Source organism: Achromobacter sp. 2789STDY5608621 (assembly GCF_001299375.1).
Lineage (GTDB): Bacteria > Pseudomonadota > Gammaproteobacteria > Burkholderiales > Burkholderiaceae_B > Achromobacter > Achromobacter insuavis.
The window spans coordinates 56,244-111,823 of sequence record NZ_CYTU01000007.1 but is presented as its reverse complement, the minus strand read 5'-3'; the positions used below and the strand labels follow the sequence as shown (position 1 = coordinate 111,823).

The 55,580-nt window shown below is 67.2% G+C and carries 59 protein-coding genes, 1 pseudogene and 2 riboswitches (2 of these 62 cut by a window edge); of the genes and pseudogenes, 24 read left to right on the top strand and 36 right to left on the bottom strand.

What is annotated here, in order from left to right; all coding sequences use genetic code 11:
• Positions 1-600 carry the final stretch of a gamma-glutamyltransferase family protein gene (locus AOZ53_RS10390; protein ID WP_231689718.1) on the top strand. 1,086 nt of this gene lie to the left of the window's left edge, so 600 of the gene's 1,686 nt are visible here — the last part of the coding sequence; its start codon lies beyond the left edge, outside the window; its stop codon occupies positions 598-600.
• 7 nt (positions 601-607) lie between these two features.
• On the opposite strand, the gene AOZ53_RS10385 is transcribed toward AOZ53_RS10390, so the two are convergent.
• The 10 genes from AOZ53_RS10385 to coq7 all read right to left on the bottom strand — a co-directional run bounded on the left by AOZ53_RS10385 (position 608) and on the right by coq7 (position 13,524).
• A complete protein-coding gene (locus tag AOZ53_RS10385) occupies positions 608-1,741 on the bottom strand; it encodes a glycosyltransferase family 4 protein (protein WP_054487735.1) in 1,134 nt (377 codons plus the stop codon).
• Entirely contained in the window at positions 1,738-2,895 is a 1,158-nt protein-coding gene (locus AOZ53_RS10380) for a glycosyltransferase family 4 protein (RefSeq protein ID WP_054428978.1), read from the bottom strand. The genes AOZ53_RS10385 and AOZ53_RS10380 overlap by 4 nt, the downstream gene beginning before the upstream one ends.
• The gene (locus AOZ53_RS10375; protein WP_054487733.1) at positions 2,892-4,007 is read right to left on the bottom strand and encodes a glycosyltransferase family 4 protein; all 1,116 of its coding nucleotides are present in this window, start codon (positions 4,005-4,007) and stop codon (positions 2,892-2,894) included. Before AOZ53_RS10375 ends, AOZ53_RS10380 begins: the two co-directional genes overlap by 4 nt.
• A 3-nt stretch (positions 4,008-4,010) precedes the next feature.
• On the bottom strand, positions 4,011-5,942 hold the full coding sequence (asnB, locus tag AOZ53_RS10370) for an asparagine synthase (glutamine-hydrolyzing) (RefSeq protein WP_054428980.1): 1,932 nt from the start codon (positions 5,940-5,942) through the stop codon (positions 4,011-4,013).
• 44 nt (positions 5,943-5,986) lie between these two features.
• Positions 5,987-7,132, bottom strand: a complete 1,146-nt coding sequence (locus AOZ53_RS10365; protein ID WP_054487730.1) for a glycosyltransferase family 4 protein — start codon at positions 7,130-7,132, stop codon at positions 5,987-5,989.
• Positions 7,133-8,482, bottom strand: coding sequence for a murein biosynthesis integral membrane protein MurJ (gene murJ, locus AOZ53_RS10360; RefSeq protein WP_054428982.1), 1,350 nt, complete (start codon positions 8,480-8,482; stop codon positions 7,133-7,135). It lies immediately after the preceding gene.
• Position 8,483: 1 nt separating this feature from the next.
• Positions 8,484-9,509 (bottom strand): SDR family oxidoreductase, encoded by a 1,026-nt coding sequence (locus AOZ53_RS10355; protein WP_054428983.1) that lies wholly within the window; start codon positions 9,507-9,509, stop codon positions 8,484-8,486.
• 12 nt (positions 9,510-9,521) lie between these two features.
• Positions 9,522-10,799: a Vi polysaccharide biosynthesis UDP-N-acetylglucosamine C-6 dehydrogenase TviB gene (tviB, locus tag AOZ53_RS10350; protein ID WP_082380456.1), complete on the bottom strand. Its 1,278-nt coding sequence runs from the start codon at positions 10,797-10,799 to the stop codon at positions 9,522-9,524.
• A gap of 96 nt (positions 10,800-10,895) precedes the next feature.
• The gene (locus AOZ53_RS10345) at positions 10,896-11,999 is read right to left on the bottom strand and encodes an MraY family glycosyltransferase (RefSeq protein ID WP_006391403.1); all 1,104 of its coding nucleotides are present in this window, start codon (positions 11,997-11,999) and stop codon (positions 10,896-10,898) included.
• Between the two features lie 847 nt (positions 12,000-12,846).
• Positions 12,847-13,524 (bottom strand): 2-polyprenyl-3-methyl-6-methoxy-1,4-benzoquinone monooxygenase, encoded by a 678-nt coding sequence (gene coq7 / locus AOZ53_RS10340; RefSeq protein WP_054428984.1) that lies wholly within the window; start codon positions 13,522-13,524, stop codon positions 12,847-12,849.
• A gap of 114 nt (positions 13,525-13,638) precedes the next feature.
• Here coq7 and AOZ53_RS10335 point away from each other — a divergent pair, with 114 nt between their 5' ends.
• The 4 genes from AOZ53_RS10335 (at position 13,639) to AOZ53_RS10320 (ending at position 18,129) form a co-directional block, all read left to right on the top strand.
• Positions 13,639-14,082: an OsmC family protein gene (locus AOZ53_RS10335; protein WP_006391405.1), complete on the top strand. Its 444-nt coding sequence runs from the start codon at positions 13,639-13,641 to the stop codon at positions 14,080-14,082.
• Positions 14,083-14,129: 47 nt separating this feature from the next.
• On the top strand, positions 14,130-15,101 hold the full coding sequence (locus tag AOZ53_RS10330) for a thymidylate synthase (RefSeq protein WP_054487727.1): 972 nt from the start codon (positions 14,130-14,132) through the stop codon (positions 15,099-15,101).
• A gap of 398 nt (positions 15,102-15,499) precedes the next feature.
• Complete coding sequence (locus AOZ53_RS10325) at positions 15,500-17,563, top strand: putative bifunctional diguanylate cyclase/phosphodiesterase (RefSeq protein WP_054487725.1); 2,064 nt, start codon at positions 15,500-15,502, stop codon at positions 17,561-17,563.
• 80 nt (positions 17,564-17,643) lie between these two features.
• Positions 17,644-18,129, top strand: a complete 486-nt coding sequence (locus AOZ53_RS10320; protein ID WP_054428987.1) for a dihydrofolate reductase — start codon at positions 17,644-17,646, stop codon at positions 18,127-18,129.
• Positions 18,130-18,201: 72 nt separating this feature from the next.
• Here AOZ53_RS10320 and AOZ53_RS10315 read toward each other — a convergent pair whose 3' ends face one another.
• Entirely contained in the window at positions 18,202-19,620 is a 1,419-nt protein-coding gene (locus tag AOZ53_RS10315) for an aminotransferase-like domain-containing protein (RefSeq protein WP_054428988.1), read from the bottom strand.
• A 172-nt stretch (positions 19,621-19,792) separates the two neighbouring features.
• On the opposite strand from AOZ53_RS10315, the gene AOZ53_RS10310 reads away from it, so the two are divergent.
• The 10 genes from AOZ53_RS10310 (at position 19,793) to AOZ53_RS10265 (ending at position 34,674) form a co-directional block, all read left to right on the top strand.
• Positions 19,793-21,118: an omega-aminotransferase AptA gene (locus AOZ53_RS10310; protein WP_054428989.1), complete on the top strand. Its 1,326-nt coding sequence runs from the start codon at positions 19,793-19,795 to the stop codon at positions 21,116-21,118.
• A 96-nt stretch (positions 21,119-21,214) separates the two neighbouring features.
• Complete coding sequence (locus AOZ53_RS10305) at positions 21,215-22,711, top strand: CoA-acylating methylmalonate-semialdehyde dehydrogenase (RefSeq protein WP_054428990.1); 1,497 nt, start codon at positions 21,215-21,217, stop codon at positions 22,709-22,711.
• Positions 22,712-22,789: 78 nt separating this feature from the next.
• Entirely contained in the window at positions 22,790-24,295 is a 1,506-nt protein-coding gene (locus AOZ53_RS10300; RefSeq protein WP_054428991.1) for a M81 family metallopeptidase, read from the top strand.
• A gap of 83 nt (positions 24,296-24,378) precedes the next feature.
• On the top strand, positions 24,379-25,944 hold the full coding sequence (locus AOZ53_RS10295) for an ABC transporter substrate-binding protein (RefSeq protein WP_054487723.1): 1,566 nt from the start codon (positions 24,379-24,381) through the stop codon (positions 25,942-25,944).
• Between the two features lie 26 nt (positions 25,945-25,970).
• Positions 25,971-26,912, top strand: a complete 942-nt coding sequence (locus tag AOZ53_RS10290) for an ABC transporter permease (RefSeq protein ID WP_006391414.1) — start codon at positions 25,971-25,973, stop codon at positions 26,910-26,912.
• Positions 26,913-26,921: 9 nt separating this feature from the next.
• Positions 26,922-27,827 carry an ABC transporter permease gene (locus AOZ53_RS10285; RefSeq protein ID WP_054428993.1) on the top strand — a complete coding sequence of 302 codons (906 nt, stop codon included), beginning with the start codon at positions 26,922-26,924 and terminating at the stop codon, positions 27,825-27,827.
• Positions 27,828-27,832: 5 nt separating this feature from the next.
• Positions 27,833-29,518: an ABC transporter ATP-binding protein gene (locus AOZ53_RS10280; RefSeq protein WP_054487777.1), complete on the top strand. Its 1,686-nt coding sequence runs from the start codon at positions 27,833-27,835 to the stop codon at positions 29,516-29,518.
• A gap of 37 nt (positions 29,519-29,555) precedes the next feature.
• Positions 29,556-30,965, top strand: a complete 1,410-nt coding sequence (locus AOZ53_RS10275; protein WP_054487721.1) for an amidase — start codon at positions 29,556-29,558, stop codon at positions 30,963-30,965.
• 52 nt (positions 30,966-31,017) lie between these two features.
• Positions 31,018-32,493 (top strand): M81 family metallopeptidase, encoded by a 1,476-nt coding sequence (locus AOZ53_RS10270; protein WP_054487719.1) that lies wholly within the window; start codon positions 31,018-31,020, stop codon positions 32,491-32,493.
• 210 nt (positions 32,494-32,703) lie between these two features.
• A complete protein-coding gene (locus tag AOZ53_RS10265; RefSeq protein ID WP_054428996.1) occupies positions 32,704-34,674 on the top strand; it encodes a DUF945 family protein in 1,971 nt (656 codons plus the stop codon).
• Positions 34,675-34,780: 106 nt separating this feature from the next.
• On the opposite strand, the gene gcvP is transcribed toward AOZ53_RS10265, so the two are convergent.
• The 25 genes and pseudogenes from gcvP to AOZ53_RS10145 form a co-directional block, all read right to left on the bottom strand.
• Complete coding sequence (gene gcvP / locus AOZ53_RS10260) at positions 34,781-37,654, bottom strand: aminomethyl-transferring glycine dehydrogenase (protein ID WP_054428997.1); 2,874 nt, start codon at positions 37,652-37,654, stop codon at positions 34,781-34,783.
• Between the two features lie 91 nt (positions 37,655-37,745).
• Positions 37,746-38,123, bottom strand: coding sequence for a glycine cleavage system protein GcvH (gene gcvH, locus AOZ53_RS10255; protein ID WP_006385867.1), 378 nt, complete (start codon positions 38,121-38,123; stop codon positions 37,746-37,748).
• A gap of 96 nt (positions 38,124-38,219) precedes the next feature.
• A complete protein-coding gene (gene gcvT, locus AOZ53_RS10250; RefSeq protein WP_054487717.1) occupies positions 38,220-39,320 on the bottom strand; it encodes a glycine cleavage system aminomethyltransferase GcvT in 1,101 nt (366 codons plus the stop codon).
• An 83-nt stretch (positions 39,321-39,403) separates the two neighbouring features.
• Positions 39,404-39,526: riboswitch (glycine riboswitch) on the bottom strand.
• Positions 39,527-39,559: 33 nt separating this feature from the next.
• A riboswitch (glycine riboswitch) is annotated at positions 39,560-39,652 on the bottom strand.
• 93 nt (positions 39,653-39,745) lie between these two features.
• Positions 39,746-40,639, bottom strand: coding sequence for a ZIP family metal transporter (locus tag AOZ53_RS10245; protein WP_054428999.1), 894 nt, complete (start codon positions 40,637-40,639; stop codon positions 39,746-39,748).
• A gap of 28 nt (positions 40,640-40,667) precedes the next feature.
• Positions 40,668-41,216, bottom strand: a pseudogene (locus tag AOZ53_RS10240) (superoxide dismutase); the annotation flags it as partial.
• A gap of 102 nt (positions 41,217-41,318) precedes the next feature.
• Complete coding sequence (locus tag AOZ53_RS10235; protein ID WP_054474411.1) at positions 41,319-41,693, bottom strand: hypothetical protein; 375 nt, start codon at positions 41,691-41,693, stop codon at positions 41,319-41,321.
• 301 nt (positions 41,694-41,994) lie between these two features.
• The gene (locus AOZ53_RS10230; RefSeq protein WP_054474410.1) at positions 41,995-42,210 is read right to left on the bottom strand and encodes a hypothetical protein; all 216 of its coding nucleotides are present in this window, start codon (positions 42,208-42,210) and stop codon (positions 41,995-41,997) included.
• Between the two features lie 235 nt (positions 42,211-42,445).
• Complete coding sequence (locus AOZ53_RS10225) at positions 42,446-43,057, bottom strand: gp16 family protein (protein ID WP_082380306.1); 612 nt, start codon at positions 43,055-43,057, stop codon at positions 42,446-42,448.
• Between the two features lie 6 nt (positions 43,058-43,063).
• Positions 43,064-43,534 (bottom strand): hypothetical protein, encoded by a 471-nt coding sequence (locus tag AOZ53_RS10220; protein ID WP_054474409.1) that lies wholly within the window; start codon positions 43,532-43,534, stop codon positions 43,064-43,066.
• Positions 43,535-43,606: 72 nt separating this feature from the next.
• Positions 43,607-44,287 (bottom strand): DUF7168 domain-containing protein, encoded by a 681-nt coding sequence (locus AOZ53_RS10215; protein WP_054487715.1) that lies wholly within the window; start codon positions 44,285-44,287, stop codon positions 43,607-43,609.
• Complete coding sequence (locus tag AOZ53_RS34680; RefSeq protein WP_054474407.1) at positions 44,280-44,675, bottom strand: hypothetical protein; 396 nt, start codon at positions 44,673-44,675, stop codon at positions 44,280-44,282. Before AOZ53_RS34680 ends, AOZ53_RS10215 begins: the two co-directional genes overlap by 8 nt.
• Before the next feature lie 42 nt (positions 44,676-44,717).
• Entirely contained in the window at positions 44,718-45,110 is a 393-nt protein-coding gene (locus tag AOZ53_RS10205; protein WP_054474406.1) for a Mor transcription activator family protein, read from the bottom strand.
• A 168-nt stretch (positions 45,111-45,278) separates the two neighbouring features.
• The gene (locus tag AOZ53_RS10200) at positions 45,279-45,494 is read right to left on the bottom strand and encodes a hypothetical protein (protein WP_156333346.1); all 216 of its coding nucleotides are present in this window, start codon (positions 45,492-45,494) and stop codon (positions 45,279-45,281) included.
• Positions 45,495-45,496: 2 nt separating this feature from the next.
• Complete coding sequence (locus AOZ53_RS10195; protein WP_054474404.1) at positions 45,497-46,129, bottom strand: DUF3164 family protein; 633 nt, start codon at positions 46,127-46,129, stop codon at positions 45,497-45,499.
• Positions 46,126-46,314 (bottom strand): hypothetical protein, encoded by a 189-nt coding sequence (locus AOZ53_RS10190; RefSeq protein WP_054474403.1) that lies wholly within the window; start codon positions 46,312-46,314, stop codon positions 46,126-46,128. The genes AOZ53_RS10195 and AOZ53_RS10190 overlap by 4 nt, the downstream gene beginning before the upstream one ends.
• Positions 46,311-46,685: a hypothetical protein gene (locus AOZ53_RS10185; RefSeq protein ID WP_054474402.1), complete on the bottom strand. Its 375-nt coding sequence runs from the start codon at positions 46,683-46,685 to the stop codon at positions 46,311-46,313. Before AOZ53_RS10185 ends, AOZ53_RS10190 begins: the two co-directional genes overlap by 4 nt.
• A 1-nt stretch (position 46,686) precedes the next feature.
• Complete coding sequence (locus tag AOZ53_RS10180; protein WP_054487713.1) at positions 46,687-46,968, bottom strand: hypothetical protein; 282 nt, start codon at positions 46,966-46,968, stop codon at positions 46,687-46,689.
• Complete coding sequence (locus tag AOZ53_RS10175) at positions 46,958-47,260, bottom strand: hypothetical protein (protein ID WP_054487711.1); 303 nt, start codon at positions 47,258-47,260, stop codon at positions 46,958-46,960. The genes AOZ53_RS10180 and AOZ53_RS10175 overlap by 11 nt, the downstream gene beginning before the upstream one ends.
• Entirely contained in the window at positions 47,251-48,438 is a 1,188-nt protein-coding gene (locus tag AOZ53_RS10170) for an ExeA family protein (protein ID WP_054474399.1), read from the bottom strand. The genes AOZ53_RS10175 and AOZ53_RS10170 overlap by 10 nt, the downstream gene beginning before the upstream one ends.
• An 8-nt stretch (positions 48,439-48,446) precedes the next feature.
• Positions 48,447-50,252, bottom strand: coding sequence for a DDE-type integrase/transposase/recombinase (locus tag AOZ53_RS10165; protein WP_054487709.1), 1,806 nt, complete (start codon positions 50,250-50,252; stop codon positions 48,447-48,449).
• 10 nt (positions 50,253-50,262) lie between these two features.
• Entirely contained in the window at positions 50,263-51,144 is an 882-nt protein-coding gene (locus AOZ53_RS10160; RefSeq protein WP_054487708.1) for a hypothetical protein, read from the bottom strand.
• Between the two features lie 5 nt (positions 51,145-51,149).
• Complete coding sequence (locus tag AOZ53_RS10155) at positions 51,150-51,350, bottom strand: hypothetical protein (RefSeq protein WP_054487706.1); 201 nt, start codon at positions 51,348-51,350, stop codon at positions 51,150-51,152.
• A 26-nt stretch (positions 51,351-51,376) separates the two neighbouring features.
• The gene (locus AOZ53_RS10150) at positions 51,377-51,682 is read right to left on the bottom strand and encodes a helix-turn-helix domain-containing protein (RefSeq protein ID WP_054487704.1); all 306 of its coding nucleotides are present in this window, start codon (positions 51,680-51,682) and stop codon (positions 51,377-51,379) included.
• Positions 51,679-51,885, bottom strand: a complete 207-nt coding sequence (locus AOZ53_RS34150) for a hypothetical protein (protein WP_156333345.1) — start codon at positions 51,883-51,885, stop codon at positions 51,679-51,681. The genes AOZ53_RS10150 and AOZ53_RS34150 overlap by 4 nt, the downstream gene beginning before the upstream one ends.
• Entirely contained in the window at positions 51,882-52,133 is a 252-nt protein-coding gene (locus AOZ53_RS10145; RefSeq protein WP_054474394.1) for a helix-turn-helix domain-containing protein, read from the bottom strand. Before AOZ53_RS10145 ends, AOZ53_RS34150 begins: the two co-directional genes overlap by 4 nt.
• Positions 52,134-52,247: 114 nt before the next feature.
• On the opposite strand from AOZ53_RS10145, the gene AOZ53_RS33375 reads away from it, so the two are divergent.
• The 9 genes from AOZ53_RS33375 to AOZ53_RS10110 all read left to right on the top strand — a co-directional run.
• Positions 52,248-52,667, top strand: a complete 420-nt coding sequence (locus tag AOZ53_RS33375) for a helix-turn-helix domain-containing protein (RefSeq protein ID WP_102964924.1) — start codon at positions 52,248-52,250, stop codon at positions 52,665-52,667.
• Entirely contained in the window at positions 52,664-52,819 is a 156-nt protein-coding gene (locus AOZ53_RS34145) for a hypothetical protein (RefSeq protein WP_156333344.1), read from the top strand. Before AOZ53_RS33375 ends, AOZ53_RS34145 begins: the two co-directional genes overlap by 4 nt.
• A gap of 14 nt (positions 52,820-52,833) precedes the next feature.
• Positions 52,834-53,202: a hypothetical protein gene (locus AOZ53_RS10140; protein WP_156333343.1), complete on the top strand. Its 369-nt coding sequence runs from the start codon at positions 52,834-52,836 to the stop codon at positions 53,200-53,202.
• Positions 53,203-53,300: 98 nt separating this feature from the next.
• On the top strand, positions 53,301-53,669 hold the full coding sequence (locus AOZ53_RS10135) for a putative holin (protein WP_231690597.1): 369 nt from the start codon (positions 53,301-53,303) through the stop codon (positions 53,667-53,669).
• Positions 53,669-54,301, top strand: coding sequence for a transglycosylase SLT domain-containing protein (locus AOZ53_RS10130; RefSeq protein WP_054487700.1), 633 nt, complete (start codon positions 53,669-53,671; stop codon positions 54,299-54,301). Before AOZ53_RS10135 ends, AOZ53_RS10130 begins: the two co-directional genes overlap by 1 nt.
• Complete coding sequence (locus tag AOZ53_RS10125; RefSeq protein ID WP_156333342.1) at positions 54,298-54,732, top strand: hypothetical protein; 435 nt, start codon at positions 54,298-54,300, stop codon at positions 54,730-54,732. Before AOZ53_RS10130 ends, AOZ53_RS10125 begins: the two co-directional genes overlap by 4 nt.
• Before the next feature lie 111 nt (positions 54,733-54,843).
• Positions 54,844-55,236: a hypothetical protein gene (locus AOZ53_RS10120; protein ID WP_054487696.1), complete on the top strand. Its 393-nt coding sequence runs from the start codon at positions 54,844-54,846 to the stop codon at positions 55,234-55,236.
• Positions 55,226-55,534 carry a hypothetical protein gene (locus AOZ53_RS10115; RefSeq protein ID WP_033454018.1) on the top strand — a complete coding sequence of 103 codons (309 nt, stop codon included), beginning with the start codon at positions 55,226-55,228 and terminating at the stop codon, positions 55,532-55,534. The genes AOZ53_RS10120 and AOZ53_RS10115 overlap by 11 nt, the downstream gene beginning before the upstream one ends.
• 3 nt (positions 55,535-55,537) lie before the next feature.
• Positions 55,538-55,580, top strand: partial view of a DUF3486 family protein gene (locus tag AOZ53_RS10110; RefSeq protein ID WP_054487694.1) — the 5' end (the start) only. It continues 536 nt past the right edge of the window; only the first 43 of its 579 coding nucleotides appear in the window; its start codon is at positions 55,538-55,540; its stop codon lies beyond the right edge, outside the window.

Below are 55,580 nucleotides of genomic sequence, written 5' to 3'. Positions count from 1 at the left end.
CGTCCCGGCGTGTTCGCGGGCGTGCCGGCGCCGGCCGGCGCCGAGGCGCCCGGCACCACCGAGACCAGCCAGGTCGCCATCGTCGACGCGCAGGGCAACGCCCTGTCGATGACCACCACCATCAACCTGAACTTCGGCTCGTGGCTGATGCCGCACGGCTTCTTCCTGAACAACGCGCTGACCAATTTCTCGTCGGCGCATGGCAAGGGCGCGCCCAATGCCATGGCGCCCAACAAGCGGCCGGTCACCTCGATGGCGCCCACCATGGTGTTCGACCGCGACGGCAAGCTGGCGCTGGTCACCGGCTCGGCGGGCGGCGGCTACATCGTCGACTACATCGCCCAGGCCGTGGTCGGCACGCTGGCATGGGGCCTGCGCCCGGCCGATGCGCTGGCGCTGCCGCACGTGGCGGGCAACACCGGCCGCAGCCAGGTCGAGAAGGGCCGCGTCCCGGCGGACGCCAGCGCGTCGCTGGCCGCGCGGGGCCACAAGATCGAACAGGTGGAAATGAAAAGCGGCGCCGCCGCGATCCGCGTGACACCGCAAGGGCTGGATGGCGCCGCCGATCCCCGCCGCGACGGCGCCGCGCTGGGCCACTGAGGCCGACTCAGGCGCTCAGCGTGTCGTACAGCTCGACGTGGATGCGGGCCACCCGCTCGATGTTGAATTCGCGCTCGGCCAAAGCGCGGCCGGCCGTCCCCATCCCCTGGCGCAGCGCCGCGTCGCCCGCGAGCCGGGCGATGGCGTCGGCCAGGGCCTGCGGGTCGCGCACCGGCACCAGCAGGCCGGTCTTGTCCGGATCGATGGCATCGCGGCAGCCCGGCACATCGGTCGTCACCACCGCGCGGCCGCAGGCGGCGGCCTCGATCAGCGACTTGGGCAGGCCCTCTCGATAGGACGGCAGCACGGCGATGTGCGAGGCCGCGTACAGTTGCGGCACGTCCGAGCGCTCGCCCAGCGCCTCCACGCAGCCTTCGCGTTGCCAGGCCTCGACCTCGGCCGGCGTGGCCGACGTCGGATTGCCGGCATCCACGCCGCCCACCAGCCGCATCGTCACGGGCACGCCGCGCGCGCGCAGCAGGCGCGCCGCCTCGACGAATTCCCACACACCCTTGTCGCGCAGCAGGCGCGCCACCATGGTGGCCACCACCGGCGGCGCGGCCGGCTCGGGCAACGCCTGGCACAGGTCCAGATCGACGCCGGCGCCGCGGATCAGCACCACCTGCTCATCACGCACGGCGCCCAGCGATTTGAGCAGATCGCGATCGCTGGCGTTCTGGAAGATCACCCGGCTGTTGGGATGACCCAGCGCCAGGCGATACAGGCGCGCCACCACCGAGCGCACCAGGCGCATCTTCAGGGAATTGGACAGGAACACGAAGCCCAGCCCGGAAATCGCCGCCACCATGCCCGGCACGCGCGCCAGGCGCGCGGCGATGCCGCCGTACAGCACGGGCTTGATGGTCACCAGGTGCACCACCCGCGGCCGCAGCCGCCGGAACAGGCGCAGCAGCGCCAGCAGCGTGCCCAGTTCCTGCAGCGGATGCTTGCCGCTGCGCGTCATCGGAATGACGTGATGGGTCATGCCCAGCGCGACGATGTCGGCGACGGCGGGGCCGTCCATCGTGGCCACGTGCACGTCGTAGCCGGCGCGCTGCGCGGCCTGCGCCACCGGCAGCCGGTGCGACATGAAGAAGGCCGGGTTGTTGACCACGAACAGCAGACGACGGGCGGCGCTCATGCCGATGCTCCGGACAGACGGCGCCACACCGCGGCGTAGCTCTGCACCATGCGCGCCAGGTCGAAATTCTCCAGCACCCGCGCCCGTCCGGCCTCGCCGGCGCGACTTCGGCCGCGCAATGCCACCTCGCGCAGCGCGCTCTCGATGCCGCGCGCCAGCGCCTCGGGCTGCTCGGGCGGCACCACCACGCCGGTGTCGCCGATGATGTAGGCGGCATCGCCCACGTCCGTCGCCACGCAATAGGCGCCGCAGGCCATGGCCTCGGCCACCACGTTGGGGAAGCCTTCGGCGCAACTGGACAGCACGTGCAGGTCCAGCCCGTTCATCACCGCGGGCACGTCGTCGCTGGGGCCGGCCAGCACCAGCCGTTCGCGCAGGTCGAGCTTGTCGACCAGCGCCATCAATTCAGGGTTGTCCGCGGTCATGCCGCGTCCCACCAGCACGCAGCGCAGGCCGCCGTCGCGGCCGTCGCGCACCAGCGCCGCCACCGCGCGCAACAGGTTGGCATGATCCTTCAACGGATCCCAGCGCGCCACGCAGCCGATCACCGGCACGTCGCCGGCCAGGCCCCATTGGCCACGCACCCGTTCCCGCGCGGCCGTGTCGGGCGCATAGCGCGACAGGTCGTAGCCGTTGGCGATCACCACCATGCGATCGCGGCGGTAGCCCTTGGCGGCATGCCGTTCGGCCGCGTCCTGCGCGGCGCAGACGATGGCGCCGGGCAGCACGCCCGACAGCAGCGCGCAGGCGCGCAGCACCATGCGGGCCGACCGGCTGCTGCGCTCAAGGTGCGCACCGGAATTGCGGATGCCCCAGGCGATGGCGCGCACACCGGCCAGGCGCGCCGCCAGGCCGCCGATCAGATCGGCGTGATACATCCAGGTCTGCACGGCGTCGGGCCGCGCCGCGGCGATCAGGCGGCGCAGGGCCATGAAGCCGCCCAGCGTGATGCGGCCGCGCGGCATGTCCAGCGTATGCACCGTCACGCCGGCGGCGCGCAGCCGCTCGCCGTAGACGCCTTCGTCGGTCAGCGATACGACAATATGCTCGACGGCCTGCCCCGGATAGGTGGACAGGCGCCACAGCACGGATTCCGCGCCGCCCTGCCCCAGGCCGGCGATCACATGCACCACGCGCAAGGTCGCCGCGCTCATCGGCCTTCCCTCACGGCTTCGAACAATTCGTCCCATTCCATCAGCACGCTGGCCAGGGCATAGCGCTGGCGCACCGCCGCGGCGCCGCGTTGGCCGAGTTGCCGACGCAACGCCACATCGCCGAGCAAGCGGCGCAGCGACTCGCGCAGCGCATCGCGATCGTCCGCGGGCGCCAGCAGCGCGTCCTGGCCGTCGCGCGTCATTTCACGCGGCCCGCTGGGGCAATCGAACGCGGCGCAGGGCAGGCCCAGCGCCATCGCTTCCAGCAGCACGTTGGGAAAGCCCTCGACCAGCGAACTGAGCACGAAGGCCTGGCCTTGCGCCAATTCATCCCACGGCGCTTCGGTGCGGCCCGGCAGGCTGATGCGCGCCTGCAGGCCCAGGCGCGCGACCTGTTCCTCCAGCGCGCCACGTTCGGGGCCTTCGCCCCAGATGCGCAGGTTCCAGTCGGGAAAGTCCGGCGACAGCTGCGCGAAGACGTCGATCAGCAGATCGAATTGCTTGTCGGTCACCAGGCGCCCCATCGCCAGCAGCGTGCGCGGCGCGCCGTCGTCATGCTGCGGCACCAGCGGCGCGTCCAGCAGCGGCGCCGGCAGGGGATTGGGAATCACGGCCAGGCGCTTGATGCCCGGCACCTGGCGCGAGAACGGGCCGGCCGTGTCGGCCGCCTGCACCGTCACCATGTCGGCGCGCGGATACAGCAGGCGGCGCAGCCGGCGCCAGACCGTGCCGGTGGTGGTCTCGGCGACCGGGTTGGTGCGCTCGCAGACGATCAGCGGCACGCGCAGGCCGCGGGTGGCCAGGATGGCGGCCACGTTGACGTTGGTCAGGAACGACACCACCACGTCCGGCGCCGTGTCGCGGATGTGGCGGCGCAGCGTCAGCAGGCGCTTGAACGCGGCCATCGGCCCCGACACGCGGGTGCCCGCCAGGTCCGCCAGCCAGTCCAGCTTGACCTTGTCCGACAGCGGGTAGAAGCAGGTGCCCTTGGACGAATAGGTCGGCGTCAGGGTGACGTCGTCACCGCGTTCAGCCCACGCGTTGACCAGCGTGGCGGCCACGCGCTCGGCGCCGCCGGCGTGCATGGAACTGACCAGCATCAGTATTTTCATTCGTCAGCGACTCCCAACCGATCCTCCCTGTTCGCCACCGGCGCGGTAGCGGTCCAGCCAGGCCTGCATCATCAGCACGCCCCACAGATGGCTATCCCAATTGCGATGCCCGGACACATGCTCGCGCCACTTGCGCAGGATGGGTTCGGGCTCGAACCAGCCTTCCTGGCGCAGGCGCGCCGGATCCAGCAGCGCCTCGGCCCAGTCGCGCAGCGGTCCGCGCAGCCAGGCCGCCAGCGGCACGGCAAAGCCGCGCTTGGGCCGGTCGACCAGCGCCTGCGGCACGTGGCGGTACAGCACCTGGCGCAACAGCCATTTGCCGGTGGCGCCGCGCACCTTGTACTGGTGCGGCAGGCTCCAGGCGAATTCGTAGACGCGATGGTCGATCAGCGGCACCCGGGTCTCCAGGCTCACCGCCATGGCGGCGCGGTCCACCTTCACCAGAATGTCGTCCGGCAGGTAGGTCACCGTGTCGAGCTTCATCATGGACTCGAAGGTCGAGCCGCGCATCGCCCGCGCGAACTCGGACACCGGCTCCACGCCGCCCTTGACCACGCGCGCCGGGTCCGACCAGTACGACACGAACAGGCGGTAGAAATCGCCGCGCGAGTCGGCGCGCAGCAATTCGCCCAGCTTGCCGACCTTGCCGCGCCAGGCGCCGCGCCCCGGCAGTTGGGTCGAGGCGCTGAGCAGCGCGCCGGCCGGCGTGCGCAGCAGCGACGGAATGCGCTCGCACTTCTGCCACCAGTTGTTGACGCGGAAATAGCGCGAGTAACCGCCGAACAGTTCGTCGCCGCCGTCGCCGGACAGGGCCACGGTGACGTGCTGGCGCGCCATGCGCGTCACCAGCGAGGTCGGGATCTGCGACGAATCGGCGAATGGTTCGTCGTACATGTCGGCCAGCCCCGGCACCACCGCCAGCGCGTCGTCGGCGGTCACGTACAGCTCGGTATGGTCGGTGCCCAGGTGCATGGCCACCGCCTTGGCGTGCTGCGCCTCGTCGTAGCCCTTTTCATGGAAGCCGATGGCGAAGGTGCGCACCGGCTGCGAGCTCTGCGCCTGCATCAGCGAAACGATGGTCGACGAGTCGATGCCGCCCGACAGGAACGCGCCCAGGCTGACATCGGACAGCATCTGGCCGCCCACGGCCTTGGACAGCACGCCTTCGAGCGCGTCGGTGGCCTGCGCGTCGGAATCGAACGACAGCAGCGATTGCGCCGCGGTATCCGCGGCGTCGCGCGCCGACCAGTACACGCGCGGTTCGGGCATGCGGCGGCTGCGGGTGTCGTCGGCGGTGAATTCGATCCAGGTGCCCGGGGGCAGCTTGGCGATGCCTTCGTAGATGGATTGCGGCGCCGGAATGTAGTTGTGCCGCATGAACGACGCCAACGCATTGCGGTTCAGGTTGCGGCCGAACCCGGGGATCGGCATCAGGCCCTTGAGTTCCGAGGCGAACACCAGCTCGGCGCCCGAGTAACCGTAGTACAGCGGCTTTTCGCCCATGCGGTCGCGCGCCAGCACCAGCTTGCGCGAGGCGCGGTCCCACAGCGCGATGGCGAACATGCCGACCGAGGCCTGCAGCGTCGCCTCGATGCCCAGCGCGGTGAAGCCCGCCAGCAGCGTCTCGGTATCGGAATGGCCGCGCCAGGACGGCGCCAGGCCCGATGCCTCGAGCTGCTGGCGCATGTCCATGTGGTTGTAGATCTCGCCGTTGAACACCATCACGTAGCGGCCGCAGGCGGACACCATCGGCTGATGCCCGGCTTCGGTCAGGTCCTGGATCGCCAGGCGCACGTGCGCCAGCGCCAGCTCGGCGCCGGTGTCTTCCCAGAAGCCGTTGCTGTCCGGCCCGCGGTGGCGGATGCGCCGGCAGCTTTCCGCCAGCACTTGCGCCTTGTCACCCAGGGGGCCCCAAATTCCGACAATTCCACACATGATTTCAGGTTCTCGTGGTCACCGCAGCAACGGTGTGGCGCGGCCTAGCGGCCTGACGCGCGCACACCGTCAAAAAGTTCTTCCCATTGGCCCAGCACCCGCTCGGCGGAGAAACGCTCGCGCACCGCCGTGGCCGCGTCGGCCATGCGGCGGCGAAGGGCCTCGTCGCCCATCACCGCGGCCAGTTCGCGGCACAACGCGTCGACATCGCCGTTGGGCCGCACCAGCACGCCGTCGATCCCTTCGCGCACGATCTCGCGCGGCCCGGTATCGCAATCGAACGCGACCGCGGCCAGGCCGCTGGCCATCGATTCCAGCAGGGTGTTGGACAGCCCCTCGAAGCGCGACGTCAGCACATACAGGTCGGCGCTCTGATACCAGTCGCCCACGTTGCCCGCCCGCCCCGGCAGGCTGACGCGACCCCGCAGGTCGGCCTCGCGCACCTGCGCTTCCAGCGCGCGGCGCTCATCGCCCTCGCCCAGGATAACCAGATCCCAGTCCGGATGCGACGGCGCCAGCCGCGCGTAGGCCTGCAACAGCAGGTCGAAACCCTTGTCCCCATGCAGCCGTCCCACCGCCAGCAGGCGCTTGCGGCCGTCGCCCGCGGGCGGCGCCAGCACCGGCTCGCCCTTGGGCAGCGGCCAATGCACCGGATTGGGGATCACCGCCAGGCGCGAACCCGGCACATGCTGCTCGATCCATTGCGCGGTGCCGCGGGTCAGGGCCACCACGCGCGCGGCGCGCGGATAGGTCAGGCGGCGCAGGCGCTGCCAGAGACCCGACAGGGTCTGCGATGGCGGATGGGTGTGTTCGGTGGCAATGACGCGGCACGGCAGCCCGGTGGACGCCAGCACCGACAGGACCGACGCGGTGGTCATCATGCCCAGCACGATATCGGGGCGGAAGGCCTTGATCACGCGCCGCAGCGCGCGCACGCGCTGCACATTGCTCCAGATGCCGCGCAGACCGCCGCCCTCGCCCGCCGTGTGCAGCACCTCGCGCCGCACCCGCGGATGCAGGGTGTAGACGTCGCCGTCGGCGCTCGCCTGCGTCACCACCATGACCTCGCGGCCCATGCCGGCCCAATGCGCGCTCAGGTCGGCGGCGACCCGCTCGGCGCCGCCGCCGTGCAGCGAATGGATGAACAGCAGCACGCGCAACGGGCGGCCGGACTCGGGAACGGCGGGCATTCAGGCGGCCTCTTTGGGTTCGGCGCGGCGCAGGGCCACCACCAGGTAGCAGACATAGGACAGCACGTACATCAGGCTGGTGGCCAGCATGATGCCGGCCGCCCCCATCTTCGGCGCCAGCACCGTGTTGAGCGCGGCTTTCAACGCGAAATTGCCGACCGCGATGGCGGCCATGATGCGGTAGCGGTTCTGGCTGGCCAGCAACTGCACCAGGATCAGCACGCCGAAATAGAACGGCAGCTGCAACAGGCCCCAGCGCAGCACATGCGCCACGGCCTCGGTATTCTCGGCGGTGAAGGCGCCGCGCTGGAACAGCACCGACACGCCCCACGGCGCCAGCACCCAGCCCAGCGCCACGGCGACGGCGCCGGCCGCCACCATCAGCACCGACCATTTCAACGCCATGCCGCGCGCGCGCGCGCTGTCGCCGCGCGCCTGCACATCGGCCAGCACCGGCAGCGCCGCGCGGCCGACCGACACCGCGCCGATGCCCAGCAGCAGCGACAGCAGCCGGCTGGCGTAGCCCAGCGTGGCATTGGCATTGGCGCCCAGGTTGGCGGCGGCGTATTGGTCCAGCGGGCCGACGAAGCTCATGGCCACCTGGCCGATCAGCATCACGCCCGCGGCGCTCATCAGCTCGGGCCAGTGCGGCGATCGCAGGGTCAGTTTTGGCGCGCCCCAGAAACCGCCATCGGCGCGCGCGGCCAGCCAGGCCAGCCACACGGTCTGGATCGCGTAGCCCACCAGCGTGCCCCACAGCAGCGGACCGACGCTCTCGGCGCTGGCCGCCAGCATGACCCACGCCAGCGTCGCCACCGCCGGCACGCTGTCCAGCAGCGTATTGACGTGGCGCTCGTGCGAGCGCAGCCGCGCGGCGCTGATGCCGGCAACCAGCAACAGGGCCGCGACCGGCGCGAAGGCCAGCAGCAGTTCGCCCGTCATCTCGCCGACCCGGGCGGACAGCCCCTGACCCAATGCGCCCAGCACCTTGGGCCAGGCGAACCAGGTCAGCGCGGCCAGCGCGATGCCCGCGGCCGCCACCCAGCCCTGCAGTTCACGGATGAATTGTTCGCGTTCGGCGTCCTCGGCGCGGCGCAGCCGCACCAGCACCGGAATCAGCACCACCGACAGCACGCCCACGATCGTGACCGGCAGCCAGGTGGCCATGGTCATCGTGAACTGGTAGGCGTCGACGGCGTCGCTGACGCCGTAGCGGTACGCCACCGCCATCTCCTTGATGGCGCCGGCGGCCTTGCCCAGCAGCAGAAACACCGCCACCCGGAACGCACCTTTGAAAATGCGTTGGTGGTCCGGGTGGATGCTGCCGAGTTTGCGGATGAGTGCTTTCAAATCAACGCAGGAATTGCGTGTACCAGGGCATCGCCACTTCCAGGCCCTGCAGCACGGTATGCGTGGGCTGGTAGCCCAGCAGGCGGCCGGCCTTGCTGACGTCCGCCTGCGAATGGCGCACATCGCCCGCGCGGAAATCGGCGTAGACCGGCTGCTTGCCGTACTTCACGCCCTGGTTGCCCAGCGCCTGCACCAGGAAACCGAACAGCTGGTTCAAGGTGCTGCGGCCGCTGACGGCCACGTTGTAGACCTGGTTGCGGCCTTCGGCCGGCGCCGTCGCGGCCAGGATATTGGCCTGCACCGCGTTGTCGACGAAGCAGAAGTCGCGGCTGGTCTCGCCGTCGCCGTTGATGGTGACGTCTTCGCCCTGGATCATCGCGGCGGTCCACTTGGGGATGACCGCGGCGTAGGCGCCGTTGGGATCCTGGCGCTTGCCGAACACGTTGAAGTAACGCAGGCCTACGGTCTCGAAGCCGTAGGAACGCGCGAACACGTCGGCGTACAGCTCGTTGACGAACTTGGTGACGGCGTAGGGAGACAGCGGCTTGCCGATGTTTTCCTCGACCTTGGGCAGGGCCGGATGGTCGCCGTAGGTCGAGCTGGAGGCCGCGTACACGAACGACTTCACGCCGGCGTCACGCGCCGCCACCAGCATGTTCAGGAAACCGCCGATGTTCACCTCGTTGGTGGTGATCGGGTCTTTCAGCGAACGCGGCACCGAACCCAGCGCCGCCTGGTGCAGCACGAAGTCCACGCCCTGAACCGCGCGGCGGCAAGCCTCGAGGTCGCGGATATCACCCTCGATGAAGGTCAGCCGCGCCCATTGCTCGGGCGTGACGGAGGCCTGCACCTCGTCCAGGTTACGCTGGTGGCCGGTGGCGAAGTTGTCCAGGCCGGTGACGGTCTGGTTCAGCTTCAGCAGAGTCTCCAGCAGATTGGAGCCGATGAAGCCGGCGCAGCCGGTCACCAGCCACTTGCGCGGCGTGGCGGCGAGTTCCTGAGTGACGGATTCAAAGCGTGTGGTCATGCGACGTCCTCCTTACAGGCGCAGATCGGATTCGGCGGGCGACAACACGTACTTCAGGTCATAAAGAATGTGTTCCGGCTTGCCCAGCTTGCGGATGCCTTCGGCGCCCAGATCCTTGAACTGGTGGTGCGCCACCGCCAGGATCACGGCGTCGTACTTGCCCTCGTCGGGCTTGGCGACCGGCGTGATGCCATATTCGTGCACGGCTTCCTCGGCCTCGACCCACGGGTCGTACACGTCGACGTCGACGTTGTAGTCGCCCAGTTCCTTGACGATGTCGACGATGCGGGTGTTGCGCAGGTCGGGGCAGTTTTCCTTGAAGGTCAGGCCCATCACCAGCACGCGCGCGCCCTGCACGTGGATGCGGCGCTTGGTCATGGCCTTGACCAACTGCGACACCACGTAGCCGCCCATCGAATCGTTCAGGCGGCGGCCCGCCAGGATGATCTCGGGGTGGTAGCCGATCGACTGCGCCTTGTGCGTCAGGTAGTACGGGTCCACGCCGATGCAGTGGCCGCCCACCAGGCCCGGACGGAACGGCAGGAAGTTCCACTTGGTGCCGGCGGCCTGCAGCACGGCTTCGGTGTCGATGCCCATCTTGTTGAAGATCAGCGCCAGCTCGTTGATCAGCGCGATGTTGACGTCGCGCTGGGTGTTCTCGATCACCTTGGCGGCCTCGGCCACGCGGATGCTGGAAGCCTTGTGGGTGCCGGCGGTGATGATCTGCTTGTACAGCTGGTCCACCAGCTCGGCCACTTCGGGCGTCGAGCCCGAGGTGACCTTCTTGATGGTGCTGACGCGGTGTTCCTTGTCGCCCGGGTTGATGCGCTCGGGGCTGTAGCCGGCGTAGAAGTCGACATTGAACTTCAGGCCCGACACGCGTTCCAGCACCGGCACGCAGTCTTCCTCGGTGGCGCCGGGATAGACGGTCGATTCGTAGATGACGATGTCGCCGCGCTTGAGCACCGAGCCGATGGTCTCGCTGGCCTTGACCAGCGGGGTCAGGTCGGGCTGCTTGTACTCGTCGATCGGCGTGGGCACGGTGACGATGAAGACGTTGGCCTGGCCGAGTTCGGCGCGGTCGGCGGTGTAGGACAGTTGCTTGGCTTCAGCCAGTTCGATGTCGCTGACTTCCAGCGTGTGGTCGTGACCGGCCTTCAGGGCGTCGATCCGGCGCGTGTTGATATCGAAGCCGATGACCGAGCGCTTCTTGCCGAATTCCACTGCCAGCGGCAGGCCGACATAGCCCAGGCCGACGACCGCGAGTTTCACATCCTGAATACGCAACATTACTCTCCCTCACCGTAAAACGATTACGGCATTTTAAATATGGTCGGGGTGATGGATAACCGGGCCCCCGGCGGCAATCACCGGGGCGCCCAACACTTAATCGGCTCGCAGGACGGAGGGCAACAGCAGCCACCCCGGACGGCGCCACGACACCAGTCGCGCATACAGCCAGATATAGACGCTGGCGAACACCACCAGGCTGGCGCTGAGCGCCCAGGCGTTGTCCCACCAGATGGTGGCGGGCACCAGGCCGATCAGGGCCAGCACCCACATGTAGGGCGATGCCAGGGCATTGCACAGCGCCGGCACCGCATGGCGGCGGCCGCGGCTGAAGGTCACGCGCACCAGGCGGCGGAACACCAGCTGATGCAGGTGCAAGGCATCCGGCTGGTCCACCGGCACGCCGCGCTTGAAGCGGCGGCGCCAGATGGAAAAGCCGGTTTCGAATACGGGGTAGAACAGCACCGCCAGCGCGTAGAACGGCGACACCGACGGGTTGCGCACCACCAGCAGCACGGCCAGCTCGGCCAGCATGAAACCCAGGAAGTACGCGCCGCCATCGCCCAGGAAGACGCGGCCGAACGGGAAATTCCAGACCAGGAAGCCCAGCGTGGCCGAAGCCAGCGCCGCCGCCACCAGGAAGATCGGCACATCGCCCACCTGCAGCGCGACCAGGCTGATGGACACCGCCATCAGCGTCGCGACCATGCCGGCCAGGCCGTTCATGCCGTCGACGATGTTCAGGGCATGGGTACAGCCCCCCACCGCGAACATGGTGAAAATCAGGGAAACGGGCCAATACGACAGGACATAATCCACCGGGGCCATGCCGACGCGGCTGACGCCGCCCAGCAGCCACCAGGCGATCGCGGCCGACGCGAACGCCGCCAGCAGGCGCTTGCTGGCGCCGATGTCCTTGGTGATGTCTTCGAGCAGGCCGGCCACGAACACGGGCAGCGCCGACACGAACAGCGCGGGCCACAGCCAGGTCAGGGTCATGTTTTCGGGCCCGAGCACCAGCAGGCCCATGAGCGTGCCCGCCAGCACGGCCAGTCCGCCCACGCGAGGCGTGGCGCGCGAATGGTTCGCTTGCGGTTTGTTGAGATCGCTGTCGCCGGTGAAGGCGCCATGCCAGCGCTCCGACGCCACGATGAGTCCCCCCACCATGAACGCGACCACGCATATGTACAGCCAGGTCACAAGGTCACCTCTGGTTGGTCTATCGAGACAGGCCGGCCATTATCGGCGGCAGGTGTAACGCCCATATATGGGAGGGATAAGGAAGTGCAAATCACCGGGACAGAACGTAACGTCCGCAACCCCGGCCAGGACACGTGCGGGGACCCCCGTTTGGCGGGAGATGCTGCAACGCGGCCGGCGGCGCGCGGAAATGCGGATTTCATGCATTAATTGTAGAGCTTTCCGCCTCTGTCGATGCGAAATATCCAAGGGAAAACGCGGAGCGCGCCAAGGTAGGACCACGGCCCTTTCGCCCCTGTCTCGCCCGGCGCGAAAGACCGGACATCCGGCATAAATAGGGACGCATTGATTTGACTTAAAAAAAAGCCCGAGATCGTGAGATCTCGGGCTAAATCCACCAAAGGAGGAGGGTGGAGGAGACAACCTTGGCATGCTGGGAGCCGCTTTCGCTCACTGCGCTGTCGGGGTTCTGTGTTGCTTGTCCTGCTTGGACTTTGCTTTTGAACCGCGCCGACTGCGTTTCAACATCCGATGAGATGCATAGTATCGGGTTTTTTTGTGCGATGCAAGATTTTTTTTTAGCCCAACGCACCGCACCATTCCGCGTTGCATTTTTGCCGCAATTCGCTTGGCCGTCGCCCGGAAAGCCGCATGCAGCAATGACCTTCGAAAACGGAGGGTTATTGCCGAAGGGGTAAACCCCTTGCGGACTTACCCTAGCTGATTCCGGGTATTCCCGCCCTATTCCTTGCACCGGAAAGGTGCATGCGGCACCAATATGCTGCAATTTTTGCGCATTGCAACATTTTCATGCCCCACGGGCAGGCATGCCCGCAGGCCGGCCGCCTCAGATGCGGTAGGCGGTCGTCGTCATGACCTTGGACATCGCCCGCATGGCGGCCTTGACCGGACCGGGCAGCGGCACGCCGCCCGCGGCTTCGGCGCTGGCGCGGTGCTGGGCCTCGTCTTCCTTCATCTTCTGCACGATCTGGCGCGAGCGGGCATCCTGCTCGGGCAGGGTGCGCAGATGCCCTTCCAGGTGCGCCTCGACCTGTTTTTCGGTTTCGGCCATGAAGCCCAGGTTGCGCGGCGCGCCCGCATAGCCGGCCAGCAGGCCCAGCGCGAACGAGCCCGCATACCAGACCGGGTTGAGCAGGCTGGGGCGGCTGCCCAGCTCGGTCAGGCGCTGGTTGCACCACACCAGATGGTCGACTTCCTCGCCGGCGGCCTCGAGCAACAGGGCGCGCGGGCCGGGTTCGCGGCACACCGCGGCCTGCCCGCGGTACAGCGCCTGGGCGCAGACTTCGCCCACGTGGTTGACCCGCATCAGCCCGGCCGCGTGGCGCTTTTCCTGCGCCGACAAGGTGTCCGGCGCCTCTTCGGCCGTGGCCGGATTGGGCCGGCCGGCGCTGGCGCTGCCGGACAGCACGCGCAGCGCGCGGTCGGCTTCCGCCAACAGCGCATCCAGCGGATTCGAGCGGCGCAGGAAGGCGGCGGGACCGGATTGGGACAAGGTGGGGGACATGGACGGCTCCTGGATTGGCCGCACACCCCTGATGCGGGGCGGGGCTCTCAAGCGGAATTGTACGCAACGGGTATCATCAGCCATTGACTGCGCTCAAGCACAAGGACCTGACAAATGGAATGCACGATCGACTGGGGCGGCCCCAACGGCATGCTCTTCACCGCCAGCACCGGCAGCGGCCACGTGGCCGTGATGGACGGCGCGGTGGACGGCGGCGGCCACAACCTGGCGCCCCGCCCCATGGAAATGCTGCTGGCCGGCACCGGCGGCTGCACCGCCTATGACGTCGTGCTGATCCTCAAGCGCGGCCGCCACGCCGTGACCGGCTGCAGCGTCAAGCTGCAGGCCGACCGCGCCGATGTCGACCCCAAGGTGTTCACGCGCATCCACTTCGCCTTCACCGTCACCGGCCGCAACCTGCCGCGCGCCGCGGTCGAGCGCGCGGTGCAGCTGTCGCACGAGAAATACTGCTCGGCGTCCGCCATGCTCGAAAAGACCGCCGAACTGACCTTCTCGGTGGATATCGTCGACACCCAGGAAGCCCCCGCGGCGGCCTGACGCGGCCCGCCGCCCACGCCACCTCAGCCTTTTCAGATTCTGTACCCATGAAACAATACCTGGACCTCGTTCAATCCATCCTGGACACCGGCGCGTGGCAGGAAAATCGGACGGGAATACGCACGCTGAGCATGCCGGGCGCCTCGCTGCGCTTCGACCTGCAGCAGGGCTTTCCGGCCGTGACCACCAAGAAGCTGGCCTTCAAGTCGGCCATCGGCGAGATGGTCGGCTTCCTGCGCGGCGTGCGCAGCGCGGCAGAATTCCGCGAACTGGGTTGCAAGGTCTGGGACCAGAACGCCAACGAGAACGCCCAGTGGCTGGCCAACCCCTACCGCGAGGGCCCGGACGACCTGGGCCCGGTCTACGGCGTGCAGTGGCGCCAATGGCCGGCGTACAAGGTGCTGGACGCCGACCGCGCCGGCCAGGTCGATGACGCCCTGGCGCGCGGCTACACCAAGGTGGCCGATCTGCAGGACGGCGGCGTGTCCAAGGTGCTGCTCTATAAAGCGGTCGACCAGTTGCGCCAGTGCCTGGATACCATCCACGAGCGTCCGGGCGACCGCCGCATCCTGTTCCACGGCTGGAACTGGGCGCAGATCGAGGAAATGGCGCTGCCGCCCTGCCACCTGCTCTATCAGTTCCTGCCGAACGCGACCACCCGCGAGATCTCGCTGTGCCTGTACATCCGGTCCAACGATGTCGGGCTGGGCACGCCGTTCAACCTGACCGAGGGCGCGGCGCTGCTGCACCTGGTGGGCCGGCTGACCGGTTACACGCCGCGCTGGTTCACCTACTTCATCGGCGACGCGCATATCTACGAGAATCACCTGCCGATGCTGCGCGAGCAGCTGACCCGCACGCCGCACGCGGCGCCGCGGCTGGTGCTGTCCGACCGCATTCCCGATTTCGCCCAGACCGGCCGCTACGAGCCGGAATGGCTGGAAAAGGTCGAGCCGGGCGATTTCTCGCTGGAGGGCTACACTCACCACGCCCCGCTGACGGCGCCCATGGCGGTCTGAGGCCGGCGAGCGGCATTGCACACCGGCCACGGGCCGGCCGCCCAGGCGCCGGGAGCGCCCCTCTCGCGCAGGTGAAGATTGGTGAGCTTCTGGAGGCGCGTTTTCGGTATAACCCATCCCTTAGCCTCGGACGCGCGGCCATCAAGCCCTGCGCGCCTTGGTTTCTGAACGGCCCATGTCGCGCCGTGCCTGCCACTCGCCGCGTAGCCGGGCAAGCCGCCCGACCTCGCCGACCGCCTGCAGTGCAGCGCCGCACCCCCCATCCAGACTAGTGAGTACGTAAATCGCCAGCGTCGACAGCAGGATCCTCTTGCGGCTCGTTTGCAACTGTTGACTACTAATTGATTTGAATTGAGGCCGGCGCGGCGGCTGTATGCGCTCAGGACAGGACCCCAAAAATGCTCGTTGGAACATATAACCCTTCGCTCGTCCTCGTATCCCTAGGGGTCGCCATCCTGGCGTCATACACGGCGCTGGGTATGGCCAACCGCGTCAGGGCGGCGAACGGACTGCCGGCGGCGCGTTACTGGCTGGCCGGCGGCGCGCTCGCCATGGGCATCGGCATCTGGTCCATGCACTTCGTCGGCATGCTGGCGTTCAACCTGCCCATCCCGATGGGCTACGACCTGCCGCTGACGCTGCTGTCGCTGGCCATCGCCATCGGCTGCTCCGCCTTCGCGCTGTGGATCGTCTGCAAGGACGACCTGCCCTGGCGCCGGCTGATCGTGGGCGCCCTGCTGATGGGCGCGGGCATCGCCGCCATGCACTATATCGGCATGGCCGCCATGCGGATGATGCCGGGCATCATCTATGACCCGACCTGGTTCACGCTGTCCATCGCCATCGCGGTGGCGGCCTCGGGCGCCGCCCTCTGGATCACCTACCGCCTGCGCCACGACGGCCCGCGGGTGGCGCTGTCGCGGCCGCTGGCGGCCGTGGTGATGGGGCTGGCGATCGTCGGCATGCACTACACGGGCATGAAGGCCGCCGGCTTCCCCGCCGACAGCATCTGCATGGCGGCGAACACCGGCATCTCGGCCGGCTGGCTGGCGATCGCCGTCACCGCCGTGACCCTGAGCGTGCTGGCCATCGCGTTGGTGGTGGCGGTGCTGGACAACCGCCTGGAAGCCCGCACCTCGGCGTTGGCCTCGTCGCTGGCCGAGGCCAACGAGGAACTGGTGCAGCTGGCGCTGCATGACACCCTGACCAAGCTGCCCAACCGCATCCTGCTGGAAGACCGGCTGGAGCAGGCGATCGAGAGCGCCAGCCGCCGCAAGGGCTATTTCGCGGTGCTGTTCTTCGACCTGGACGGTTTCAAGGCGGTCAACGACGCCTACGGCCACCATACCGGCGACGCCCTGCTGATCGACCTGGCCCAGCGCATCCGCCAGACGCTGCGCACCCACGACACCGTGGCGCGGCTCGGCGGCGACGAATTCATCGTGCTCAGCGAAGTGGTGGAACCGACCGACGCCGCCAACGTGGCGGACCGCCTGATCGAGGCGATCGCCCGCCCCGTCATGGTGTACGGCCACGAAGTGCTGGTGACCTCCAGCGTCGGCATCGCCATCTACCCCAACGACGGCGAGGACACCCACGCCCTGCTGACCAACGCCGACGCCGCGATGTACCACGCCAAGCGCCTGGGCGGCACCGGCTACAGCTTCTTCGAGCCGTCGATGAACGCCGACGCGCACGAGCAGATCGAGTTGCTGCACGACCTGCGCCTGGCGCAGGAGCGCGACCAGTTCGTGCTGCACTACCAGCCCAAGTACGAAGCGCCCGCCGGCCCCATCATGGGCGCCGAGGCGCTGCTGCGCTGGAACCACCCGACCCGCGGCCTGGTAGGCCCCGACCAGTTCATTCCCACGGCGGAAAAGACCGGACTGATCCTGTCGATCGGCGAATGGGTCATCAACGAAGCCTGCCGCCAGATGCGCGAGTGGATCAACGCCGGACAGGGTCACTGGACCATCGCCGTCAACATCTCGGCGCTGCAGTTCGCCCATTCCGGCCTGGTCGAGACCGTGCGCAGCGCGCTGGCGCGCCACGACGTGCCGCCCGCCTGCCTGACGCTGGAAGTGACCGAATCGACCGCGATGCGCGACGCCGAGGCCAGCCTGACGGTGCTCAAGCGCCTGTCGGGACTGGGGGTGACCATCTCGATCGACGATTTCGGCACCGGCTACTCCAGCCTGCTGTACCTGAAGCGCCTGCCCGCGACCGAGCTGAAGATCGACCGCGGCTTCGTCAACCAGCTGGACAACGACAACGAGGACGCCGCCATCATCTCGGCGATCGTCGCGCTGGCGCAGCAGTTGAACCTGCGCATCGTGGCCGAGGGCGTGGAAACCACCGCGCAGCAGAAATTCCTGACCGGCCTGGGCTGCGATTCGCTGCAGGGCTTCCTGCTGGGCAAGCCGATGCCGGCCGACGAATTCCTGGAACACGCCTCCAGCTGAAACGGCGCCGGCCAGATTTGCTACGCTTGGGGTCTTTCCGCCGGCCATGCCGGCCCCCCTTGCCTGAGCGCCCCGCCCGCATGTCCGCCCGCCTGACCCTGATCGTCGCCTATTCCACCAACCGCGCCATCGGCCGCGACAACGCCCTGCCCTGGAAACTGCCGGGCGACCTGGCGCACTTCAAGCGCAGCACCCTGGGCCATCCCATCGTCATGGGCCGCAAGACCTGGGACTCGCTGGGCCGCCCCCTGCCCGGCCGCGCCAATATCGTCATCAGCCGCAACCCCGCCTTCGAGGCCGCGGGCGCCACCGTGGTGCCGACGCTGGAGGCCGCCATCGCCGCCTGCGGCGACAGCGCCGAAGCCTTCGTCATCGGCGGCGCGCAGATCTACACGCAGGCCCTGGCGCTGGCCAGCCGCATCCTGGCCACCGAAGTCCATGCCGAAGTCGAGGGCGACGCCTTCTTCCCGCTGCTGCCCGGCTTCCAGTGGCGCGAAACCGCGCGCGAGGCGCAGCCCGAGGAAAACGGCTACCGCTACGACTTCGTGACGTACGAACGCGCCTGAACCCCACCCTGGCGATGACGGCGGCCGGGTTGCCGCCGCTCCCGGCCGCGCCGGGACGTCCCGCCGGAACGACTACGCCGCGCCCTCGTTGCGCATGAAGCGCCACAACGCCGGGGCTTCCGAATACGCCACGTTGAAACGCACCCACGGCGTATCGGCCTCGTCGGCCTCGAAGTACGACCCCGGCGCCAGCCAGATGCCATCCTTCAGCGCCAGCCCGGCCAGGCCGTTGGCGCCGCGCGCGCGCCACTGGCCGGCCACCTTGGCCCAAAGGAACAGGCCCGCCTGCGGCCGCGCATAGATCTCGAACCCATGCTGCGCCATCAGCCCCGCCACCGTCGCGTGGGCCTGGGCCAGCCGTTCGCGGGTGCGTTCGATGTGCGCCCGATAGCGGCCTTCGCGGATGACCTGGTGCACGATGCGCTCCATGATCTCCGGCGAGGTCAGGCCCACCGCCATCTTGGTGCGGGCGATGTCGCGCGCCAGGTCGCGGTGCGCCACCACGTAGCCCACCCGCACCGAGGGACTGATGACCTTGGAATAGCCGCCCAGGTAGACCACCCGGCGGCCGCCATCGAGCGCCGCCAGCATCGGCGTGACGCCGGGCGCCAGTTCGCGCGAGATGTCGTCCTCGACCACCCACAGCCCGTGGCGCTCGGCCAGTTGCAGGATACGGAAGGCGTTGGCCATGCTGATGCTGGCGCCCGACGGGTTCTGCAGGGCGGTGTTGACGAACAGCGCGCGCGGCCGGTGCTGCGACGCGGCCTGCTCCAGCGCCTCGCAATCCAGCCCGTCCAGCGTGCGCGCCACCGGCACCACCCGCAGCCCGGCCAGGCGCAGCATCTGCAGCAGGTTGGCGTAGGCCGGCTGCTCGACCAGCACGGTATCGCCCGGACGCAGCAGCGTGCGGATCACCATGTCGAGCCCGTGCGTCACGCCCTGGGTCAGCAGCACCTGCGACACCTCCACTTCCATGCCCTGGGCGCTGAGCGTGGCGGCGATGGTCTCGCGCAGCGGCGCGTAACCATAGGGATGGCCGTAGTTGGCGATGCGCATGGCCGGCACCCGGCCCATGTGGCGCAGCGCCATGTGCAGCCCTTCTTCATTGAGCCATTCGCCCGGCAGCCAGCCGCAGCCCGACTTGATGGGGATGGAGTGGTCCGCGAAGATGTCCGACAGCAGCCAGGCGGCGTTCAGCCGCGGCGGCTCCCAGGACTGCGGCTCGCCCCGGCGCGGCGGCGCGTCGGGCGAGGCCACGCGGTAGCCGGCGCCCGGGCGCGCGGCCAGCCAGCCCAGCGATACCAGGCGGCTGTAGGCGCTGGCCACGGTAAAGGTGCTGACCTGGTGCTGGCGCGCGAAGTCGCGCACCGAGGGTAGGGACATACCCGGACGCAGCTCCTGCGCCTCGATGGCGCGCAACACGGCCGCCACCACCTGGTCCACCAGGGTCGGCGCCTGGCCGCGGGCACGCACGGGCTTGAAGTCGATCACGGCGCTACGCTAACTGTACAGTTGTCATGCTTGCAACTATACAGTTAGCCCGGTTTGCGCGGATTGTATATTTTCATTCCTCGCCGGACGTACCAGAATCAATCGCATCCCGCCGGCCGCCCGCCCGACACGCGCGCAGGGCTCCGGCGTCTGTCCTACCCCTGGAGCCGCCATGAACGCCCCCGCCGAGTTGCCCGACCTGTCCCATCTCTGGATGCCCTTCACCGCCAACAAGCAGTTCAAGGCGCATCCCCGCATGCTGGCGTCGGCCAAGGGCATGTACTACACCTCGGCCGACGGCCGCCAGGTGCTGGACGGCACCGCCGGCCTGTGGTGCGTGAACGCCGGCCACGGCCGCCAGGAGATCGTCGAGGCGATCTCGCGCCAGGCCGGCATCATGGACTACGCCCCCGGCTTCCAGCTCGGCCATCCGCTGGCCTTCGAGGCCGCCACCGCGGTCGCCAGCTTCATGCCGCAGGGCCTGGACCGCGTGTTCTTCACCAACTCGGGTTCGGAGTCGGTCGACACCGCCCTGAAGATCGCCCTGGCCTACCACCGCGCCCGCGGCGAAGGCCAACGCACCCGCCTGATCGGCCGCGAGCGCGGCTACCACGGCGTGGGCTTCGGCGGCATCTCGGTCGGCGGCATCTCGACCAACCGCAAGACCTTCTCCGGCGCGCTGCTGCCCGCCGTCGACCACCTGCCCCACACCCACAACCTGGAGCAGAACGCCTATTCCAAGGGCCAGCCGGCCTGGGGCGCGCAACTGGCCGATGAACTCGAACGCATCGTCGCGCTGCACGACGCCTCGACCATCGCGGCGGTGATCGTCGAACCGATGGCCGGCTCGACCGGCGTGCTGATTCCGCCCAAGGGCTACCTGGAAAAGCTGCGCGAGATCACCTCCAAGCACGGCATCCTGCTGATCTTCGACGAAGTCATCACCGCCTACGGCCGCCTCGGCGCGGCCACCGCGTCGGAATTCTTCGGCGTGACGCCGGACCTGATCGCGATGGCCAAGGGCGTCAGCAACGCCGCCGTGCCCGCGGGCGCGGTCGCGGTGCGCCGCGAAGTGCATGACGCCATCGTCAACGGCCCGGCCGGCGGCATCGAATTCTTCCATGGCTACACCTATTCGGCCCACCCGCTGGCGGCCGCCGCCATCCTGGCGACGCTGGACATCTACCGCCGCGAAGACCTGTTCGGCCGCGCCCGCAAGCTGTCCGGCGCCTTCGAGCAGGCGGCCCACAGCCTGAAGGGCGCGCCGCACGTGATCGACGTGCGCAACCTGGGCCTGGTGGCCGGCGTCGAGCTGGCGCCGCGCGCCGGCGCGCCGGGCGCGCGCGCCGCCGAAGTGTTCCAGAAGTGCTTCGACAGCGGCCTGATGGTGCGCTACACCGGCGACATCATCGCCGTCTCGCCCCCGCTGATCATCGACGAGGCCCAGATCGGCCAGATCTTCGAGCAGATCGGCAAGGTGCTCAAGGAAGTCGCGTAACTCCCGCGCGGCGCAGGCGCCGCGCATCGCACGCAATGGCGGGCGGCCCCGGGCCGCCCTCCGGCATTTTCAAAGAACCCCGCTCCGAGCTTTCCCATGAAGAAGAACCTCTCCCACTACATCAACGGCCAGCCCTACGATGGCCGCAGCAACCGTTACGCCGACGGTTTCAATCCGGCCACGGGCGAGATCATCACGTCCGTGCCGCTGGCCTCCACCGATGAGGTGGCGCTGGCCGTGGCCTCGGCCAAGGCCGCCTTTCCGGCCTGGTCCGAAACGCCCGCGCTCAAGCGCGCCCGCGTGCTGTTCAACTTCAAGGCGCTGCTGGACAAGCACCAGGACGAACTGGCCGAGCTGATCACGCGCGAGCACGGCAAGGTGTTCTCGGACGCCAAGGGCGAAGTGATGCGCGGCATCGAGATCGTCGAATTCGCCTGCGGCATTCCGCATCTGTTCAAGGGCCAGTATTCCGACCAGATCGGCGGCGGCATCGACAACTGGAGCATGCGCCAGGCCCTGGGCGTGGTGGCCGGCATCACGCCGTTCAACTTCCCGATGATGGTGCCGTGCTGGATGTTCCCGGTGGCCATCGCCTGCGGCAACACCTTCGTGCTCAAGCCGTCCGAGCGCGATCCCTCGGCCTCGCTGCGCCTGGCCGAGCTGCTGACCGAAGCCGGCCTGCCGCCGGGCGTGTTCAACGTGGTGCACGGCGACAAGCAGGCCGTGGACGCGCTGATCGCGCACCCCGACGTCGAGGCCCTGTCCTTCGTCGGCTCGACCCCGATCGCCGAATACATCTACGCCGAAGGCACGCGCCGCGGCAAGCGCGTGCAGGCCCTGGGCGGCGCCAAGAACCACCTGGTGGTGATGCCCGACGCCGACCTCGACCAGGTCACCGACGCGCTGATGGGCGCGGCCTACGGCTCGGCCGGCGAGCGCTGCATGGCGATCTCGGTGGCCGTGGCGGTGGGCGATGTGGCCGACAAGGTGATCGAACGCCTGGTCCCGCGCGTCAAGGCGCTGGTGGTCAAGGACGGCATGCAGGGCGATGCCGAAATGGGCCCGCTGGTCACCGCGCAGCACCGCAACAAGGTCATTGGCTACATCGAGGACGGCGTCGCCGCCGGCGCCGAGATGGTGGTCGACGGCCGCGGCCTGAAGGTGCCGGGCGCGGAAAAGGGCTTCTTCCTGGGCGGCACGCTGTTCGACAAGGTCAAGCCCACGATGAACATCTACCGCGAAGAGATCTTCGGACCGGTGCTGTGCGTGGTGCGCGTGCCCGACTTCGCCGCCGCGGTCGAACTGATCAACGCCCATGAATTCGGCAACGGCGTGGCCTGCTTCACGTCCGACGGCGGCGTGGCGCGCGCCTTCGCCCGCCAGATCAAGGTGGGCATGGTCGGCATCAACGTGCCGATTCCGGTGCCGATGGCCTGGCACTCGTTCGGCGGCTGGAAGCGCTCGCTGTTCGGCGATCACCACGCCTACGGCGAGGAAGGCATCCGCTTCTACTCGCGCTACAAGAGCGTGATGCAGCGCTGGCCGGACAGCATCGCCAAGGGCGCGGAATTCACCATGCCGGTGGCCAAGTAATCATGTAGACGCTCTCACCGCCCCGAGCCGCAAAGCGGCCGGGGTTTTGCCGAAAGACACACAACAAGGGGAATCCTGATGCGCATCGGGATCGGCGGCTTTCAGCATGAAACCAATACCTTCGCGCCTTCGCGCGCGGCCTGGGAAGACTTCGCCGACAAGGGCGGCGGCTGGCCAAGACTGGTCAGCGGCCCGGCGATGTTCCAGGCCGTGGCGGGGGCTAACATTCCCGTGGCCGGCTTTATCGAGGCCATGCGGCAGCACACGCTGCTGCCGGCCACGTGGGCCGCGGCCAGCCCGTCCGGCCCGGTCACCGAGGATGCGTTCGAACGCATCAGCGCGCTGATCCTGCAGGGCCTGAAGGCGGCCATGCCGCTGGACGGCGTGTACCTCGACCTGCACGGCGCCATGGTCACCGAGCACCTGGACGACGGCGAGGGCGAACTGCTCAAGCGCGTGCGCGCGCTGGTCGGCGCCGACGTGCCGGTGGTGGCCAGCCTCGACCTGCACGCCAACATGACACCGGCGATGGTGCGCTACGCCGATGCGCTGGTCTGCTATCGCACCTATCCGCATATCGACATGGCCGAGACCGGCCAGCGCGCCGCCGCGCTGCTGGCGCGGCGCCTGGCCGGCGCGCCGCGGCCCTGCGTGGCGCTGCGGCAGCTGCCCTACCTGATTCCGCTGTGCTGGCAATCGACCGACATCGAACCGGCGCGCAGCCTGTACCGGATGGTGGGCGAGATCGAGGCGCGCGGCGCCCAGAGCGTGTCGCTGGCCACCGGTTTTCCGGCGGCGGATTTCCCCGATTGCCTGCCTGCGGTGTGGGCCTATGGCGCCACCCAGGCCGAGGCCGATGCGGCCGCCGACACGCTGGCGCGCGCGGTGCTCGATGCCGAACGCGACTTCGGCGGCACGCTCCACACACCGGATGACGCCGTCACCACCGCCTTGCGCCTGGCGCGCGAGGCCAATGCCCCGGTCGTCATCGCCGACGCGCAGGACAACCCCGGCGCGGGCGGCAGTTCGGACACCACCGGCCTGCTGCGGGCTTTGATCCGCCACCAGGTGCGCGACGCCGCCATCGGACTGATCGTCGATCCGGAAGCGGCGCTGGCCGCGCATCGCGCAGGCGTTGGTAAAACGGTCCGCATTGCACTAGGTGGACATTCGGGTATTCCCGACGACGAACCGCTGGACGCGGAGTTCATCGTGGAGAAAACTTCGGATGGGCGCTTCGATACGCATGGCGCGTTCTACCGCGGCTTCCATATGGACCTGGGTCCCAGCGCCTGTCTGCGCATCGGCGGCGTGCGCATCGTGGTGGCGTCCAACAAGGTGCAGATGGCCGACCAGGAGATGTTCCGCTTCGCCGGCGTCGAGCCGCGCCGCGCGGCCATTCTGGCGGTGAAAAGCTCGGCGCATTTCCGCGCGGATTTCACGCCGATCGCGCACACGATCCTGGTTTGCGCCGCGCCCGGCTCGATGCTGATGGATGCGGCAAAACAACCATGGACACGGTTGCGTCCGGGCATCAGAATGGCGCCTTGCGGCCCGGTCTTTGCCGGCGCCGCAACCGATTGACCCTCGCACGCCGCGCCAAGGCGCGGCGCGTCAACGACGTAGCGGCAATCCGCGCCGCTCACTACGCATAAAAGGGGAATTTCATGCTCAAGTTCGTCCGCGCGGCCGCGTTCGCCGGCGCCACCCTGCTGATGGCCCATGGCGCCTACGCCGACACCGTCATCAAGGCGGTGATGCACTCGCCGCTGCGCCTGACCGATCCGCACGCCACCACCGCGTACATCACGACGTGGCACGGCTACATGATCTACGACACCTTGCTGGCCACCGACGCCGACAACAAGATCCAGCCGCAGATGCTGGACAAGTGGGAGGTCTCGGCCGACGGCAAGACCTACACCATGACGCTGCGCCCGGGCCAGAAATGGCATGACGGCAAGCCCGTCACGGCCGAGGACTGCGTCGCGTCGATCAAGCGCTGGGCCGCGGGCGACGGCATGGGCCGCACGCTGCTGAAATTCACCGACAAGATCGAGGTCATCGACGACAACAGCTTCCGCATCGTCATGAAGGAACCCACGGACCTGGCGCTGCGCGCCCTGTCCAAGCCGACCGGCACCGCGCCGTTCATGATGCCCAAGCGCATCGCCGACCTGCCCATCGGCCAGCCGATCACCGACATGACCGGTTCGGGTCCGTTCAAGGTCATCGAGTTCAAGCCGGGCGTGAAGACCGTCTACGCCAAGAACGCCGACTACGTGCCGCGCAAAGAGCCCGCCAGCGGCCTGGCCGGCGGCAAGGTGGTGAACGTGGACAAGGTCGAATGGGACGTGATGCCCGACGCCCTGACCACCGCCAACGCGCTGCTGGGCGGCGAGATCGACTTCGTCGAGCAATTCCCCTACGACCTGCTGCCGATGGTCGAGGGCAACAAGGACCTGAAGGAAGAGTCGCTCAGCCCGGTCGGCTACTTCACGATGTACCGCTTCAACTTCAAGTACCCGCCCTTCAACAACAAGAAGATCCGCCAGGCCGCGATGTACGCCATCGGCCAGGAAGACGTGATGAAGGCGCTGGTCGGCAATCCCAAGTACTGGAAGACCTGCGCCTCGCTGTGGGGCTGCGGCACGCCGCTGGAATCGGACATCGGCAAGGACGTGGTGGTGCCCTCGAACATCGAGAAGGCCAAGGCCCTGCTGAAGGAAGCCGGCTATGACAACACCCCGATCCTGGTGATGCACGCCACCGACGTCGGCACGCTGTCGGCGCAGCCGGTGGTGATGGCCCAGGCCCTGCGCAAGGCCGGCTTCAACGTCAACCTGGCGGCGATGGACTGGCAGAGCGTGGCCACCCGCCGCGCCTCGAAGGCGGCGCCGGCCGAAGGCGGCTGGAACATCCACAACACCAACTGGTACGCCACCGACGTGATGGACCCGGTGCGCTCGGCCCCGGCCGCGGCCAACGGCGACAACGCCTGGTTCGGCTGGCCCGACTTCCCGCAAGTCGAGGAACTGCGCACCAAGTTCGCGCTGACCTCCGATCCGGCCGAGCAGAAGAAGATCGCCGACGAGCTGCAGCGCATCGGCATCGACGAAGGCCTGTACGTGCCGCTGGGCCAGATGTCCGTGCCCACCGTCTACACGACCAAGCTCTCGGGCCTGGTGCACGCGCCGGTGTTCGCGTTCTGGAACGTCAAGAAAGCCCCTTGATGGGCAGGTAGTTCAGGGGGAAATACATGCTGGCATTCGTCTCACGCCGGCTCCTCGCGACCATCCCCGTTCTGGTGATGGTCGCGGTGGTGGTCTTCGCGATATTGCGTCTGAGCCCGGGGGATCCGGCCATCATCATGGCGGGCGATGGCGCCACGCCCGAGCGTATCGAACAGATACGCCAGACGATGGGCCTGGATAAACCGGTCGTCAAACAATTCGTCATCTGGGGCGGCAAGCTGCTGCAGGGCGACCTCGGCACCTCGCTGATGTCCGGCGTGCCCGTGACCCAGCTCATCGGCCAGCGCCTCGAGCCTTCGCTCAGCCTGGCGGTGCTGACGCTGGTCTTCACGCTGATCGTGGCGATTCCGCTGGGCGTGCTGGCGGCCTGGCGCCAGGGCCGGCTGCTGGATCGGGCGGTGATGGGCTTCTCGGTGCTGGGCTTCTCGGTGCCGGTGTTCGTCACCGGCTACCTGCTGATCTGGGCCTTCGCCATCAAGCTGGGCTGGTTCAACGTGCAGGGCTACACGCCGCTGGCCAATGGCTTCTGGCTGTTCCTGCACCGGCTGATCCTGCCGTCGCTGGCGCTGTCCACGGTGTACATCGCCCTGATCGCGCGCATCACGCGCACCAGCGTCATCGAGGTGATGGGCGAGGACTTCATCCGCACCGCGCGCTCCAAGGGCCTGACCGAGACCGGCGTGCTGCTGGGCCACGCGCTGCGCAATGCCGCCGTGCCCATCGCCACGGTGGTGGGCCTGGGCATCGCGCTGCTGATCAGCGGCGTGGTGGTGACCGAATCGGTGTTCAACATCCCCGGCCTGGGCCGGCTGGTGGTCGAAGCCGTGCTGGCGCGCGACTACCCCGTGATCCAGGGCCTGACGTTGTTCTTCGCCTTCGTCTACGTGTTCATCAATCTGGTTGTCGATTGCGCCTACACGGTGTTCGACCCCCGTATCCGATACTGAGGCCACGCCATGCAAACGCCCACCGACGCCGCCGCGCAAGCGGCCGCCGATCTTCCCGGCGGCGGCACGCCCCACGTCACCGCCTGGCGCCAGATCCGCCAGGGCCTCAGGAGCTGGCCGGTCATGCTGGCCCTGGTGGTGCTGCTCATCATCGTCGCCATCGCCCTGTTCGCGCCGCTGCTGGGCACGGTCGATCCGACGTTCATCAATCCCGGCGCGCGCCTGAAGCAGCCGTTCACCGACTACCTGTTCGGCACCGACGCCTTCGGCCGCGACGTCTGGTCGCGCGTGGCCTATGGCGCGCGCGTCTCGCTGATCGCGGGCCTGGGGGCCGCGGTCGTCAGCGTCGCCATCGGACTGGTGGTCGGCGTCATCGCCGGCTGGTTCCGCTCGCTCGACGGCATCATCATGCGCACCATGGACGCCATCATGGCGATCCCCGGCATCCTGCTGGCGATCGCGTTGGTGTCGGTGACCGGCGCCAGCCTGACCACGGTGCTGGTGGCCATCACCATTCCCGAGATCCCGCGGGTGGTGCGGCTGGTGCGCGGCCAGATCCTGACCGTGCGCGGCGAGCCCTATGTCGAGGCCGCGCTGGCGCTGGGCACGCCGCTGCCGCTGCTGCTGTGGCGCCACATGGTGCCCAGCACGATCGCGCCGCTGACGGTGCAGGGCACCTATGTGTTCGCCTCGGCCATGCTGACCGAGGCCATCCTGAGCTTCCTGGGCGCGGGCATCCCGCCCGAGATCGCCTCCTGGGGCAACATCATGTCCGAGGGCCGCATGTATTTCCGCATGCTGCCCGGCCTGATCCTGTTCCCGGGGCTGTTCCTGTCGCTGACCGTGCTCAGCGTGAACATCCTGGGCGACGCGCTGCGCGACGCCCTCGATCCGAAAATGGTGCGCAGGATCTGATGCCGATGACCTACTCTCCCACTCCCCCCGCGGGCGATACCTCGTCCGCCGTGCTGGCGATCCGCAACTTGTCGGTGGAAGTCGGCGGCGCCGGCAACCGCGTGGTGCGCAACCTGAGCCTGGACGTGCATGCCGGCGAGACCGTGTGCGTGGTCGGCGAATCCGGCTCGGGCAAATCGGTCACCTCGCTGGCCGTCATGGGCCTGCTGCCGCCCGGCGTGCTGCGCATCAGCGCGGGCTCGATCCGGGTCGAAGGCGAGGATGTGGCCAGCGCCACGCCGCGCCGCCTGCGCGAGCTGCGCGCCACCCGCATGGCGATGGTGTTCCAGGAACCCATGACCGCGCTGAACCCGGTGCACACCGTCGGCAAGCAGGTCGACGAAGTGCTGCGGCTGCATCGCCGCATGTCGGCCGCCGAGCGCCGCGCCAAGGTGCTGGAGATGTTCCGCTCGGTGCATCTGCCCGACGTCGAACGCATCTACGATGCCTATCCGCACCAGCTCTCGGGCGGCCAGCGCCAGCGCATCGTGATCGCCATGGCGCTGATCCTCGAACCCAAGCTGCTGATCGCCGACGAGCCGACCACGGCGCTGGACGTCACCACGCAGAAGCAGATCCTGCTGCTCATCAAGGAACTGCAGGTCAAGCACCAGACCGCCGTGCTGTTCATCACGCACGACTTCGGCGTGGTCGCCGAGATCGCCGACCGCATCGTGGTGATGAACCGCGGCGATCTGATCGAAAGCGGCACGCGCCACGAGATCCTGGCCGAGCCCAAGCAGTCGTACACGCGGCGGCTGGTGTCGTCGGTGCCCAGCCTGGTGCCCTCGCACCGCGAGGCGCCGTCCGGCCAGCCGGTGCTGCACGTCAAGGGCCTGGGCCGCACCTACGGCGGCAAGCGCGCGCTGCTCTCGCGCCGCGCGCCGCAGAACGTGATCGCCGCGGCCGATGTCAACCTGACGCTGCGCAAGGGCGAGATCCTCGGCATCGTGGGCGAATCCGGCTCGGGCAAATCGACGGTGGCGCGCTGCATCGTGCGCCTGATCGAGCCCACCGCCGGCCACATGATGATGGGCGGCGAAGACCTCAGCACGCTGTCCGGCGCGGCCCTGCGCCCGGTGCGCCGCCGCATCCAGATCGTGTTCCAGGATCCGTACCGCTCGCTCAACCCGCGCCGCACCGTGGGCGAATCGATCATCGAAGGCCTGCTCAACTTCGGCGTGCCCCGCGACAAGGCCGAGCAGCGCGCCGGCGAGACGCTGTCGGTGGTCGGGCTCAGCCCCGACGCCATGCGGCGCTATCCGCACCAGTTCTCCGGCGGCCAGCGCCAGCGCATCTGCATCGCCCGCGCGCTGGTGATGGACCCCGAGATCCTGGTGGCCGACGAGGCCGTGTCGGCGCTGGACGTGTCGGTGCAGGCGCAGGTGCTGGAACTGCTCGAGCAGGTGCGCCAACGCACCGGCGTGGGCGTGCTGTTCATCACGCATGACCTGCGCGTGGCCGCGCAGATCTGCGACACCATCATGGTCATGCAGCGCGGCAAGGTCGTCGAAACCGGCGCCGCCCAGGCCGTGCTGACCGATCCCCGCCACGAGTACACCCGCGCCCTGATCGACGCGGCGCCTGGACGCGACTGGGACTTCCGCAACTTCCGGCCCGTGGCGGCCGGCCTCGCGTCCCCCGCCGCGTAGCGGCCTCCAGGCCCCCCACCTTCCATTGGAACCCGCCATGTCGCAACCGCATGAACTCTCGGCCCAGGAACTGCTGGCCGCCTATCGCAACAAGACCCTCTCGCCGGTCGAGGCGACCCGTTCGGTGCTCGATCACATCGCCCGCTGGGAACCGCACATCCACGCCACCTACGCGCTCGACCCCGACCAGGCGCTGGCCCAGGCACGCGCCTCCGAGGCGCGCTGGATGAAGGGCGAGCCGCAGGCCTGCGGCGGCTACTCGCTGGACGGCGTGCCCGCCACCATCAAGGAGAACATCGCCACCCGCGGCGTGCCGGTGCCGCTGGGCACGGCCGCCACCGACCTGACGCCGGCCGCGGCCGACGCGCCGCCGGCGGCGCGCATGCGCGAGGCCGGCGCGGTGTTGCTGGGCAAGACCACCATGCCCGACTACGGCATGCTGTCCTCGGGGCTGTCGAGCTTCCATGCGCTGACGCGCAATCCCTGGGACCTCACCAAGAACCCGGGCGGCTCCAGCGCCGGCGCCGGCGCGGCCGCCGCCGCGGGCTACGGCCCGCTGCATATCGGCACCGACATCGGCGGCTCGGTGCGCCTGCCGGCCGCCTGGTGCGGCATCGCCACGCTCAAGCCCAGCCTGGGCCGCATCCCCATCGACCCGCCCTTCATGGGCCGCTGCGCCGGCCCCATGACGCGCGACATCGCCGACGCCGCGCTGATGATGGGCGTGCTGTCGCAGCCCGACGCGCGCGACCACATGAGCCTGCCGTTCCAGGACTTCGACTGGCTCAACCTGGAGCTGGACGTGCGCGGCCTGCGCATCGGCCTGCAGCTGGACGCCGGCTGCGGCCTGCCGCTGGATCCCGAGATCCGCGCGGCGGTCGAGGCCGCGGCCCGCCTGTTCGAGGCCGCCGGCGCCATCGTCACGCCGCTCAAGCCGTGGATGACGCCCGACATGCTGGACGGCGTCGACCGCTTCTGGCGCACCCGTTCGGCCATCGACCTGGGCGGCCTGCCGCAAGAACGCCGCGCCAAGATCCTGCCGTTCATCCGCACCTGGGCCGAAAGCGGCGGCGGCCAGTCCGGCGAAGCCGTGTTCCGCAGCTACTACGAAACGCTCAACGTGCGCGCCAGGACGGTCGCCGCCACCGCCCCCTTCGACTACGTCCTGTCGCCGGTGGCGCCGGTGGTCGCCTACAACGCCGAGTGGGCCGCGCCCACCAACGAGGTCGCCACGACCATGCACCACATCGGCTACACGCTGCCCTACAACATGAGCGAGCAGCCGGCCGCCTCGGTCAATTGCGGCTACACCCGGGCCGGCCTGCCGATCGGCCTGCAGATCGCCGGCGCGCGCTTCGATGACCTCGGCGTGCTGCGCGTGGCCCGCGCCTGGGAGCGCATGCGCCCGGCCCAGCATCCCTGGCCGCGGCCGCCCCAGGCCGCCTGACGTTCGCTGGCAGGCCCGATCCCCTTCCCTTTGGCAACCCACAGGAATTTCCATGCGTTGGCTTCTGGCAATGATCAAGCACGAGACGAACACCTTCTCGCCCGTGCCCACCCCGCTCGCGCGTTTCTTCCGCGGCAACCCTGAAATCCTGGCTGGCGAACGCGCCATCCGGGCCTACGAGAACACCGACAGCGGCCTGGGCGGCTACATCGAGGTGGCGCGCCGGGTCGGCGCCGAGATCGTGGTGCCGGTGGCGGCCGAGTCCTGGCCCAGCGGCCCGACCAGCGCCGAGACCCATGAACTGCTGTGCAAGCTGGTGCTGGACGAGGTCGCCAAGGGCGGCTACGACGCCATCCTGCTGGACCTGCACGGCGCCATGGTGGCCGAGGGCGTGGAAGACGCCGAGGGCGACCTGCTGCGGCGCCTGCGCGAGCTCGACCCCAAGACCCCGGTGGCCGTGACGCTCGACATGCACGCCAACATCTATGCCGACATCGTCGAGAACGCCACCGTCATCAGCGGCTTCCACACCTATCCGCACGTGGACATCCGCGAGGCCGGCGTGCGCGCCGCCAACGTCATCGTGCGCACGCTGCGGGGCGAGATCAAGCCGGTCATGACCTGGGCCGGCAAGCCCATGCTGCCGCACGTCATGTGCCAGGGCACCCACGCCGAGCCCAACAAATCGCTGCAGGAACGCTGCCGCCAGCTGGAGGCCGACGGCGTGCTGGCGGCGTCGGTGTTCGTGGGTTTCCCGCATGCCGACATCCGCAAGGCCGGCCTGAGCGCGGTGGTCTGTACGGACGCCAACCTGGCGCAGGCCGAGCAATACCGCGACGAACTGCTGGAGCGCGCCTGGAACGACCGCGCCAAGTGGGTGTTCCATCCGGAACCGCTGGCCCCCACCATCGCCCGCGCCAAGGCCATCGAGCAAGGCCCGGTGGTGCTGCTGGACCACTTCGACAACACCGGCTCCGGCGGCACCATGGACACCACCGCGGTGCTGGCCGAAGTGCTGCGCCAGGAACTGGACAACGTGGTGTTCTACGCCATCTGTGATCCGCAGGCGGCGCGCGAGGCCGCCACGGCCGGCGTCGGCAGCACCATCACCCTGCCGCTGGGCGGCAAGGTCGACATGCCGGCCATCCAGCGCGCCGGCGAGCCGCTGACCGTGACCGGGCGGGTCAAGCTGGTGTTCGACGGCGTGTACCTGAACCGCGGCCCCATGTACCGCGGCGTGCGCAACGACACCGGCCTGACCGTGGTGATCGACACCGGGCGGGTCGAGATCGTGGTGGTGTCGCGCCACCAGGAGCCCTTCGACATCAATTGCCTGCTGTCAGCCGGAATCGACCCGCTGCAGAAACGCTATGTGGTGCTCAAGAGCCGCGTCCACTGGCGCGCGGGCTTCTCCGCCATGGCCACCGAGATCATCGAATGCTCCGGCGTGGGCGTCACCACCTCCGATTACAGTCAGCTCGACTTCCAGCACGTACGGCGACCGATCTACCCCCTCGACCCGCTGTAAAACCGGTTTTGTCGACAATATGGCCGGCGCCCGAGGGCGCCGGCTTTCATTTTGAAATCTTCGGTAACGGCGCGCACTGCAACAGGCCATCTCGCCTCGGTATACTCGCCGCGGGTCCTGACAGGCCGATGAATATGTCCCAATTGCCCGCACCGCCCAACGGCGCCGCGCCGCACGGACAAGACTCGACAATCAACGACAAAGCAAAACATGAAAAAGAGCGTAGCGATCACCTTAGCCGTGGTCATAGTGGGAGCGGGAAGCTGGGTGGGTGCCACGTGGTACACCGGCAAGCGCATCGAGGAAGGCGCGCAGCACCGCCTGGCCGAGGCCAACGAGAAGCTGGCCAAGATCACGCCTTTGTTCGGCCTGCGCATCGACCAGATCAAGTACGAACGCGGCCTGTTCTCGACCCAGGCGCGCTACGGCGTGTCGTTCGTCAAGAGCGACAAGAGCCTGAGCGAGCTGCCCGACGGCATGCTGGAATTCGACGCCCGCATCGAACACGGCCCGTTCCCCAAGAGCGCGCTGGCGCGCGGCGCCATCGCCCCGAAGCTGGCCTTCGTCCACACCGAAATGGCCAAGACGGACAACGTCAAGCCGGTGTTCGAGCTGACCAAGGACGTCTCGCCCCTCATCACCGATGCCGTGGTCAGCTTTGGCGGCAACACCGCCTCGACCGCCCGCATCGCGCCGGTGAAAGTGACGCATGAAGGCAATTCGGTCGATTTCAGCGGCATGGAAATCACCGGCACCTTCGACCGCGGCCTGCAGGCGATCACCGCCAACGCCAAGACGGACACGCTCGCCGTCGACGGCTCCAAGAGCAGCGACCCGATCAAGATGCAGATGACGGGCCTGTCCATGGACGTCGACAGCCGCATGGGCAAGTTCGGCCTGTCGGTCGGCGACTCGGCCATCAAGATCAAGCGCATCGATGTCACCAAGCCGGACGTCGACGTCAAGGTCGCGCTCGACAACTTCGGCTACACCGTCAAGCTCTCCGAAGACGACAAGAACATCAACATCCAGGCCGCCTACCAGACCGGTGAACTGAACGTGAACGACGTGGCCCTCGGCAACGGCCAGGCCGTCATCAAGCTGGCCAGGCTGGACGGCGCCGCGGTCAAGCAGCTGTCGGACACCTACAACCAGCTGATGCGCCAGTACATGGCCGACACCCGCGACGAAGGCCTGAACGACGAGCAGTTCCAGGTGCTGCTGGACAACGCCGGCAAGCTGCTGGCCGGCAACCCCTCGTTCAGCATCGACCCGATCAGCTGGAAGACCGCCAAGGGCGAAAGCAAGCTGAACGTCACCCTCGATCTGGCCAACCCGCCCAACGTCAAGGACCTGACGCCGCAGGAAATCGTGGTCAAGGCGATCAAGCAGATCGACGCCACCCTGGTGATCTCCAAGCCGATGGTGCAGGACCTGATGGTGCAGTACGCCATCAAGAAGGACGGCATGGCGGCCGACAAGGCCGAAGCCGAGGCCGCCGACAACGTGCGCAGCATGTCCGGCATGGCCGAGATGTTCAATGTCGGCAAGAACGATGGCGACAACATCGTCGGCAAGTTCCACTTCGCCGACGGCATGGGCGACCTGAACGGCAAGAAGATCCCGGCCGACGAACTGTTCTCGGGCCTGCTGGGCGCGACCGGCATGAACAGCGCGATGGACGACGATGAAGAGGAAGCCGAGCCGGCCGCTGGCGCCACCGCCATGGACAACGACATGGCCGCGACCAGCAACGCCGACGTGGTGAACGAATTCGACGTCGACATGGTCGTCCACATGCTGGAAGACATGGGCTACACCACCCGCAAGACCGACGGCGACGAAGGCCCGGTGCTGATCCTGGACGCCAGCAATTCCGGCGCCACCGACCTGCGCCTGGAATTCCTGTGCAACGACTTCTCCGAGAAGTGCTACGACCTGGTGGCCACCGCGACCTACGCCAGCAAGAAGCCGGCCACGCTCAAGGCCATCAACGCCTGGAACCAGGAATACCGCTGGACCCGCGCCTACCTGGACGACAAGAACCAGGCCGTGCTGCAGATGGACATGAACGCCGAAGGCGGCATCGGCAAGAAGAACCTGCAGATCCTGCTGAACACCTACTTCAGCATCACCGAGGAATTCGCCACCGCCATCACGGCGGCGCCGGCCAGGAAGTAAGGCGGCCGCACAAAAACAAAACCCCCATCTTGCGATGGGGGTTTTTTTTGCCTGTCGCCAGGCGGGCCCCGATGGTTCGCCCCGCGGGGCGAACCATCATGCGGCATCAGGCGTAGGCTTCGATCGGCAGGCAGGCGCACACCAGGTTGCGGTCGCCATAGGCGTTGTCCACGCGCGCCACCGGCGGCCAGTACTTGGCGTCGCGCAGCGAGGCCACCGGATAGGCGGCCTGCTGGCGCGGGTAGTCGTGCAGCCATTCCTCGGCCAGCAGCATCTGCGCGGTGTGCGGCGCGTTCTTCAGGACGTTGTCCTCGCGATCGCGTTCGCCGCGCTCGACCTGGGCGATTTCCTCGCGGATCGAGATCATCGCGTCGATGAAGCGGTCCAGTTCGGCCACGCCTTCGGATTCGGTCGGCTCGACCATCAGCGTGCCGGCCACCGGGAAGCTCATGGTGGGGGCATGGAAGCCGTAGTCCATCAGGCGCTTGGCGATGTCCTCGGCGCTGATGCCGCTGGTTTCCTTCAGCGGACGCACGTCCAGGATGCACTCGTGCGCCACGCGGCCGTTACGGCCCGCGTACAGCACCGGGTAGTGGCCGCGCAGGCGGGTGGCGATGTAGTTGGCGTTCAGGATCGCGACTTCGGTGGCGCGGCGCAGGCCGTCGGCGCCCATCAGCGCGATGTACACGAACGGGATCGGCAGGATGCCGGCCGAGCCGAAGGGCGCGGCCGAGACCGGGCCGACCTTGGCTTCGCCCGGCAGCTTGCCCTGCTCGTTCACCACGCCCGGCAGGTACGGCGCCAGGTGCGCGCGCACCGCGACCGGACCGACGCCCGGGCCGCCGCCGCCGTGCGGGATGCAGAAGGTCTTGTGCAGGTTCAGGTGCGACACGTCCGAGCCGAACTTGCCCGGCTTGGCCACGCCGACCATGGCGTTCATGTTGGCGCCGTCCAGGTACACCTGGCCGCCGGCCTGGTGCACCAGGTCGCAGATCTCGGTCACGGCTTCCTCGAACACGCCATGCGTGGACGGGTAGGTGATCATCAGCGCGGCCAGCTTGTCGCCGACCTGTTCGATCTTGGCGCGCAGGTCGCCCAGGTCGACGTTGCCGTTGGCGTCGGACGCCACCACCACCACTTCCATGCCGGCCAGCTGCGCCGACGCGGGGTTGGTGCCGTGGGCCGACGACGGGATCAGGCAGACGTTGCGCTGGTGCTGGCCGTTGGCCTGGTGGTAGCCGCGGATCGCCAGCAGGCCGGCGTATTCGCCCTGCGCGCCTGAGTTGGGCTGCAGGCTGATGTTGTCGTAGCCGGTGATTTCGCACAGCGCGGCCGACAGGCGCGTGATCAGCTCGTCGTAGCCCTTGCTCTGCGAGGCGGGCGCGAACGGGTGCACCAGCGCGAACTCGGGCCAGGTGATGGGGATCATCTCGGCCGTGGCGTTCAGCTTCATGGTGCACGAGCCCAGCGGGATCATGGTGCGGTCCAGCGCCAGGTCCTTGTCGGCCAGCTTGCGCAGGTAGCGCAGCATGTCGGTTTCCGATTGCACGCTGGAGAACACCGGGTGCTTGAGGATGGCGCTTTCGCGGGCCACGGCGGCGGGGATGCCGCTGGCGGCGGCGGCGTCGAGCGCGTCGATGTCCAGTTCGACGTCATCGCGCTCCAGGCCGGCGGCGAACACGTTCACCAGCGCCTGCAGGTCGGCGGCGGTGACGGTCTCGTCCAGCGACACGGCCAGGCGGGCGCCGTCGACGCGGCGCAGGTTGACGTGCTCGCACTCGGCGGCCGTCAGGATGGCCGGGGTGGCCGGGCCGGTTTCCAGCAGCAGCGTATCGAAGAAGGTGTCGTTGGCGACCTTGATGCCCAGCTTGCCGAGTTCGGCGCGCAGGATGGCGGTGTAGCGCTGCACGCGCTCGGCGATGCGGCGGATGCCGGCCGGGCCGTGCCAGACGGCGTACATGCCGGCCATCACGGCCAGCAGCACCTGCGCGGTGCAGATGTTCGAGGTGGCCTTCTCGCGGCGGATGTGCTGTTCGCGCGTCTGCAGCGCCAGGCGCATCGCCGGGTTGCCCTGGGCGTCCTTGGACACGCCGACCAGGCGGCCGGCCATGTTGCGCTTGAAGGCGTCCTTGCAGGCCATGAAGCCGGCGTGCGGGCCGCCGAAACCGAACGGCACGCCGAAGCGCTGGGCCGAACCGATGGCGATGTCCGCGCCCCATTCGCCCGGCGCGGCCAGCAGGGCCAGCGCCAGCAGGTCGGTGGCCACGGCCACCACCGCGCCTTGCGCGTGGGCGGCCTCGGCCAGCTTGCGGTAATCGGCCACCGAGCCGGTGCTGTGCGGGTACTGCAGCAGCACGCCGAAGCATTCCGGCAGGCCGTCGGCCTCGTCGCCGATGGCGATCTCGATGTCCAGGCCCTCGGCGCGGGTGCGCACGACTTCGATGGTCTGCGGATGCACGTGGCGCGAGATGAAGAACACCGGGCTCTGCGACTTGGCGCCGCGGCGCGCCAGCGTCATGGCTTCGGCGGCGGCGGTGCTTTCATCGAGCAGCGAGGCGTTGGAGATGTCCAGCCCGGTCAGGTCGGCGACCATGGTCTGGTAGTTCAGCAGGGCCTCCAGGCGGCCCTGCGAGATCTCGGGCTGGTAGGGCGTGTAGGCCGTGTACCAGGCGGGATTCTCGAGAATGTTGCGCAACACCACGTTGGGCGTCTGCGTGCCGTAGTACCCCTGGCCGATGTAGTTGCGGAAGACCTTGTTGCGGCCGGCGATCTGCTTCAGTTCGGCCAGCACGTCGGCTTCGCTGCGCGACGGCGGCAGCGCCAGCGGCGCCTGGCTGCGGATCTTGGGCGGCACGACTTCTTCGATCAGGGCGTCCAGGCTGGGGCTGCCGATCGCGGCGAGCATGGCGGCCTGGTCGGCGTCGGAGGGGCCGATGTGGCGGGGAATGAAGTCGGTGTGGGTGTCTAGGGCGCGCGACATGGGGGGATCTCGAGATGGCGGTGTCGTCGGAAGGACGGACGGTGATGCATGGACGGGCGGCGGCGCCAGCGCCGCGCCCGCCCTGACGGGCTTAGCCGTTGGCGACGGCTTCGTAGCCGGCGGCGTCCAGCAGCTTGTCGGCATCGGCGGCGTTGACCGGCTTGATCTTGAAGATCCAGGCGGTGAAGGCCGATTCGTTGATCAGGTTGGGGTTGCTTTCCAGCTCGTCGTTGAACGCGACGATTTCGCCGGCCACGGGCGCGTAGATGTCGGAGGCGGCCTTGACCGACTCGACCACGCCGGCGGTCTCGCCCGCGTTCAGCTTGGCGCCGACCTTGACGTCGCCGACGAAGACCAGGTCACCCAGCTGGTCCTGGGCGGTATCGGTGATGCCGACGACGAATACGTCGCCTTCGGCTTTGACCCATTCATGGGACTCGGTGTACTTGCGATCGGTGGGCAGACTCATGGGGACTCCTGGGGGATTCGGATAAGGAAATGGTGTTGCGCGCCTCGCGCCGGCGGCCTGCCCCGAGGGCCCGGCCAGCGGCGCGAAGCTTCGAGTTTACGAGTGTTCGACGGCTTTGCCGTTACGGACAAACGGCAGTTTGCAGACCAGGGCGGGCACCCACTTGCCGCGGATGTCGACCTCGACCGTGTCGCCCGCGACCACGCCTTGCGGCAGACGGGCAAAGCCGATCGAGACGCCCAGCGTCGGCGACATCGTGCCGCTGGTGAGCTCGCCCACGCCGTTTTTGGTGCGCACCGCCATGTGGGCACGCATCACGCCGCGTTCCTGCAGCTTCAGGCCGATGAAGGCGGCGGGCGTGGCGAACTGCTCCAGCGCGTCGCGGCCGATGAAGCGGCGCTCGGGGTTTTTCAGGGACACCGTCCAGGTCAGCGCGGCTTCGCCGGGCTGGGTCAGTTCGTCCATGTCCTGGCCGTACAGGTTCATGCCGGCTTCCAGGCGCAGCGTGTCGCGCGCGCCCAGGCCGGCCGGGCGCACGCCCTGGGCCGCCAGATCGCGCCACAGTTGCACCGCCTCGGTGGCGGGCAGCACGATCTCGAAACCGTCTTCGCCGGTGTAGCCGGTGCGCGCCACCAGGGTGTCGTCGCCGACGCGGGCGGCCACGAACGGAGTCAGCGGCTCGCTGGCGGCCTGCCAGGCCGGACGCGCGGCCCAGACCTTGGCGCGGGCATTGGGGCCCTGCACGGCGATCATGGCCAGGTCGCGGCGCGGCGTGATGGTGACGTCGAACTTGCCGGCCTGCTTGACGCGCTGCATCCAGGCCATGTCCTTGTCGGCGGTGCCGGCATTGACCACCACGCGCCATTCATCGGCGGCGAAGAAGTACACGATCAGGTCGTCGATGACGCCGCCCTGCGGGTTCAGCATGCAGGTGTAGAGCGCCTTGCCGGGCACGGTCAGCTTGGCCACGTCGTTGGCCACCAGGCGCTGCAGGAAGGCGAAGGCGTCGGGGCCGGCGATATCGGCGTTGAGCATGTGCGAGACGTCGAACATGCCGGCGTCCTGGCGCACCGCGTGGTGCTCTTCCAGTTGCGAGCCGTAGGCCAGGGGCATGTCCCAGCCGCCGAAATCGACCATGCGGGCGCCGGAGGCGATGTGTTCGTCGGCCAGCGGGGTGCGTTTGAGGGTTGCGGACATGCGCGGATACTCCGGAGCGGCAGCGGTGCCAGGGTTACGGAATGCCGCTGGCGGACAGGAAACGCCCGCGCAACGGCTGAATTTTCCGCCCCTCTGTCCTTTTGCCTGAGAGTTGCCCCGCGTGGCGGGTTTGCACCTTCGGCGCCTGGGCTGCGCGCTATGTCCCTGTTTGGGCAGCGGCGCCAGGTCTCTCCAGAGTGCTGCTTTGCCGCGTCCGCGCGGTAAAAACCGGGACAGGGCAAACATGCGCGGTATGGGATACCTGAGCGATTCTGGGCGAATTGCGCCTTCGGCGGCGACCGCGGGCGGCCGCTCTCTCCCGCAACATGCGTGACAGCGCCGAAAGCATACCGCGAAACGCCGCTGCGTTGTTGATCCACGGCCTAGATCCGCGGCCGTGGGCCGCCCCCCCACGCAACGCCCGCTCAGCCCAGCGCGGTGTCCAGCAGCATCATCAGCACGAAACCCAGCATCAGTCCGCAGGTGGCGTAGACCTCGTGCCCCTTGCGGTGCGATTCGGGGATGATCTCGTGGCTGATCACGAACAGCATGGCCCCGGCGGCGAACCCCAGCCCCCACGGCAGCAACGCCGCCGACCAGCCCACCACCGCCGCGCCCAGCACCGCGCCGACCGGCTCGACCAGGCCTGACAGCATGCCCAGCGCCACCGCGAAGGCGCGCTTGTAGCCGGCGGCGATCAACGCCACCGCCACCACCAGCCCTTCGGGAATGTCCTGGATGGCGATGCCCGTGGCCAGCGCCGTGCCGCGCACCGGATCGTTGCCGGCGTAGCCCACGCCGATGGCCAGGCCCTCGGGCAGGTTGTGCAGCGTGATGGCGAAGACGAACAGCCAGGTGCGGCGCAGGCGGTGCGCCTCGATGCCTTCGCGGCCCTTGATGAAATGCTCGTGCGGCAGCAGCCGGTCCATCAGCAGCAGCACCGCCGCGCCCAGCAGGATCGCCGCGCCCACCGTCAGGCCCGCGCCCCACGGGCCGGCGCCGCCGGCCTCGGCCGCCGCGATGCCCGGCGCCACCAGCGAAAAGGCGCTGGCCGCCAGCATCACGCCCGCGCCGAAGCCGAACATGCTGTCCTGCATCTTCTGCGGGATGGTGCGCGCGAACAGCACCGGCACGGTGCCGGCAGCCGTGGCGCCGGCCGCGACCATGCCGCCCAGCAGCGCGTCCGCCACGTGCGGCGCGTGGGCGCCGAAATAGACCCAGGCCTGGTGCAGGCCCAGGCAGGCCACCAGCACCGCCAGCGTCCAGACGCTGACGCTGGTGGCCGCGGGCCGGACGCGATGACGGCTGAAGGTGTTCATGGACCGCTGCCTCCCGCGCGAACCGGGATCAGCCCACGGCGGCGGCGTAACGGCGCGCCACCTCGGACCAATCGATCACGTTGTAGAAGGCGCCGATGTATTCCGGCCGGCGGTTCTGGTACTTCAGATAGTAGGCGTGCTCCCACACGTCCAGGCCCAGGATCGGGGTATTGCCATGCATCAGCGGGCTGTCCTGGTTGGCGCTGCTTTCCACCACCAGCTTGCCGGCCGGCGTCACGCTGAGCCAGGCCCAGCCGCTGCCGAAGCGCGTCAGCGCCGCCTTGGTGAAGGCTTCGCGGAAGGCGGCTTGGCCGCCCAGTTCGGCATCGATGGCGCGGGCCAGCGCGCCATCGGGCTCGCCGCCGCCCTGCGGCGACATGACCGACCAGAACAGGCTGTGGTTGGCGTGGCCGCCGCCGTTGTTGCGCACCGCGCCGCGGATGGCCTCGGGCAGCTGGTCGATGCGCGCCACCAGGGCGTCGATCGGTTCATCGGTGGCGATGCCGGCGCCTTCCAGCGCGGCGTTCAGGTTGTTGACGTAGGTCTGGTGGTGCTTGCTGTGGTGGATCTCCATCGTCAGGGTGAAGAGAAGAGAGATATTCAGAACGTCTGGGCGAGATAAATGTGGGACATCCCGATCCAACATGCGACATTCTGGTCCGCCTTTTGTAAGGCCTTTTCAAATATCCGAATGGACGTAGCGCTGTAAAACTGCCAGCACTGCATCGGGCGATAAGGCGAGCGGAAGGGTTGTGGACGAACCGGTTCTTGTGTCGATGATGACCGCGAGCGAGGTGGCACTGGCGGTCTTCTGAAGTGGATCTCGCACAGACTTGACGTATCGCCCCAGCGCCGACCGCTTGATCGGAATGCCCTCCGCCACCAAAGCATCGGTCATTTGAGTAATGGTGAGCCGGGGCTGCAGATTGATCATGCGATCAACCTTTTCCTGTTGCTCGGCAGTCAACCGAGTGAGGATCGACGAAACCGCTGACATCTTGACGGCTCTCCTGTTAACGGCGGGGAGGGTCCCGCCCTGCGCGACGAGAATCATGATAGTAGCTCTGACACGTCGGCGCCTAGCAGAGATCAGCATAACGGACGCTGGATTGGCGCCAAGGCTACGGACTTGAGGCCGGCATCCAGCAACGCGGGACCGCTGATGCAGACTGGAACATACACACGGAAAGACCGTCGGCCATGTTGAAGTGTGAGCCACACTCCACAATCAACCTTCTTCTGCTGGGTGATCGTCCAGACCCTAGCATTGGGCATCAAGCGAGCCACCTGGGCACCTAGCGCGACTTTCCGCATGTTCTCGGTGAACGTCATACGCATCTTCGTTGCTGCGTCCATCATTTTCCCCTGGCGCCCTGGGCTTGAAGCCGGGCGGCCGTAGTGGCATCGCTCGGCTTCGAGTCGATTTGGATGGTTGTCGTCGAAACTACGACACAGACAACTGCCAGAAACCAGCCCCAACCCGGGGCGCGCTTGTAGATCAAAAAGGCGGCCATACCGAATAGGCTACCCAGATACGTCAGGGCCAGAGCCCACCGAATGGTTTCACTCATCGGATTGCTCCTTGAACCTAATTCGCTTCGGCTCGGGCCGCGCGTTGCTTCTCGACCCACCGCCGCTTCCTTGCGACGATTGTGGGATGGGCCTGGTAGCACGCCTTGCACCAGGAATGGGGTGTTCCTTTCGAGAGAAAGAAGAAATCGCCATCAGCGGGCCAGAATTCCTTGCATTGCGCACATTGGATCTCCGTCCCCAACTCGGTTTGAATGGTCGCGCGCCGTACCCTGTTCATGGTGTTCCCGCCTCCGCCTTCAAGGCTGCTTGCAGGGCCTCAAAGGCCTCAAGCATGGGTTCGAACGTATTGCGTGTGAAGGCCAGGTTGAGCTTGGCCTGCAGCTTGCCGAGAACCGCGGGCTCGAGCCGCTGATCGCGCACCTGATCGACGAGATGCCGAACATGCTTAGGCAAGAGGCGCATCGCCCATTTCTTCATGGTCTCGATGGTGCGCTCGGCCTGACGCCCATCTATCCATTGCAGCGCTTCAACACCCGTGATCCGTTTGACGTATGCCGCCAAGGCCTCCTCGGACGGATTGCTCACCGCGCCCAGATCGCGTAACAGCAGCCACAGGGCACGGATCTTCTTGCTGGTCGCCTCGGTGTCCATCGGGCGGCTTGGCCGAGGCTTGAGGCGCACCTTGAAGCCGAATCGCTTGAAGTGATCCAGGGCCAGCTGCAGCTCTTCGGCGCTCATCGACGAGCAGGAGTCCTTCTTGCCGCCCGTGACCGCCAGCAAGGCCGCGCGATAGGTTTCCTTGTCCAGCTTCAGTTCCCGCTGAGCCATGTGCACAAGGCGAATTAGGCGTTGGCGCTCTTGAGCGCGCGCAGTTGTCGTCGCCATGACGGATCAGCCCTCTTTCATTGCCGTGAACGTGACACCATCGCGCCGCGCGCTGCGGCTTCCCGCGCACCAGGTCAGCCATTTTTCCAGCGCATCGCCAGCTTCCCGCTGGGAACCTGCCTCCGGGACGCCCGGCACCAGCAGAAGACCTTCGCCCTTGCCACGCCCATGCCGCGCGAAAACCTCCAGTTGGCTCCGCAGCGCGTACTTCGGCCCGCGGGCAATGACGATCGGCCCGCTGCCGTCGACCTGGTCGCCAGGCTCCTGATCGCCGACCTCGATGACACCGCTCGCCCAGCACCACGCTACTTGCGGCGTCATATCGTAGTACTCCTTGCCGCCACAACGCGGGCAGCAGCGGTCATACATCTGGATTTCCGAGGTGGAGCGGCGGGGTCTGGGCCGTTCGATACGCTCGGACTCCAAATGGACGTTGCGGCAGCGCGTGCACTTCGCTCGGCGGTCATCTTGTTTCATGGGAACTCTCTCTGGCAGGAAGGTTTCAGGTGTGGACGTTGGTGATCTCGACATTGCCTCTGCGCGGCAGTGCTACTCCAGCAGGAGCGGCGCTCCACTGGCGCCAACGCCTGGATGCAGTTGGACGCCGGCGCCTGCGCGGTGGCCTGCGACCTGGTCGGCCCAGCCACGAGCGCCGGCGTCACGGCTTCGCGGGGTGAACTTGCCCAGGCTCGGGTGATTCAGCTGCATGTGAGCCTCGATCGCAGTCTTCTGGTCTGCCGAGGGTTCCATCCGGGGAACGAGAGAAGCGACGGCCGCGACCCAACCCTGGCAGAAGGCATCGGCACGGGCCGTCTTGTTCTTAAGGCCGCAGCGCTTCAACGTGGCCTTGATATGGTCGGTGCGCGCCCGCGCCATCAGCCGCAGCAGCACCTGCAGGGTGTACTGTGCCACCTCGACACTGGGCGAGCAGCCGACCAGCAGCCACACCGCTCCACCGGAAAGGATTCCGCCGCTTGCGAGGATGAGCTCGCAGCCGAAAGCATCGGCCACAAGGCCGGCAAGGTAGGCTTCGTGCCTGCTCGGCGTGCGTGCGGTGGCCTTAACCGAGCACTCACGAGCGCCGATCGCCTGAGCTTCCAGTTGCGATACTCCGTGCTCACGCATCAGCGCTTGCGCCTGACGCAGCGCTGCCGCCGCCTCGGCCGGTTCGCTGGACTTCGCCAGCGCCAAGCACTTCTCGATCTTGCGAAGGATGTCGTCTTTATCCATGCTGGAGATCCTCGGCCAGGTTTCGAAGCGCCGGCACGACCGGAACGGCATAGATCGGCGTGTGGCCTGTGAAAACGCAGTCCTGGCTCTCGCCATCCGGGAAAACCTGCTTGAGCATGGTGACCGCATCCAACCGCGTAAATGCGATGCTCATGCGATCCGGCAGCAGCCGGCCGATGTTGACAATGCTGGCACGCAAGATATCCACCTTCAGCTTGTCGTCCACAGCCGTCAGGTGGTCGATGCGCTCGACATCGGCGACGATGGAGTCGATTTCAGCAAGGCAAGCCGCCTTGCTCAGCGGGCTGCCCGGTGTCTTGTAGGCATCCAGCACTGTGCGGATGCGTTGAATGGGATTCATGGCTTTCGTCATGGTGTTCTCGTTCATGAGGGGGAGGCTCTCTACGGTTGCGGAAATGGACCGCTGGCGCTACGCACCGTCGGTTTCGGAGGAGTCCATTCCAGGAAGCTGGGGTTGGGTGCGGCGACGAGACTCGGCCAGCATGACGCGGTACCGCTGGTAGACATACACGTAGCTCACACCCAGGTGGGCGGCGATCTCCGAGGCATTCCCGCGGCGAAGGTGCTGCCAGATGTAGGTGTCATGCTCCAGCCGGACATAGCCACGATCCTTGGGGAAGTACAGGCTCTGGCCGCTGTAATGACGGTGCACCAGGTCGACCAGCTCATCGCCGAGTGTGGCCGCGTCCTCGGCCGTGAGCTGAAGGCGCTCGACCAGGAAGATGCCGAACAGCTCGGCCATCTCCTGCAGGGTCTTGTGGCGGCGTCGCACGGACGGCGTATCGTCGGGGGGCATGGTCATTTCTGGCTCCTGGCGCTTACCGGAGCGCCCTACAAGGGCAAGGCGTTCAAGAAAGCGTGCATGTCGAAAAAATCCGGGGTCGATCTAAGCCCGCCCGGCCAGGCTGGGACGTCCCGCGCATTTAGCCGTGCGCGGCCCCCTTATCGCTTGGGGTGTGGAGCGGCGGGGTCATACATCGATCGGACCGATGCGGGTGCGCGTGTCGTACTTGCCGGCATCCCAATCGGGAACGCAGTCGGCGCAGCAGCTGCAGACTCCCTTGCCGAGGTTGCGATCCACACGCAACCAATGGCACAGCTTGCCGTGGTCCGAGCACTGCCGGCCTTCGGTGCATTCGCAGCCAACGCACAGCGACTTCGTGTCGTAGTTCGGGTAGCTCGGCATGATCAAACCGCCGCGATGTCCAGGCAGATCGGCGTGTACTCGTCCGAACCCTCGCGCCGCTCGTAGAACCGCACATAGGGTTTGCTGTTGGCCACGCTCACGCTGTCGCTGATCGCGGCCATGGCGCGCTGCCAGCGCTCATCCTTGATGGGAAGACGACGCAGGGCCAGCACACGAGCCGTGTTGATCTGGCCGGCCTTGTCCACGCGGAATGCGTCGTTCACCAGCACCTTGATCTCGTCGCGCGAGCTTTCCGACCAGGACGTGATGCATTCGTCGATCAGGGCCTTGGCCGCATGCAGGCGCTCGTCGAACACGAGGCGATCCTGGATCTGCAGCCGGACCATGTAGCGTCCGCTGAACGAGGTCAGCGTCAGGTTCCCCTTGACGCTACGCGACTTCACGCCGTACTGCTCGACGCTCGTCTCGACAAAGGCCTCGATATCGCGAAACGCGCGGATCTTGAAATCCGCCAGCAACGTGCTGATGATCTTGGCCTGGTCAATGAGCGTCTCGATGGTCTGGTCGCGCAGCTTGTCGATATCGGATACCAGGGCTTCGGGGACATACGAGCCGTCCGCCTTGAGGCGAAATCCCGGCGGAATGTCGGGGCGATTGGCGGTGGTGCTGGTCATGATGCTTCCTTCATGTTGAGCGAGGCGATGGAGTCGGCGATCTCGGCCGCGGCCTCGTCCACGAGGGCCGAGATCTGCACGATGGCGTCGTGCTTGCTGATCGTGCTGGCCGGCGCCTGGTGGCGGCGCAACACGGCCTTGATACGGATGAGCGCCACAACGGCGACATCGTCAGATTTGCTCATGGGGTCTCCTGAAAGGCGGCGAACGCCTCGATCCTGGAAAAAATGGCCGCGCACAACAGCCCGATCGCGCTGGCAGCGGTCTCATCGTCACGCGCACTCACGCCCTGCAGGTGATGGATGACGGCGTGGGACACCTCGTGGGGAACGATCTCGCGCAGGTTGCTGCCCGAGAGCGGCACAGCGACCGTCCCAATCACGCGGGCCCCCAGTGCCGCGGCCTGGAAATAGCCGTGAACGACCTTGCGATCACTGCGCCTGCGGCCCCCGCGATACTCCGCGTCCACGTCGGCCACACTCGGCAGCAGTCGCACGCGCAGCCGCATGCCTGCGACCGACACCTGAAAGACCATCAAGGCGCGAGCGCGGGCCATGTCAGTGCCTCGTTGCCGGCTTGTCGCTCAGCGCGAATCGCGTACGCTCAACCGCAGCAGCGATGTGTTTGCGCAGCGCGTCATCGTCGTTGCCGAGTTGGGCGCTCATGATGTCGCTGAGAAGCTGGCTCAGCTCGGCGAAGGAGCTGCGCAACGAGCAGTGCTCGAAGAACAGGTTGACCAGGTCCTTGTTGGCGCCGTGCAGCGCGTTGCGCAGCTGGTCGACCGAATCAAATGCGGCCGGGTTCGCGAGGGACGGGCCCGCCATGAATTCAACCGTCATGGCGCACCTCGTCTTGGTGGATCGCCAGGCGCACGCCCTGAAACAGCGCGGTGATGCGTCCGTCGGCCTGGCGTGTGGAGGCCTCGCACATCCCACGCAGGTACTCGGCGGGCATCCCGCACAGGTCGAGCAGCAGGATGGGCGCGCCACCGTCGTCGGGAATCAGCTCCTCGCTGATCACGCGCAGGCCCAGCGCCCGCAGCGCCCGGCCCGCGGCGTTGGCCGCCGCTATCTGCGCGATGCGCGCCGGGGTATAGACCCGCGGCGCCGTGGTGTTGGCGATCAGTTCCATTTCGTCTCCATGACGATGTCGGCGCTCACCGCCGGGGCGCCGTTCTCGGCGGCCAGGTTCATGGCGGCGGTCAGCAGGTTGTGCACCGCCAAGGGGTAGAGGAACGAGCGCTCGGTGTGCCCACGCGGCACCGGCGGCGACAGGCGCTCGCGCAGCGCCTGCAGGCCATCGGCGGTCACGATCTTGGAGAGGTCCACGCTGAAGCGCTTGAGCCGAAAGCGCAGGTAGTCCTCCAGGTACTCGCCAAGCGGCGGCAGCGTGATGATCTCGCAACGCTGGACCACTTCGCGCACCGAGGGATCGCGAGGATCGAGCTTCTCGGCGAGCTCATTTTGTCCGAGCAGGATCACGCTGAGCAGGCGCGAGAAACCATCCTCGAGCTCGACAAAGCGTTTCAGGTGGCGCAACGTGGCCTTGGGCATGGCGTGCGCCTCTTCGATCAGCACCGCGTGACGCACGCCGGCGCGGTGGCTCTCTTTCAGGCGGTTCTCCAGCTGGCGGTACCGCGCATCACTGCTCGCGCGCAGCGGTTCATGCGGGGCGATGGTGGCCATGATCGCGTCCAGGATCGCGCTGGCCTTGAGCGTCTTGCCCTTGGTGTCGTCGGCCTCCATGCCGACAACGTAGGGGCGGATGATCTGGATGGGCATGTCCGCGCGCTGCACGCGCTCCTGCAGGTCACGACGCAGCGTGGTTTTGCCCGAGCCCGACTCGCCTACCACCGCGACAAAGCCGCCGCGTTTGCAGGCATCCAGCAGCTGGGCACGCGTGTAGCGCAGCTGCTCGTTGGCATAGAACTCGTCGCTGCTGGCGACTTCGTCGAAGGGGTTGCCCGGCAGCTTGAAGTGGCGCAGGGTCTGAGGCTGTAGAATCTGCTTGCGAATCGACATGTGTTCGTCCTCGTTCATGGGGGAATGCTGTTGTTCGGGCGCCACCGCACTGACCTGCGGTGGCGTTTCTTTTTCAAAGGCCACGGCAAGCTGTTCCTCGGTGGCGCCGTGGACCTTCAAAAACTGGATCGTGGCCTCGCGCAGCTGGTGCTGCCGCACCCGAGGCCATAGAGCGTGGTTCACAAGTTGGGCGACCGTCGCCGGGCTGAGTTCGACCGCGATCGCAAGCTGGCTTTGCGACACGCCGAGCGCCGGCAAGATCCGTTTGAGTTTCAGCTGCTGTCTCATCTGCTTTCCTAGGCGGCGCGCACGATGTGCACGATGGACGGTTGGATAGGAGCCGGCGCCATGGCGGCGCGCAACGCTTGCGCTGCTGCATCAATGGCGTCGGCCGGAACGCCCTCGGGGTACAGGGCCTGCAGGCGTGTGTAGTGTTCAGGCGACCAGTCGGAAAACGCGGGCTTGAGCTGCTTGGCGGCCTGGATGTGCGAAAGCGGCGGCAGGTGCACCGTCGGTGCGACCAGGTCGTGATCCCGGCCCCGGCGCGGCAGTGTGGCGGGCACATGCTCGAGCGCCTGGTCGATGTGGGCGAAGGGATCAATCTGCCCGCCGAAGGCGACGGTGCCGGCCTTGCGTGCCGCCTTGGCTTCGGTCTCGGTGGAGGTGCCTGTCGCCATCAGTTCCAAGGCCTTGGCGTTGGTCTGCGCGGGCGTGTCGGCGTGACGGGCATAGCTCTCGCCGATCACCGGCGCGTCGGCGACCATACCGAATTGGTCATAGGTGACACGTTGCACGACCTGGTAGGCCTCGTGGCCCTCGTCGTCGCTCATGACGACCTGGACGGTGTCCTGAGCCCAGGGGTTCTCGCAGACCAGCAGCTTCTCGCCAACGCAGACGCCAGGCACCGACGACACGTCGTAGTCGGAACCGCGGTAGCTGACGCGCAAGTGCGTGGAAACCACGCGCGACTCCGGCGCGCTGAGCGCGAGTGACCGCAGGAGGTCTGCTGCTGGCGGGGTCACCAACTGATCGGGCGTGATATGCAGCCAGGCGGAGTCGCGGGTTCGCCCCGTGCGCGTGTGGATCCGGGTGCCGTTGAAGTACCGGCGCCAACGTGCCACCAGCGCATTGATCTTCTCCAGGCTGTCGACCTTGTCTGACGGCAGCAGCCGCAGGGTGGATTCGAAATCGCGCTCGGTGATGTCCTGGCCCTTTTCGACCTGGCCCTTCGCGCGCGGGTTCTTCGGCTTGTTGATCTGGACGTGGATCCGCAACGCCTTGCACAGGTTCTTGAATATCGCGCTGGTGTTGGCCGATCCCGGGTCGAGCATCACCATGAGTGGAACGCCGAACATGGCCTCACCCTCTCGGCGATGCATGGCATCGATGAGCACGTCAACCAGGTTGGTGGCGTTCTCACCGCCCGTGACGTACGTGGAATAGTTCCAACCGCTGGTGTGGTCGGTCACCACGTAGCGCCACAGCGACTCGTTGATGACCTTGATGACGTTGGCCGGCTTGTTCTTATAGAAGTCGGTGTGGTCCATGATGCGCAGACCGCTATCGCCTTTCGATGCGCGTGGCAGGTAGAACAGGACGCAACGCGAGGCATCGATCTGCCATACATGGTTCGGGTGCAGGCTGCGCAGGCTCATTGCCGGCGCCGGCGCGAGCAGTTGCTCCGGGTGCAGACGATAGTTGCGCAGGGCCTTGCGGATGGTGGAGATCGACAGGGGCGAGACCTCGCCCGTCGCCGGGTTGATGCGCAGCGCTTCGATCATGTTGTTGGCGCGCAGCACCTCCACCGCGGCCTCGACGCTCTTGAGCATCTTGCCGTTCTTGCGCATGTGCTCGAGCAGCACGGCGGCGATCATCTGCGCTTCCTGCACCGGCAGTGCCGTCTTGCCGGCGTCCGACCGGCGCTTGCGGGTCGGTTTGGTGACCAGGTCGCCGAGCAGGCGATACAGCCTGGCCTGAGACATCTGTAGCCGCGCAGCCGCGCCAGCCAGGATCTCGCCCTTACGCCCGTGCGGCGCAACGCGCCAGGCACGCGCAACGTCGGCCAGCTCTTCCGCGATGACTGCGTTGGCGGGGGCTCCCATCGCTCGCTCCTTACTCGTCCTGCGCCCAGGCCGGCAGCTCGTCGCCGTCACCCTGGGGCAGGTTGAATTCGGTGAACAGGTCGCCGATCTGTTGCTGGACCGCACGCAGGCTGGCGGCCAGAAGTCGCGTGCGCTGCGCATCGCCCTTGCCGGTCTCGACATACGCTGCGCACAGTTTCTCCAGGCCTTCACGCAGCTTGCCGCCAATGACCGCCTCCAGGCCCACCAACTCGGCCTCGACTTCGGTGTGCAGGCCGACCAGCTGCGCGTCGGGCTTCTCAGCCTTGATCCGGCGATTGGCAGCATCACGCTCTTTCTTGAGCGTGTCGATCTGGTCATTTTTCTCCGAGAGCAGTTTGTCGTTGGCCTCGGCTTCGGCGCGCGCTTCACGCAGTGTCTTGCGTAGGTCGGACACCGACATCGTGGCGACGTCGTCGAGCGTAATGCCGGCGACCGTGCCGCCCTCGTTCAGTTCGGCGACCTGGTCATCGTCGAGGACCAGGAGCTCAATGAGTTTCGACTTGTTACCGGCCGCCTCGATCAAATGCGTCGACGTCGACGCATTTGAGAACTTCAGCGCCGCCTGGCTCATGCGCTGCGCGAGGCGGGGTTCGAGGCCGAGGCGGGACAAGAAATCGCGCCAATCCCCGTGCGGCACGTGTTCACGAACCACCAGCAGCGCGCGGCCGGCGGCGAGCATTTCGTCGGCGCTTCGTGCCAGGTGGGTGCGAATGACGTGTTCGTAGCGCGGCAGATCGAACGGCAAGCCGTCACCGAACTGCTTGAGGACCAAGGCCGAGCGCTCGGCAGCCTGGATCAGCGCTGCCTCGACATCGGCGGCGGGTTTGGCGGTGTCAGGTGCGGCGGCGGGGGAATTCTTCGGACGAGCCATCGTGACTATCCTTTTGGTTGGCATTCGTGAATGGGGTCGACGTCGACCAGTTCCATGCGCAATGCGTGGGGCTGGTCGGCGTACTTGAGCAGCTCGGCGAACACGTTGCGGGCCACCGCGAATGCCACGTCGGCTTCTGCCGTCGGGATGCGGTTCACGCGCACGCGATACTCCGACCTGCCCGCGATGTAGATATCGACGGTCATGTGGTGATCGACAGGCGGAGCCTGGGTCACAGCTGGGCCCCCGCAGCGATGCGCTGGTTGGTTTCGGCGATGCGGGCGGTCATCCGCGCGCACTCTTCGGCATGGGACTGGGCGATCTGCAGCAACGCGATGCCAGGTGCGTACAGACCGTTGTCGAACTTCACCGCGAAGTCCTCGGCCATCAGCGTGGCGAGCGCACGCGTGACGTTCGTGGGGGATTCGCCCGTCATCGCGGCCAATTCCTGGTTGGAGATGCCATTCAGGCGCCGGCCACGCAGCGCCTTCATGATGCGCAAAACACGCTGTGCGCTGTTGATGGTCTCCTTGCTCATGCCTGAACCTCCATGCGACCTGGCAACCAGTGGCGACCCGTGCAGGGACGCTTTTCGGCTGCTACGGCAACTGCTTCCAGCGCGGCGGCCAGGGCACGCAGCTGTTCTGGGGTGCGCTCGAGGATGACGAAGGGGCCGCCGTCGAGTACTGCCAGCGGTTCATTGCGGTATGTGCGCGTGAGCGTGGCCTTGATCGTGCTCATGCCGCCACCCTGCGGGGAGCGGCGCTCTTGAGGCGGCGGTTGACCCCCTTGGGCTGGCTATGGCTCGGCCAGAGGACAGATACGGGTTGGCCGACCAGGTCGGCGATCGCGCGCTCAATGCGTGCAGACCGCGTGCGGCCGGAGATGACTTCGAAGACCGTCGTGGGTGCGACCTTCAATTTGGCGGCCAGCGCAGTGGGCGTGGTGCCCTTCATGCGAATCGAGGCCTTGATCAATTCAGGATGCATGGCGTCTGCTATCCTCGCGGGGTGTGGTTTTAAGGGTCGGGAACCAGGTAGGTTCTTGAGGGTGAATGATGGTACGCATTTGCGTACTTGTCAAGTCGTTTTGAGGATACCCAATTGAGTAATTTGGGAGAGCGGCTGCGCGAGGAGCGGCAGCGACTGGGTATGAACCAAGCTGAGCTTGGTTCGGCGGGTGGCGTCCAGAAACAGGCGCAGCTTAAGTACGAAAAGGGTGAACGCTCACCAGACGCGAGCTATTTGGAAGCTATCGCGCGTGCCGGCGTGGACGTCCTCTATGTGCTTACCGGTTCCCGCTCGTTTGCTCCGCCCGCACCAATCGCCCCAGAACACCGAGCGCTGGTTGCGGACTACGACGCCTGTTCGGTAGCTGACCAAGCCGTTATCCGACGCACTGCTGCTGCGATGGCGCATCGAGGCGAAGACCTAGTGCAGAGCTCCCGCAGCGTCAATCAGCACATCAGCGGAGGAAAGGTGATAAACAAGAAATTCAAGCTGAACATGGGAGATAAGAAGTGAGCCAACGCTGCATCACCATCAATCAGACGGCTTCCGATACCGGATCGATCACCAACCAAAAACCACGCATCAATATTGAATCTGCAATGCTGGTGATCTTCGTTTTAAAAAACGACGCAACCAACAATGTCAAGGTCACTGTGCTCGAATAGGGAGGAATCTGGTGGTGGCATACATCTTTAAGACACAATGTCGAATCAATGTGGCGGCCGCATTGGCCACTTCACTTATGCTGATCTTCACCCCTGCTCGCGCCGCTGAGAAGCTGGCGGATCTCAAGCAGAAAGCTCTCGCTGGCGACTACCAAGCGCAGCGGAACCTCGCCTTCGGATACTCGGATAAGTTCTCCGATCAAAACAAGAATCCGGTATTGGCATGCGCATGGAGGATGGTCATCTTGACCACTGAGCAGGCCGACGAAACCGACATGAGCAACTACAACACCTATTGCGGAAAGCTGCCTCCAGGTTTGCTTTCCATCGCCCAGATGAAGGCTGAGCTCCTGTTGAGGCGCATCGACACGTTGCAGCAGTAGCGTCGCAGTAAATCCATTTAATAGCGCTTCAGGCAAGCGGGCGGCACGATGCAGATTCATTCTGCTCGCCGCCCTTTTTCTTGCCTTGGAGTGTTGCCGTGTCGCCTCTCGAAAATCCCATTCCGCTGCGTCGCCGCCTGCCGCGTCTGACCACCTGGCTCATCGTCGCCGCATTGCTGATCGTCGTGATCGGCATCGTTTCCCCCCAGCAAGTTCCCGTCGCGATCTATAAGCTGAGCCTGATCAGCCTGGCGGCCGTCGGCTCCTACTGGATCGACCGCGCCCTGTTCCCGTACGCACGTCCCGATGGCTACCTGGTGCGTGATTGGCGCTGCGGCTCCTGCGTCGGCACGCATCGCGTGGACCACCCGATCGCGGACGGCTACGAAATCCCCTTCATGGTCTCGACGATCCGCCGCACGGCGATTGCGGCCGCGGTCATTCTGGCTGTCGCGCTGGGGCTGTGATGGGCCAGCAGCTCATCCGTCTCGGCCGACACCTGGTCGTGCTGCTCGTGGCCAGCTGCACCGCGCTGCCGGCGCCGGCGGCCGACGTGCCGCGTGCAGCCCAGCAGTACCGGTCGGAGCTCATGCGCAATGCCCGTGTCGTTTGGGGCATGGACGCACCGGTCTCGACGTTCGCCGCACAGATCCATCAGGAGAGCGCCTGGCGCCCCGGCGCCGTCTCTGCCGTGGGCGCCCAGGGCATGGCCCAGTTCATGCCGGCGACCTCCAGCTGGATCGCTGGGCTTTACCCGGCGCTGGCGCAGAACGCTCCTTTCAATCCATCCTGGGCGCTGCGCGCCCTGGTCACCTACGACCGCTATCTCTACGAGCGTATCCGCGCGCGTGATGACTGCGAGCGCATGGCGATGACATTGTCGGCCTACAACGGCGGGCTGGGCTGGATCTCGCGTGACCAGAAACGAGCATCGAGTTCGGGGCTTGACCCGCTCATCTGGTGGGGATCGGTCGAGACGGTCAATGCGGGCCGATCGGCGGCCAACTGGCGCGAGAACCGGGCCTATCCCGACCGCATCATCCGCCACCATCAGCCGGCCTATGTTGCCGCATCCTGGGGGCCTGGCGTATGCCCGTGAATCTGAACATCGTGGGCTGGGCGATCGCGCTAGGCGCGCTCGCCGCCGGCCTGGGCTACTGGCGCGGCGAGGCCAATGGGCACGAGCGTGGCGTTCTCGAAACCCAGGCTGCGCACGACGCCCACCAGGTCGAGTCGCTTGCCAAGGGGCTGGACGCGCTACGCGCCGACGTCGTGGGCAGCACGGCGATGAACAAGGAACTGCGCACGGCAATGACGGGCCTGGAGCAGCAGAACAAGACGTCGAATACGGAGCTCAAGAATGCGATTGCGAAATCTCGCCCGGCTGGTGCTGTGCAGTGCCGTTTCGATGCTGACAGCATGCGGATCCTCGGCGCGGCGGCAGACCGAGCCGATGCCCTGGCGGCCGGCGGTCTTGCTGCCAGCGGAACTGGCCGCGCGGTGTCAACCGGTCGTGCGCCCGATCGATGACTCGGACGCCGCGGCCGCGGTCGCCTTGGAGGCGATGTACGGCCTGTATGGCACCTGCGCAGGCAAGCACGTGGACACCGTGGACTACATCAACAAGCCGGGGAAGGATCGGTGAAGATCGAATTGGAAGTTTGGCAGCTCATCACGCTGCTGCTGGGATTTTTCGGGGCCTGCGCAGGCGCTGGGAGGCTGTTGCTCACGCAGATGCTGCGCCACATTGATCTGCGCTTCCGTGCCCAGGAAGATGCGCGATCGGCCAACCACGAGCAAGTTCAGCATCGACTGGAAAAACTCGAGGAGTCAGCCAAGCTGGAAGCCGGTGAGTGGCAGCGTGTCGAACGCGAGTTCCTGCAGATGCAGCGTGACATGGCTCTTCAGTACGTACGACGTGAGGACTACATCCGTGGTCAAAGCGTGGTCGAGGCGAAGCTGGATGGCTTGGCAGTGAAGATCGAGAACCTGCAGCTGCGGGGAGTATTGGATGGAAAGAAAAATGCAAATTGACCTGGCCCGCTCGCGCCGCGAATCGCTGCGCTGGCTGATTCTGTTGACCCTGAACAACGCACGCCCCATCGGCGCCTTCGAGGGCCCGATCCTGTCGGTTGCCCAATCGGAGTACCCGGATGCCACGCCGCTGGAATTGCGCCGCGAGCTCGACTACCTGTCGGACCGCGACCTGGTCAAACTGGAGAAGCGCCCGGACGGCAAGTGGTTCGCGGATCTCACGCGCTACGGCACCGACGTGGCCGAGTACACGATCGACTGTGAGCCTGGCATCGCCCGGCCCGTCAAGTACTGGTGACCCATGGCTGGCAAGAGCAGCATTCATCGTCTGCCCGAGGAGATCA

Coding starts and splice junctions, on each gene's coding strand:
- AOZ53_RS10385 (WP_054487735.1), bottom strand. CDS start 1,741: ATGAGCGCCGCCCGTCGTCTGCTGTTCGTGGTCAACAACCCGGCCTTC.
- AOZ53_RS10380 (WP_054428978.1), bottom strand. CDS start 2,895: ATGAGCGCGGCGACCTTGCGCGTGGTGCATGTGATCGCCGGCCTGGGG.
- AOZ53_RS10375 (WP_054487733.1), bottom strand. CDS start 4,007: ATGAAAATACTGATGCTGGTCAGTTCCATGCACGCCGGCGGCGCCGAG.
- asnB (WP_054428980.1), bottom strand. CDS start 5,942: ATGTGTGGAATTGTCGGAATTTGGGGCCCCCTGGGTGACAAGGCGCAA.
- AOZ53_RS10365 (WP_054487730.1), bottom strand. CDS start 7,132: ATGCCCGCCGTTCCCGAGTCCGGCCGCCCGTTGCGCGTGCTGCTGTTC.
- AOZ53_RS10355 (WP_054428983.1), bottom strand. CDS start 9,509: ATGACCACACGCTTTGAATCCGTCACTCAGGAACTCGCCGCCACGCCG.
- tviB (WP_082380456.1), bottom strand. CDS start 10,799: ATGTTGCGTATTCAGGATGTGAAACTCGCGGTCGTCGGCCTGGGCTAT.
- coq7 (WP_054428984.1), bottom strand. CDS start 13,524: ATGTCCCCCACCTTGTCCCAATCCGGTCCCGCCGCCTTCCTGCGCCGC.
- AOZ53_RS10335 (WP_006391405.1), top strand. CDS start 13,639: ATGGAATGCACGATCGACTGGGGCGGCCCCAACGGCATGCTCTTCACC.
- AOZ53_RS10330 (WP_054487727.1), top strand. CDS start 14,130: ATGAAACAATACCTGGACCTCGTTCAATCCATCCTGGACACCGGCGCG.
- AOZ53_RS10325 (WP_054487725.1), top strand. CDS start 15,500: ATGCTCGTTGGAACATATAACCCTTCGCTCGTCCTCGTATCCCTAGGG.
- AOZ53_RS10320 (WP_054428987.1), top strand. CDS start 17,644: ATGTCCGCCCGCCTGACCCTGATCGTCGCCTATTCCACCAACCGCGCC.
- AOZ53_RS10310 (WP_054428989.1), top strand. CDS start 19,793: ATGAACGCCCCCGCCGAGTTGCCCGACCTGTCCCATCTCTGGATGCCC.
- AOZ53_RS10305 (WP_054428990.1), top strand. CDS start 21,215: ATGAAGAAGAACCTCTCCCACTACATCAACGGCCAGCCCTACGATGGC.
- AOZ53_RS10300 (WP_054428991.1), top strand. CDS start 22,790: ATGCGCATCGGGATCGGCGGCTTTCAGCATGAAACCAATACCTTCGCG.
- AOZ53_RS10295 (WP_054487723.1), top strand. CDS start 24,379: ATGCTCAAGTTCGTCCGCGCGGCCGCGTTCGCCGGCGCCACCCTGCTG.
- AOZ53_RS10290 (WP_006391414.1), top strand. CDS start 25,971: ATGCTGGCATTCGTCTCACGCCGGCTCCTCGCGACCATCCCCGTTCTG.
- AOZ53_RS10285 (WP_054428993.1), top strand. CDS start 26,922: ATGCAAACGCCCACCGACGCCGCCGCGCAAGCGGCCGCCGATCTTCCC.
- AOZ53_RS10280 (WP_054487777.1), top strand. CDS start 27,833: ATGACCTACTCTCCCACTCCCCCCGCGGGCGATACCTCGTCCGCCGTG.
- AOZ53_RS10275 (WP_054487721.1), top strand. CDS start 29,556: ATGTCGCAACCGCATGAACTCTCGGCCCAGGAACTGCTGGCCGCCTAT.
- AOZ53_RS10270 (WP_054487719.1), top strand. CDS start 31,018: ATGCGTTGGCTTCTGGCAATGATCAAGCACGAGACGAACACCTTCTCG.
- AOZ53_RS10265 (WP_054428996.1), top strand. CDS start 32,704: ATGAAAAAGAGCGTAGCGATCACCTTAGCCGTGGTCATAGTGGGAGCG.
- gcvP (WP_054428997.1), bottom strand. CDS start 37,654: ATGTCGCGCGCCCTAGACACCCACACCGACTTCATTCCCCGCCACATC.
- gcvH (WP_006385867.1), bottom strand. CDS start 38,123: ATGAGTCTGCCCACCGATCGCAAGTACACCGAGTCCCATGAATGGGTC.
- gcvT (WP_054487717.1), bottom strand. CDS start 39,320: ATGTCCGCAACCCTCAAACGCACCCCGCTGGCCGACGAACACATCGCC.
- AOZ53_RS10245 (WP_054428999.1), bottom strand. CDS start 40,639: ATGAACACCTTCAGCCGTCATCGCGTCCGGCCCGCGGCCACCAGCGTC.
- AOZ53_RS10235 (WP_054474411.1), bottom strand. CDS start 41,693: ATGATTCTCGTCGCGCAGGGCGGGACCCTCCCCGCCGTTAACAGGAGA.
- AOZ53_RS10230 (WP_054474410.1), bottom strand. CDS start 42,210: ATGAGTGAAACCATTCGGTGGGCTCTGGCCCTGACGTATCTGGGTAGC.
- AOZ53_RS10225 (WP_082380306.1), bottom strand. CDS start 43,057: ATGGCGACGACAACTGCGCGCGCTCAAGAGCGCCAACGCCTAATTCGC.
- AOZ53_RS10220 (WP_054474409.1), bottom strand. CDS start 43,534: ATGAAACAAGATGACCGCCGAGCGAAGTGCACGCGCTGCCGCAACGTC.
- AOZ53_RS10215 (WP_054487715.1), bottom strand. CDS start 44,287: ATGGATAAAGACGACATCCTTCGCAAGATCGAGAAGTGCTTGGCGCTG.
- AOZ53_RS34680 (WP_054474407.1), bottom strand. CDS start 44,675: ATGAACGAGAACACCATGACGAAAGCCATGAATCCCATTCAACGCATC.
- AOZ53_RS10205 (WP_054474406.1), bottom strand. CDS start 45,110: ATGACCATGCCCCCCGACGATACGCCGTCCGTGCGACGCCGCCACAAG.
- AOZ53_RS10200 (WP_156333346.1), bottom strand. CDS start 45,494: ATGCCGAGCTACCCGAACTACGACACGAAGTCGCTGTGCGTTGGCTGC.
- AOZ53_RS10195 (WP_054474404.1), bottom strand. CDS start 46,129: ATGACCAGCACCACCGCCAATCGCCCCGACATTCCGCCGGGATTTCGC.
- AOZ53_RS10190 (WP_054474403.1), bottom strand. CDS start 46,314: ATGAGCAAATCTGACGATGTCGCCGTTGTGGCGCTCATCCGTATCAAG.
- AOZ53_RS10185 (WP_054474402.1), bottom strand. CDS start 46,685: ATGGCCCGCGCTCGCGCCTTGATGGTCTTTCAGGTGTCGGTCGCAGGC.
- AOZ53_RS10180 (WP_054487713.1), bottom strand. CDS start 46,968: ATGACGGTTGAATTCATGGCGGGCCCGTCCCTCGCGAACCCGGCCGCA.
- AOZ53_RS10175 (WP_054487711.1), bottom strand. CDS start 47,260: ATGGAACTGATCGCCAACACCACGGCGCCGCGGGTCTATACCCCGGCG.
- AOZ53_RS10170 (WP_054474399.1), bottom strand. CDS start 48,438: ATGAGACAGCAGCTGAAACTCAAACGGATCTTGCCGGCGCTCGGCGTG.
- AOZ53_RS10165 (WP_054487709.1), bottom strand. CDS start 50,252: ATGGGAGCCCCCGCCAACGCAGTCATCGCGGAAGAGCTGGCCGACGTT.
- AOZ53_RS10160 (WP_054487708.1), bottom strand. CDS start 51,144: ATGGCTCGTCCGAAGAATTCCCCCGCCGCCGCACCTGACACCGCCAAA.
- AOZ53_RS10155 (WP_054487706.1), bottom strand. CDS start 51,350: ATGACCGTCGATATCTACATCGCGGGCAGGTCGGAGTATCGCGTGCGC.
- AOZ53_RS10150 (WP_054487704.1), bottom strand. CDS start 51,682: ATGAGCAAGGAGACCATCAACAGCGCACAGCGTGTTTTGCGCATCATG.
- AOZ53_RS34150 (WP_156333345.1), bottom strand. CDS start 51,885: ATGAGCACGATCAAGGCCACGCTCACGCGCACATACCGCAATGAACCG.
- AOZ53_RS10145 (WP_054474394.1), bottom strand. CDS start 52,133: ATGCATCCTGAATTGATCAAGGCCTCGATTCGCATGAAGGGCACCACG.
- AOZ53_RS10130 (WP_054487700.1), top strand. CDS start 53,669: ATGGGCCAGCAGCTCATCCGTCTCGGCCGACACCTGGTCGTGCTGCTC.
- AOZ53_RS10115 (WP_033454018.1), top strand. CDS start 55,226: ATGCAAATTGACCTGGCCCGCTCGCGCCGCGAATCGCTGCGCTGGCTG.